Source organism: Microbulbifer variabilis (genome assembly GCF_020524905.1).
GTDB lineage: Bacteria > Pseudomonadota > Gammaproteobacteria > Pseudomonadales > Cellvibrionaceae > Microbulbifer > Microbulbifer variabilis_A.
Genome location: NZ_JAIVKI010000005.1, coordinates 115,344 through 173,014, shown reverse-complemented (window position 1 = coordinate 173,014; position 57,671 = coordinate 115,344). Strand labels below are relative to the sequence as shown.

At 50.4% G+C, this 57,671-nt stretch carries 49 protein-coding genes and 1 other RNA gene (2 of these 50 cut by a window edge); 26 read left to right on the top strand and 24 right to left on the bottom strand.

Annotation, left to right across the window (positions count from 1 at the left end; all coding sequences use genetic code 11):
* The 3 genes in view from LC073_RS08560 to LC073_RS08550 are tightly spaced (at most 16 nt apart) and all read left to right on the top strand, a layout consistent with a single transcriptional unit that may run on beyond the window.
* Nucleotides 1–2,387, top strand: the 3' portion of a protein-coding gene (locus LC073_RS08560) for a heavy metal translocating P-type ATPase (protein ID WP_226646098.1). 58 nt of this gene lie to the left of the window's left edge; 2,387 of the gene's 2,445 nt are visible here — the last part of the coding sequence; the start codon falls outside the window, past its left edge; the stop codon is at nucleotides 2,385–2,387.
* A gap of 16 nt (nucleotides 2,388–2,403) precedes the next feature.
* On the top strand, nucleotides 2,404–2,583 hold the full coding sequence (ccoS, locus tag LC073_RS08555; RefSeq protein ID WP_226646096.1) for a cbb3-type cytochrome oxidase assembly protein CcoS: 180 nt from the start codon (nucleotides 2,404–2,406) through the stop codon (nucleotides 2,581–2,583).
* 3 nt (nucleotides 2,584–2,586) lie between these two features.
* On the top strand, nucleotides 2,587–3,333 hold the full coding sequence (locus tag LC073_RS08550; RefSeq protein ID WP_226646094.1) for a sulfite exporter TauE/SafE family protein: 747 nt from the start codon (nucleotides 2,587–2,589) through the stop codon (nucleotides 3,331–3,333).
* A gap of 80 nt (nucleotides 3,334–3,413) precedes the next feature.
* Here LC073_RS08550 and nadC read toward each other — a convergent pair whose 3' ends face one another.
* Nucleotides 3,414–4,268 (bottom strand): carboxylating nicotinate-nucleotide diphosphorylase, encoded by an 855-nt coding sequence (gene nadC, locus LC073_RS08545; protein WP_226646092.1) that lies wholly within the window; start codon nucleotides 4,266–4,268, stop codon nucleotides 3,414–3,416.
* Between the two features lie 481 nt (nucleotides 4,269–4,749).
* Between nadC and LC073_RS08540 the strand changes: the two genes are divergently transcribed.
* From LC073_RS08540 to LC073_RS08505, 8 genes are all read left to right on the top strand, one after another.
* Nucleotides 4,750–7,104 carry a DUF1631 domain-containing protein gene (locus LC073_RS08540; protein ID WP_226646090.1) on the top strand — a complete coding sequence of 785 codons (2,355 nt, stop codon included), beginning with the start codon at nucleotides 4,750–4,752 and terminating at the stop codon, nucleotides 7,102–7,104.
* 169 nt (nucleotides 7,105–7,273) lie between these two features.
* Complete coding sequence (gene ampD / locus LC073_RS08535) at nucleotides 7,274–7,834, top strand: 1,6-anhydro-N-acetylmuramyl-L-alanine amidase AmpD (protein WP_226646088.1); 561 nt, start codon at nucleotides 7,274–7,276, stop codon at nucleotides 7,832–7,834.
* A 122-nt stretch (nucleotides 7,835–7,956) separates the two neighbouring features.
* The gene (gene ampE, locus LC073_RS08530) at nucleotides 7,957–8,832 is read left to right on the top strand and encodes a regulatory signaling modulator protein AmpE (protein ID WP_226646086.1); all 876 of its coding nucleotides are present in this window, start codon (nucleotides 7,957–7,959) and stop codon (nucleotides 8,830–8,832) included.
* Between the two features lie 172 nt (nucleotides 8,833–9,004).
* Nucleotides 9,005–10,432, top strand: a complete 1,428-nt coding sequence (locus LC073_RS08525; RefSeq protein WP_226646085.1) for an aldehyde dehydrogenase family protein — start codon at nucleotides 9,005–9,007, stop codon at nucleotides 10,430–10,432.
* Between the two features lie 96 nt (nucleotides 10,433–10,528).
* Complete coding sequence (locus tag LC073_RS08520; protein WP_226646084.1) at nucleotides 10,529–11,515, top strand: threonine/serine dehydratase; 987 nt, start codon at nucleotides 10,529–10,531, stop codon at nucleotides 11,513–11,515.
* A gap of 33 nt (nucleotides 11,516–11,548) precedes the next feature.
* Entirely contained in the window at nucleotides 11,549–12,124 is a 576-nt protein-coding gene (locus LC073_RS08515) for a YbhB/YbcL family Raf kinase inhibitor-like protein (RefSeq protein ID WP_226646083.1), read from the top strand.
* A 77-nt stretch (nucleotides 12,125–12,201) separates the two neighbouring features.
* Nucleotides 12,202–13,554 (top strand): AmpG family muropeptide MFS transporter, encoded by a 1,353-nt coding sequence (locus tag LC073_RS08510; RefSeq protein WP_226646082.1) that lies wholly within the window; start codon nucleotides 12,202–12,204, stop codon nucleotides 13,552–13,554.
* 297 nt (nucleotides 13,555–13,851) lie between these two features.
* Complete coding sequence (locus LC073_RS08505; protein ID WP_226646081.1) at nucleotides 13,852–15,126, top strand: AmpG family muropeptide MFS transporter; 1,275 nt, start codon at nucleotides 13,852–13,854, stop codon at nucleotides 15,124–15,126.
* Nucleotides 15,127–15,172: 46 nt separating this feature from the next.
* Here the strand turns inward: LC073_RS08505 and LC073_RS08500 are convergent, their stop codons facing one another.
* Complete coding sequence (locus LC073_RS08500) at nucleotides 15,173–15,487, bottom strand: MGMT family protein (protein ID WP_226646080.1); 315 nt, start codon at nucleotides 15,485–15,487, stop codon at nucleotides 15,173–15,175.
* Between the two features lie 352 nt (nucleotides 15,488–15,839).
* On the opposite strand from LC073_RS08500, the gene LC073_RS08495 reads away from it, so the two are divergent.
* Together LC073_RS08495 and LC073_RS08490 are read left to right on the top strand one after the other, a co-directional pair.
* Nucleotides 15,840–16,748 (top strand): DUF481 domain-containing protein, encoded by a 909-nt coding sequence (locus tag LC073_RS08495; protein WP_226646079.1) that lies wholly within the window; start codon nucleotides 15,840–15,842, stop codon nucleotides 16,746–16,748.
* A 77-nt stretch (nucleotides 16,749–16,825) separates the two neighbouring features.
* Nucleotides 16,826–17,587 carry an SDR family oxidoreductase gene (locus LC073_RS08490; protein ID WP_226646077.1) on the top strand — a complete coding sequence of 254 codons (762 nt, stop codon included), beginning with the start codon at nucleotides 16,826–16,828 and terminating at the stop codon, nucleotides 17,585–17,587.
* A gap of 118 nt (nucleotides 17,588–17,705) precedes the next feature.
* Here the strand turns inward: LC073_RS08490 and LC073_RS08485 are convergent, their stop codons facing one another.
* Both LC073_RS08485 and cfa read right to left on the bottom strand, forming a co-directional pair.
* Nucleotides 17,706–18,497: a hypothetical protein gene (locus LC073_RS08485; protein ID WP_226646075.1), complete on the bottom strand. Its 792-nt coding sequence runs from the start codon at nucleotides 18,495–18,497 to the stop codon at nucleotides 17,706–17,708.
* A gap of 149 nt (nucleotides 18,498–18,646) precedes the next feature.
* Nucleotides 18,647–19,795, bottom strand: a complete 1,149-nt coding sequence (gene cfa, locus LC073_RS08480) for a cyclopropane fatty acyl phospholipid synthase (protein ID WP_226646072.1) — start codon at nucleotides 19,793–19,795, stop codon at nucleotides 18,647–18,649.
* 143 nt (nucleotides 19,796–19,938) lie between these two features.
* Here cfa and LC073_RS08475 point away from each other — a divergent pair, with 143 nt between their 5' ends.
* The 3 genes from LC073_RS08475 (at nucleotide 19,939) to groL (ending at nucleotide 22,614) form a co-directional block, all read left to right on the top strand.
* A complete protein-coding gene (locus LC073_RS08475) occupies nucleotides 19,939–20,415 on the top strand; it encodes an FxsA family protein (protein ID WP_226646070.1) in 477 nt (158 codons plus the stop codon).
* Between the two features lie 216 nt (nucleotides 20,416–20,631).
* Nucleotides 20,632–20,925: a co-chaperone GroES gene (gene groES, locus LC073_RS08470; RefSeq protein ID WP_226646067.1), complete on the top strand. Its 294-nt coding sequence runs from the start codon at nucleotides 20,632–20,634 to the stop codon at nucleotides 20,923–20,925.
* A gap of 48 nt (nucleotides 20,926–20,973) precedes the next feature.
* Nucleotides 20,974–22,614, top strand: coding sequence for a chaperonin GroEL (gene groL / locus LC073_RS08465; protein WP_226646065.1), 1,641 nt, complete (start codon nucleotides 20,974–20,976; stop codon nucleotides 22,612–22,614).
* Between the two features lie 105 nt (nucleotides 22,615–22,719).
* Here groL and LC073_RS08460 read toward each other — a convergent pair whose 3' ends face one another.
* From LC073_RS08460 to LC073_RS08430, 7 genes are all read right to left on the bottom strand, one after another.
* Nucleotides 22,720–23,604 carry a ketopantoate reductase family protein gene (locus tag LC073_RS08460; RefSeq protein WP_226646063.1) on the bottom strand — a complete coding sequence of 295 codons (885 nt, stop codon included), beginning with the start codon at nucleotides 23,602–23,604 and terminating at the stop codon, nucleotides 22,720–22,722.
* 26 nt (nucleotides 23,605–23,630) lie between these two features.
* Complete coding sequence (locus tag LC073_RS08455; RefSeq protein ID WP_226646061.1) at nucleotides 23,631–23,936, bottom strand: hypothetical protein; 306 nt, start codon at nucleotides 23,934–23,936, stop codon at nucleotides 23,631–23,633.
* Nucleotides 23,937–24,111: 175 nt separating this feature from the next.
* Nucleotides 24,112–25,557 carry a coniferyl aldehyde dehydrogenase gene (locus LC073_RS08450; protein ID WP_226646059.1) on the bottom strand — a complete coding sequence of 482 codons (1,446 nt, stop codon included), beginning with the start codon at nucleotides 25,555–25,557 and terminating at the stop codon, nucleotides 24,112–24,114.
* Between the two features lie 208 nt (nucleotides 25,558–25,765).
* Nucleotides 25,766–26,032: a PepSY domain-containing protein gene (locus LC073_RS08445; RefSeq protein WP_226646057.1), complete on the bottom strand. Its 267-nt coding sequence runs from the start codon at nucleotides 26,030–26,032 to the stop codon at nucleotides 25,766–25,768.
* A 101-nt stretch (nucleotides 26,033–26,133) separates the two neighbouring features.
* The gene (locus LC073_RS08440) at nucleotides 26,134–26,577 is read right to left on the bottom strand and encodes a hypothetical protein (protein ID WP_226646055.1); all 444 of its coding nucleotides are present in this window, start codon (nucleotides 26,575–26,577) and stop codon (nucleotides 26,134–26,136) included.
* Nucleotides 26,578–26,965: 388 nt separating this feature from the next.
* Nucleotides 26,966–27,385, bottom strand: a complete 420-nt coding sequence (locus LC073_RS08435) for a hypothetical protein (RefSeq protein WP_226646053.1) — start codon at nucleotides 27,383–27,385, stop codon at nucleotides 26,966–26,968.
* A 140-nt stretch (nucleotides 27,386–27,525) separates the two neighbouring features.
* Nucleotides 27,526–28,206: a DUF6629 family protein gene (locus tag LC073_RS08430; protein ID WP_226646052.1), complete on the bottom strand. Its 681-nt coding sequence runs from the start codon at nucleotides 28,204–28,206 to the stop codon at nucleotides 27,526–27,528.
* Between the two features lie 1,305 nt (nucleotides 28,207–29,511).
* Between LC073_RS08430 and rho the strand changes: the two genes are divergently transcribed.
* Entirely contained in the window at nucleotides 29,512–30,450 is a 939-nt protein-coding gene (gene rho, locus LC073_RS08425; protein ID WP_226646050.1) for a transcription termination factor Rho, read from the top strand.
* A gap of 735 nt (nucleotides 30,451–31,185) precedes the next feature.
* On the opposite strand, the gene LC073_RS08420 is transcribed toward rho, so the two are convergent.
* From LC073_RS08420 to LC073_RS08400, 5 genes are all read right to left on the bottom strand, one after another.
* On the bottom strand, nucleotides 31,186–32,043 hold the full coding sequence (locus LC073_RS08420; RefSeq protein WP_226646048.1) for a PA4780 family RIO1-like protein kinase: 858 nt from the start codon (nucleotides 32,041–32,043) through the stop codon (nucleotides 31,186–31,188).
* Nucleotides 32,044–33,256: 1,213 nt separating this feature from the next.
* Nucleotides 33,257–34,324, bottom strand: a complete 1,068-nt coding sequence (locus LC073_RS08415) for a hypothetical protein (protein ID WP_226646046.1) — start codon at nucleotides 34,322–34,324, stop codon at nucleotides 33,257–33,259.
* Nucleotides 34,325–34,548: 224 nt separating this feature from the next.
* Nucleotides 34,549–35,946 carry a DUF2130 domain-containing protein gene (locus tag LC073_RS08410; protein WP_226646044.1) on the bottom strand — a complete coding sequence of 466 codons (1,398 nt, stop codon included), beginning with the start codon at nucleotides 35,944–35,946 and terminating at the stop codon, nucleotides 34,549–34,551.
* 838 nt (nucleotides 35,947–36,784) lie between these two features.
* Nucleotides 36,785–38,143 (bottom strand): ATP-dependent nuclease, encoded by a 1,359-nt coding sequence (locus LC073_RS08405; RefSeq protein WP_226646042.1) that lies wholly within the window; start codon nucleotides 38,141–38,143, stop codon nucleotides 36,785–36,787.
* 38 nt (nucleotides 38,144–38,181) lie between these two features.
* Entirely contained in the window at nucleotides 38,182–38,649 is a 468-nt protein-coding gene (locus LC073_RS08400) for an AAA family ATPase (RefSeq protein WP_226646040.1), read from the bottom strand.
* Between the two features lie 963 nt (nucleotides 38,650–39,612).
* Here LC073_RS08400 and csrA point away from each other — a divergent pair.
* Nucleotides 39,613–39,801 carry a carbon storage regulator CsrA gene (gene csrA, locus LC073_RS08395; protein ID WP_226646038.1) on the top strand — a complete coding sequence of 63 codons (189 nt, stop codon included), beginning with the start codon at nucleotides 39,613–39,615 and terminating at the stop codon, nucleotides 39,799–39,801.
* Nucleotides 39,802–40,266: 465 nt separating this feature from the next.
* Here csrA and bioA read toward each other — a convergent pair whose 3' ends face one another.
* From bioA to LC073_RS08380, 3 genes are all read right to left on the bottom strand, one after another.
* Entirely contained in the window at nucleotides 40,267–41,538 is a 1,272-nt protein-coding gene (gene bioA / locus LC073_RS08390) for an adenosylmethionine--8-amino-7-oxononanoate transaminase (protein WP_226646036.1), read from the bottom strand.
* 64 nt (nucleotides 41,539–41,602) lie between these two features.
* Nucleotides 41,603–44,053, bottom strand: coding sequence for an ABC transporter permease (locus LC073_RS08385; RefSeq protein ID WP_226646034.1), 2,451 nt, complete (start codon nucleotides 44,051–44,053; stop codon nucleotides 41,603–41,605).
* Nucleotides 44,053–44,775 carry an ABC transporter ATP-binding protein gene (locus LC073_RS08380; RefSeq protein ID WP_226646032.1) on the bottom strand — a complete coding sequence of 241 codons (723 nt, stop codon included), beginning with the start codon at nucleotides 44,773–44,775 and terminating at the stop codon, nucleotides 44,053–44,055. Before LC073_RS08380 ends, LC073_RS08385 begins: the two co-directional genes overlap by 1 nt.
* A 46-nt stretch (nucleotides 44,776–44,821) precedes the next feature.
* On the opposite strand from LC073_RS08380, the gene LC073_RS08375 reads away from it, so the two are divergent.
* A complete protein-coding gene (locus LC073_RS08375; protein ID WP_226646030.1) occupies nucleotides 44,822–45,490 on the top strand; it encodes an arylesterase in 669 nt (222 codons plus the stop codon).
* Nucleotides 45,491–45,605: 115 nt separating this feature from the next.
* Entirely contained in the window at nucleotides 45,606–46,523 is a 918-nt protein-coding gene (gene ttcA, locus LC073_RS08370; protein WP_226646027.1) for a tRNA 2-thiocytidine(32) synthetase TtcA, read from the top strand.
* Here ttcA and LC073_RS08365 read toward each other — a convergent pair.
* Complete coding sequence (locus LC073_RS08365) at nucleotides 46,408–47,013, bottom strand: hypothetical protein (RefSeq protein ID WP_226646025.1); 606 nt, start codon at nucleotides 47,011–47,013, stop codon at nucleotides 46,408–46,410. The two genes, ttcA and LC073_RS08365, sit on opposite strands and share 116 nt — an antisense overlap.
* A gap of 205 nt (nucleotides 47,014–47,218) precedes the next feature.
* On the opposite strand from LC073_RS08365, the gene putP reads away from it, so the two are divergent.
* The 3 genes from putP to LC073_RS08350 all read left to right on the top strand — a co-directional run bounded on the left by putP (nucleotide 47,219) and on the right by LC073_RS08350 (nucleotide 49,914).
* Nucleotides 47,219–48,685 carry a sodium/proline symporter PutP gene (gene putP / locus LC073_RS08360; RefSeq protein WP_226646023.1) on the top strand — a complete coding sequence of 489 codons (1,467 nt, stop codon included), beginning with the start codon at nucleotides 47,219–47,221 and terminating at the stop codon, nucleotides 48,683–48,685.
* Nucleotides 48,686–48,832: 147 nt separating this feature from the next.
* Nucleotides 48,833–49,345: an O-acetyl-ADP-ribose deacetylase gene (locus tag LC073_RS08355; RefSeq protein ID WP_226646021.1), complete on the top strand. Its 513-nt coding sequence runs from the start codon at nucleotides 48,833–48,835 to the stop codon at nucleotides 49,343–49,345.
* Nucleotides 49,346–49,449: 104 nt separating this feature from the next.
* Complete coding sequence (locus LC073_RS08350; RefSeq protein ID WP_226646018.1) at nucleotides 49,450–49,914, top strand: DUF962 domain-containing protein; 465 nt, start codon at nucleotides 49,450–49,452, stop codon at nucleotides 49,912–49,914.
* A 70-nt stretch (nucleotides 49,915–49,984) separates the two neighbouring features.
* On the opposite strand, the gene LC073_RS08345 is transcribed toward LC073_RS08350, so the two are convergent.
* On the bottom strand, nucleotides 49,985–50,470 hold the full coding sequence (locus LC073_RS08345) for an Lrp/AsnC ligand binding domain-containing protein (RefSeq protein WP_226646016.1): 486 nt from the start codon (nucleotides 50,468–50,470) through the stop codon (nucleotides 49,985–49,987).
* Nucleotides 50,471–50,668: 198 nt separating this feature from the next.
* Between LC073_RS08345 and ald the strand changes: the two genes are divergently transcribed.
* Nucleotides 50,669–51,814, top strand: a complete 1,146-nt coding sequence (gene ald, locus LC073_RS08340) for an alanine dehydrogenase (RefSeq protein WP_226646013.1) — start codon at nucleotides 50,669–50,671, stop codon at nucleotides 51,812–51,814.
* Nucleotides 51,815–52,171: 357 nt separating this feature from the next.
* Here the strand turns inward: ald and LC073_RS08335 are convergent, their stop codons facing one another.
* The 3 genes from LC073_RS08335 to LC073_RS08325 form a co-directional block, all read right to left on the bottom strand.
* Nucleotides 52,172–53,524 carry a substrate-binding domain-containing protein gene (locus LC073_RS08335; protein WP_226646011.1) on the bottom strand — a complete coding sequence of 451 codons (1,353 nt, stop codon included), beginning with the start codon at nucleotides 53,522–53,524 and terminating at the stop codon, nucleotides 52,172–52,174.
* 282 nt (nucleotides 53,525–53,806) lie between these two features.
* Entirely contained in the window at nucleotides 53,807–54,523 is a 717-nt protein-coding gene (locus LC073_RS08330) for a 16S rRNA (uracil(1498)-N(3))-methyltransferase (RefSeq protein WP_226646009.1), read from the bottom strand.
* 55 nt (nucleotides 54,524–54,578) lie between these two features.
* On the bottom strand, nucleotides 54,579–55,430 hold the full coding sequence (locus tag LC073_RS08325; protein WP_226646006.1) for a 6-carboxytetrahydropterin synthase: 852 nt from the start codon (nucleotides 55,428–55,430) through the stop codon (nucleotides 54,579–54,581).
* 129 nt (nucleotides 55,431–55,559) lie between these two features.
* On the opposite strand from LC073_RS08325, the gene ffs reads away from it, so the two are divergent.
* Nucleotides 55,560–55,657: signal recognition particle sRNA small type (gene ffs / locus LC073_RS08320), an RNA gene on the top strand.
* Nucleotides 55,658–55,918: 261 nt separating this feature from the next.
* Nucleotides 55,919–57,671 carry the 5' portion of a M2 family metallopeptidase gene (locus LC073_RS08315; RefSeq protein ID WP_226646003.1) on the top strand. Its footprint extends 110 nt past the window's final position, so only the first 1,753 of its 1,863 coding nucleotides appear in the window; it begins with the start codon at nucleotides 55,919–55,921; its stop codon lies beyond the right edge, outside the window.

Sequence of the window (57,671 nt, the reverse complement as noted above, 5' to 3'; positions counted from 1 at the left end):
TTGTAATTGAAGGTGCCCCGCGCAGCATGTGCTGCCCGGGCTGTGAGGCCGTGGCGAGCGCGATCGTTTCTGGTGGACTGGATGGTTTCTACCGCTACCGGGAAAAACAAAGTGATCGCCCGGAACAGAAGCAGCCACAGGATCGCTGGAGCGCCTACGACCTCCCCGAGGTACAGCAGCAATTCGTGCACGACTGGGAGGGGGGGCGCCAGATGGCGGCCCTGCTGATTGGCGGTATTACCTGCGCCGCCTGTGTATGGTTGATAGAGAAGCATCTGGGCCAACTGGCCGGCATCGAGAAAGTCTCGGTCAATGCCAGTACCCAGCGTGCACAAATCGTATTCGACCCCGAACAGTTGCAGCCCAGCGCCCTGTTTGAAGCGCTGGAGCGCATTGGCTATCGCCCGGCGCCGGCCACTGCTGCCAATCGGGAACGTGTGATTCAGAGTGAGCATCGTGCCGCCCTGCGCCGCCTGGGTGTTGCCGGTCTCGGCACTATGCAGGTGATGATGTTCGCCATCGCCCTCTATTTCGGTGCCGGCAGCGGCGATGTGGGCGAGTTTGAGCGCTACTTCCGCTGGGTCTCCCTGTTGGTAGCAACTCCCGTAGTGTTCTATGCCGCGCGGCCTTTCTTCAGCGCGGCCCTGCGCAGCCTGCGCGCGCGCCATCTGAGCATGGATGTGCCGGTCTCCCTCGCCATTGGCCTGGCCTACAGTGCCAGTTTTTATGCCACCGTATTCGGTACCGGCGAGGTGTATTTTGAATCCATCTCGATGTTCACCTTCTTTTTGCTGCTGGGGCGCACCGTCGAGATGCGCGCGCGCCACCGCGCCGGACTCGCCAGTGGCGGCCTGGCCCAGCTGTTGCCGATGACCGCGGCCCGATATGACGGCGCTGAAATTGAACATATTCCCGTGGCTGCCTTGGCAGTAGGCGACCGGATTTTACTGCGCCCCGGAGACACAATTCCCGCCGATGGCGAGGTGCTTGAAGGAGAGAGTGGTGTGGACGAATCGCTGCTCAGCGGTGAGTCGGCCCTGCAGCAGAAGTCCGTGGGCAGCCATGTGTATGCGGGCAGTGTCAACGGCGACTCCAGCCTTACCGTGCGCGTCACCGCAGCCGGGAAATCCACACGGCTATCGGCGATCGAGCGCCTTGTGGAGCGCGCCCAGTTGGAGAAGCCGGCTCAGGTAGCCCTGGCTGATCGGGTTGCCGGTATTTTTGTCGGGGTGGTGCTGGTTGCGGCCTTGGGGGCTTTCGCTGTTTGGTGGCAGTTGGACCCGAATCGGGCTTTCTGGGTAGCTCTGTCGGTATTGGTGGTGACCTGCCCCTGTGCCCTGTCTTTGGCGACACCTGCGGCATTGGCCTCGGCGACTCTGCGGCTGCAGGAGTTGGGACTTCTGGTTGCCGGCGGCAGTCTTTTAGAGACTTTGCCGAGTATCAGCCGCGTGGTGTTTGATAAAACCGGTACATTAACGCGCGGTGAGCCGCGCATCTTGCGTATTGATTTACTGCGTGATGGTTGGGCTGAGCAGCGGGTCAAGGATGTGGCCGCTGCCCTCGAATCGCAAACCCATCACCCCTTAGCGCGAGCATTTCGAGCCTGGCGCGGCAACCTGACCGCGAGCCAACTCAAAGTTCATACTGGCTGTGGCCTGGAGGGGCTGATAGAGGGCAACCGCTATCGTTTGGGGCGGGCGGATTTTGCCGTGTCTCAGTCCGACTCCCCTCCCGAAGGGGAGGGGCAGTGGTTGTTGCTCGCCGATGATCAAGGCGCTATCGCCTGGATCGTCCTTGGGGATCAATTGCGGGTGTCTGCCGCTCAAGCCGTGCGTGAGTTAGAGCAGATGGGCTTGTCGGCTGAATTGTTGAGTGGAGATGAGTCGGGGGAGGTGCAACGCTTGGCCCATGAAGCGGGAATCGATGGTTTCCGTGCTGGCGCATCGCCTGAAGACAAGCTCTCTCATATAAAGCAGCTGCAGGATGCTGGGGAAAAGGTCCTGATGGTGGGGGATGGCCTCAACGATGTACCGGTGCTGTCAGGTGCGGACGCCTCGGTAGCGATGATGTCTGCCGCCGATCTGGCCCAATCACGCGCCGACGCGATTCTGCTTAATGGCGATCTGCGGGTATTGGCACAGTCAGTCGCCCTGGCGCGCAAGTGTCGTCGGGTGGTCCGTCAAAACCTGGCCTGGGCTCTGGGCTATAACGCCATCGCACTGCCTCTGGCAGTATGTGGCCTAGTACCCCCATGGGCTGCCGCTATCGGTATGTCTGTGAGCTCCCTGGTGGTGGTAATCAATGCATTGCGCTTGTCCCGAGCCGCACCATCGGCAGAAGATGCCACCCAAGTTGTGCCTAATCTCCGTCCCGGCTTGGCGGATTAATGCAGAGGAGTGATGTGTGGACAGTCTCTATTTCCTGATTCCTATTGCGGTGTTGTTCGTCGCTCTCGCCGTTAAAGTCTTTTTCTGGGCCGTGAACAACGGCCAGTACGACGACCTGGAAACCGAGGGGCGGCGGATTTTATTTGACGATGACCTGCAGGCGTCATCTTCAGAGACTGAGGAAAAGGAGCGGTAATTCGTGGGGGATTGGGGGTTTTTGGCGGCTGCGCTCGCCATCGGTTTTCTCGGTAGTAGTCATTGTATCGGTATGTGTGGAGGGATTTCCGGCGCGCTCGGTATGGCAGTACCCGGTAGGCAGACCGCCTGGGTGCAATTGGGCTCTTATCAGTTAGGGCGCATTGCCAGCTACACATTAATGGGTGGGCTCGCCGGTGCCTTGGGGGCGGCGGTTATTCCGGTGTTGACGCCCCTGCGGTTTGCCGCAGGCATTATGTTGATTGTGATGGCGCTCTATGTGGCGGGTATCTGGCGCGGCCTGGTGTGGCTGGAGAAAGGCGGCAGATACCTCTGGCGCTACGTGCAGCCGCTTTCGGCAAAATTACTGCCAGTGCGTTCTGCCGGCCAGGCCGTTGCCCTGGGTTCTCTATGGGGCTGGCTACCCTGCGGCCTGGTCTACAGCGCTTTAACTTTCGCCCTGGCTCAGGGCAGCGCCGAGCGTTCGGCGCTGGCGATGCTCGCCTTTGGTCTGGGCACTTTGCCGGCCATGTTGGCGACCGGTGCCGCCGCCGTGCAGGTGCGTAATATTGTGCAGAAGCCAGGGGTTCGCCTGGGGTTTGCCGCTGCAATTATGCTGTTTGGATTTTGGACTTTGTGGGGTGCCCTCGGCCATGGTGGTCACGGAGATCACAGCAACCACGGCGCAATGAATACTGTGGAGTCTGTCGAAGAGAAGTCCCAGGAAGAAAGCCACCACCATCATCACTGATGACTATGGGTTGTTTATGGGGCACCGCAGTCGCAATATAGCGCCGTGCCCCGTTTTAACGTGCCCCTTTCTGAGCGTGCTTAAAAGTCGATACGCAGGGATAGATCAATAGCGCGCAGGTGCTTGGTCAAGCTGCCAGAGGAAATGTAATCGACTTCCAGCTCTGCCAGTTGTGCAATTCTCTCCCGATCGACACTACCGGAAATTTCAATTTTCGCGTGCCCTTTGGCCAATGCCAGAGCGCTGCGAGTGTCTGCATCGTTGAATTCGTCGAGCATAATCACATCGGCACCGCTATCCAGTGCTTGTTGCAGTTCCTCAAGGGTTTCTACCTCAACCTCTACCAGCGCATCCGGTTTGATGCTTCTCGCCTGAGCTACCGCCTTGTCGATACCGCCGGCAGCGGCAATATGGTTTTCCTTAATAAGGAAAGCGTCGTACAGGCCGATGCGGTGATTGTGGCAACCACCGCACAATACGGCATATTTTTGCGCGCTGCGCAGGCCAGGAATGGTTTTGCGGGTGTCGAGGATTTTCACTTCAGTACCGGCAGCGCGGGTGGCAAACTCTGCGGCAGTGGTGGCGGTACCCGACAGGGTTTGCAGGAAATTGAGCGCGGTGCGTTCTCCAGTGAGGATTGTGCGGGCATTGCCTTGCAGTTCGAAAATCACACTGTTGGCGGCAATTTTGTCGCCATCGGCAAAATGCCAGGTTAGTTGTAGATCGGGATCTAGCTGCCGAAAGATCTCCTCAACCCAGGCGCGTCCGCTCAGGGTGCAGTCCTCGCGGGTGATTACGCGGGCGCGGGCACTGCGATCGGCCGGGATCAGCTGGGCTGTAATATCACCACTGCCAATATCCTCCTCCAGTGCCGTTCGCACAGCCCTTTGCAGGTCGGTCATGATGTTCGGGATGGTGGAGTCTTTAGGGTGCATTGGCAAATCTCAAAATAAACGCGCGGGCAGTTTACCAAAACCCATAGGGTTTGGATTGTCTGGAGCCGAATGCAGTCGCACTTCGCACAATTGTCCCGTTAACAGTTGCCCCAATATTTCGCTGTGACAAGTGTCTCAAATGTGTCGCGAAACTGTGTCAATAGGGCGGTTATCATGGGTAAAATTCTTGGCAAATAGGTATCGATGCAAGCGCGTGCTAACCTCTTCCTCACTATTCAACTCGTCTGCATTAAAAAGCTCGAAATCTGAGCAAAATCAAGAAGTTATTGGTTTTTTTTGAGCGGAATGCCGACAAAATTTAATTAGGGTGGCGAAGTGTTGCTCTGCCCGTAGTCTCCCTTTGATAGAAGTGGTGCGGGTAAAAAGTAAGGCTTGGTTATTTACCGCGACTTATACGGCTAACAAGATTTAAGCCAGCGAATATGTAAAAGCCGGATGGTATTTGAAGGACCTCTTGGAAATGAGTGAATCCAGCAAGGTAGTTTCCCTTTCAGAAAAAAGTGCAGAGCGGTCGGCAGGGCTTACGGGCAAGCCTGCAGTACTGCCGTCGGCTGTTTCAATGTTGAAAGAGAAGGCCTGCGCCGAGCTGTTCGAGCGGGTCAAGGCACTGTTCGGCAAAGTAGATGACTCACTTTTCGCTATGGCCGAGCGGGCCCATGGCCAGGAGGAGCAGGACGGCTTGTTCCAGGCCCTGCGTCTGTTGCGGGTTGAACGTCGCAATATCGCCGAGCGTTTTATCGACAGTGTCCAACAGGCTTTTCAGATTCGCCAGGAGGCTCAGGCCGAGGCCAGTTTCGTCTCGGATAATCTATCGCTGGTCCATAACGATGACCTCGAGCAATTGGTGGCCGCAGATACTATGGTGGCCAATGCCAAACGCGACTTCGCAGAATCTTTAACCGAGTTGTGCCTTCGCCTGGACACTCTCTATGCGGTTAAAGTTTACGACAAGAATAATCCCCTCGGTCCAGATGTTATCTGCGATGCCTTTGTGGAGGCTATCCAGCCCCTCGACCTGCATATCCGCGCCCGCCTCACCCTGTTGAAAAAATTTGAGCAGCTGGTGATGCAGCAGCTGCGGGGTTTTTATGAATTTTGCAACCAGTTGCTGGTGGAGCAGGGGGTGTTGCCCTACCTGAGGGAGCAGCAGCGCGCTGCGCGCCAGCGCTCTGTTTACAGTGCGCGAGGTCCAAGTGGTAGTCAGGCCCCGGCAGTTGCGGGTGAAGGTCAGGGCCAAATTGCCCAGGGCGTTGCAGTCAGTGGTCATTTTGCGCCGGGCCTTATACCAGCTACCGCGGGTATGGCGCCCATGCCGGCAGGAGATCTGCTCAGCCATCTGGGGGCCCTGCAAAACGGCGTTCATTACCAGGGCGGCGGTGCTGCCCAGCTGCTCAACGTGGGAGAGCTATTGCAGCAGCGTCTGATAGAGGCCAACCAGGCGGCATCGTTGGCAAAAGTGGACAGCGATGTCATCAAACTGGTGGAGATGTTGTTCTCCTTCATTTTGGAAGACCGTAGCCTCGCAGCTCCAATCAAAACTCTGTTGGGGCGTCTGCAATTGCCTTTGCTGAAAGTGGCTATTGCCGACAAATCCTTTTTCAGTAAGGGGGGCCATCCCGCGCGCAAGCTGCTCAATGAGCTCGCCGATGCAGCGACAGGTTGGCAGCCGCCTGAAAGTTATGAGTCCGACCCGCTTTATCGCGAGATTTCACAGATTGTTGAGCGCGCCCTGAATGAATTTGATCAGGACATCCATATCTTTTCGACGCTGTTGGAATCCCTGCGTGAATTTATTGCCCGCGAGCGCAAGCGTGCTGAGATGCTAGAGCGCCGGGTGGTGGACGAGGCCGATGGTCGCGCAAAAACCCAGGCTGCGCGGGCACGAGTTGCCGCTGTAATGGATGCGTTAGTGGCGGAGCGCGACCTGCCACCAGTAGTGCAGGACTGGCTCAACAAGGTGTGGAATAACGTATTGTTCCTCACCTGCGTTAAAGAGGGCACCGACAGCGAGACCTGGAGTCGAGATGTGCGTACCGCTCGGGATCTGGTTTGGAGTGTGCAGGCACCGATGCCGGAGGCACGCAAACAACTTTTGAGCCTGCTGCCTTCTTTGCAGGAGCGCCTGCGAGAAGGCATCGAGGCACTTTCCTACAACGCATTCGAGGCGCGCAGCCTGTTTGCCGGCCTTAAAGAAATTTACCGCGAGCGCTTTGCCTTGGCGCAACGCCTGACTGAGGAGCGCGAGCGCCTGGTCAAAGAGCAGGTAGCACGGGAAGTCCAGGCGGCCACTGTTGTGGAAGCTGTGACGGAAGCTCCAGCTGAAACGTCCGATGTGTCCGATTTAATTGCTGGTGCAGAGTCACAAGTAGCCGAAGTCTTGCGGACTGATGATCGGGTAGAAGTCGACAGTATCGAAGTCCAAGCGGAAGTTGCTGTGCCGCCCATGGAGGAGATAGAGCAGGCCGTTGCCCAGGCAGAGGTTTCCCCTGCTACTGAGGAACAGGGACTGACACAGCTTGCCGAAGACGACCCCCATTGGCAGATGACTTTCCGCCTGGCCCAGGGCAGTTGGTTCGAGTTGAAGCGCTCCGAGGACGAGCAGTTCCGCTGCCGTTTGGCGGCGGTGATCCGCGATATCGACCAGTTTATTTTTGTAAACCGCAATGGCGCCAAGGTGGCGGAATTTGGTCGTTTGGAATTGGCGCATGCCTTGCGCTCGGCACAGTTGTTACCCTTAGACGATGGTATGTTGTTTGAACGCGCACTGCAGTCGGTGATCGGCAACGTGCGCAAAAAACGCAGTGAACAGCGTTAAGGCATAAAGAGCCAATTTATTATGCCCGGTCGGTCTGCTGCTGGGCCGCCACTTCTGTCGCGTGACAGCTCCAAACGGATTGGCATATCGATCAACCCTTCCATAAAATGGTTACTGCTGAAATCCCGAGCTATTCGGGGTGTTAGTTTTTTGGAACGGAGATCGCAGATTGAAATATCAAGTGGATGCCGGCTGGTTATCCGGGGCGCGCCGGGTTCCCAGCCCTCACTGCAACAGCCGGCCGGAAAACTGCCCTGTGGACCTGTTGGTGATTCACAGTATCAGCCTGCCCCCTGGCCAGTATGGTGGCCCCTATATCGATACGTTTTTTCTGGGGCAGTTGGATATCGATGCCCACCCTTATTTTGCAGAAATTGCCGCTTTACAGGTTTCTGCACACCTACTTATCGATCGCGATGGCATCGTTACCCAGTATGTGCCGCTGGATCGACGTGCCTGGCATGCGGGCAAGTCGGAATTCAGGGGGCGCAGCAATTGCAATGACTTTTCCATTGGTATCGAGCTGGAGGGCCTGGATACGGATAGTTATACCGATGCCCAGTATTTGGCGCTGGCAGAGGTGACCCGCGCCATTATGCAAGCCTATCCAGAAATAGGGATCGATAAAATTACCGGGCACTCCGATATCGCACCTGGGCGCAAGTTAGATCCAGGCCCGGGTTTTGACTGGGAGCGTTACCTGGGGGAAGTGAAAAAAATCTCCGGGTAATCTTAGCGCGGTGTTTTGGCGCAAACCTGCTGTTACTGTCTGTGTTGAGACAGCATTACAATCGGGCCCCGGCACCTTTGTGTCGGCAATTTAAATTCTTTGAAGATTATCGCGGCAACGTTATGACCTTGCTGATTATTTTATTAACTTTGGCCTTGGTACAAATTTGGGGATCGGGTGCGCCTTTGCACCGCGATCACTGGTTTGATCGCTGGAGTGCCTATATAGAGGGGCTTTCCCAGCTGCGCGGAAAAGAGGGTTTGCAGCTCGGGTTCAGTGTCCTGCCGCCAGTTTTGGCCGTGGCATTGGCAATGGTTTTAGTAGAATCTTCCTCCGGTGCTCTGGGGGTGCTGTTGCTGAGTATTCCCCTGCTTCTCTACTGCCTGGGGCGTGGCAACTTTAATGACATCTTGAGCGCCTATCTACGCAATTGGTACCGGGGCGATTTTAAAGGTGCCGCTGAAGCGGCAAGCCCCCTGCTGGGAGAAATTCACGAAGGCGTTGCCGAGGGTGGGCGCCTGCATGAACAGGTCTTTCGTGGTGCGGCATACTGTGCTTTTGAGCGGCTTTTTGCCGTATTGTTTTGGTTTATTTTGCTGGGAATTCCTGGGGCGTTGTTGTTTCGACTAAGTGCCTTGTATGCAGAGCGAGTTCGGGGAACCGAGAATGAAACTGCGGCGGCGCGCTGGTTGTGGTTGTTGGAGTGGGTACCTGTGCGGGTGATGGGGCTCAGCTTCGCAATTGTCGGAAATTTTGCCGGATGTTACCGGGCCTGGAGGCAGTGCCTGATGTGTCGGGAGCGAGATACTGCCCAGGTGCTTGAAGCCTATCTTGAGGGCGCCCTGGGAGGTATTGACGCCAATGAGTGCAGCGCCACTGCAGACCTCTCCCAAATCCAGCGCCAAAGCGGTGCGGAAATTGAGGGTTTACAGGCGCTGCTATCCAGATCCCTGTTGCTTTGGATAACCGTACTGGCGTTGGCAGTCCTATTTTTCTGAGTGTGAACACTTGCACCTTTTGGGATCAAAATTCTTTTTTTTGGTTAGTTATTGGGAGAAATTGCTACCAGTTGCTTGACTTATAACCAACTTCCAAGAAGATTGCGCCCGCTGCAGAAGCCCGGTCCTAGGCCTGGCTGCGGGAGACATATACTCATTGGGGGATAAAGGGTTGAAGGTTTCATTACTGGAAGCGCAAATGCTGTCAGATCTCAGTGTGGGAAGTGGTGGCAATGCCGCAGCCTTGGTTGCCGGCCTGAGGGCCTATTTTCGCAGCGGTGTCACTGTAGAACTGGGTTGGAGGCGTCGGCAGCTGAGCCAGTTGCGCAAAATGCTCAGTGAAAATGAAGCCCGCTTTATTCGTGCCCTGAAGGAAGATTTACACAAGGCCCCGCAGGAAGCCTATCTGACTGAGATCGCTTTCCTCTACAGTGATATCGATCATACCCTCAAGCGCTTGAAGCGCTGGGTTCGCCCGCGCAAAGTATCCTCACCATTACTGACCCAGCCCGCAGCTAGCTATATCCGTCCAGAACCTCTCGGAGTGGCTCTGATAATTGGCGCCTGGAACTATCCTTTGCAATTGCTGCTATCGCCATTGGTTCCCGCAATCGCTGCGGGAAATTGTGCTGTGGTTAAGCCATCAGAGCTGGCTCCCAATACCTCTCAATTGATCGCAGATCTGTTGCCGCGTTATCTCGACCGCGATGCGTTTGCCTGTGTTGAGGGCGCTGTAGCCGAAACCACTGAGCTATTGGAGCAGCGCTGGGAGCATATTATGTACACTGGCGGTGGTCGGGTCGGGAGAATTGTTATGGCCGCCGCAGCCAAGCACCTGACGCCAGTTACTTTGGAGCTCGGGGGCAAGAGCCCCTGTATCGTGGCGGACGATGCCGATATTGAGCTCGCCGCCCGTCGCATCGCCTGGGGTAAGTTCACCAATGCGGGGCAGACCTGTATCGCACCGGATTATGTACTGTGCACCCAGCATACCGCCGATTTATTGGTACCGGCTATTCAGCAAGCGTTGATAGCAATGTTTGGCGAGAACCCACAGAAGAGCCCTGACTATGGGCGCATCGTCAATAGCCGGCATACGCTGCGCCTGGCGGATCTTCTCAGTGGTGGAGATGTTATTTACGGCGGCGATGTAGATATTGAAGAGTGTTATATGGCACCGACTCTGATGCGTAATGTCAATCTTGAGGCGCCTGTGATGCAAGAGGAGATATTCGGGCCAATCCTGCCGGTGATCGAGCTGGATGAGTTTGGTAAGGTAGAGGCTTTTGTCAATCAACGAGAAAAACCACTAGCCCTGTATATCTTTACCAAAAGCGATGACTTAGCCGATCGCATTATCTCAAGCTGTAGCTCTGGTAACGCCTGTGTGAATGATTGCATGATGTTTATGTTGGCCCAAGATCTGCCGTTTGGCGGGGTGGGAGCCAGCGGAATGGGCTGCTATCACGGAGAGCATGGTTTTAAAACTTTCAGTCACTACAAGGCCGTAATGAAGCGCAAGAATATTTTGGATTTCAATCTACGTTACGCCCCTTTCAATAAACGAAAATTTAGTTTGTTGAGAATGTTGCAGAAGTAGACACGCTGAAGCTTGTGGCTGGAAGAGGGAAATTTACTGGTTTTTTAGGGGAGTGAATTGGTACATTCAGCAAAAATTATTTAGATCAAGAAAGCTATGCCATCGGACCGTAACGACCTGCCCACCAGTGCGGATGTTTTTTGCGCCGCTCAAACTATTTCCAACTCTGTTCATAGAACGCCACTCATTCGCTCCCAATTACTCGATGAAATAGGGGGGGCTAATCTCTGGTTCAAGTGTGAACACCTGCAAAAAGTCGGCGCTTTCAAGGCCCGCGGTGCCACCAACGCCCTTGCCAATCTGCCCGATGGGGCTCAACTGGTGGCAACACATTCCTCGGGAAATCACGGTGCGGCCCTGGCCTGGGCGGCAGCTGAGCGCGGCCTAGCTTGTATTGTTGTGATGCCAGAGACGGCGCCCAGGGCCAAGCGAGTGGCTTTGCAGAGTTACGGCGCCAAAATTGTCATTTGTGGTCCCAGCCAAACCGAGCGTGAAGCCGCACTGCAAGCGGTGGTAGAGGAGACTGGCGCTCATGTGGTACCGCCTTTTGATGACAGTCGCATTATCGCCGGGCAGGGCACCGTTGCATTGGAGATGATGCAGCAGTGTCGAGACCGGGGCTTCACTCCAGATGTGATCCTGGCTCCGGTAGGGGGTGGGGGGTTGCTGGCAGGTATCGGTCTGGCCATGACGGCCCTTGCACCGGATGTGTTGGTGATTGGCGCTGAGCCCGCAGGTGCTGATGACGCCCAAAGGTCTCTGCGCGGTGGTGTGCATATCACTACCCAGCAACCCAATACCATTGCCGATGGTCTGCGCACCACACTGGGACGCAGGAATTATTCCGTGATTCGTCGCACCGTGCGGGATATTGTGACAGTTTCTGAAAATGGTATCGTGCGGGCAATGGAACTGTTGTGGACACGCACCAAGCAACTGGTGGAGCCCTCTGCGGCGGTTGGCCTGGCTGCGGTACTTGAGCACGGTGCGCGCTTTCGCAATAAGAATGTTGCGATTGTCCTCACCGGCGGCAATATGGATCTGGATAAGGCCTCGAACCTGTTGGCCGGTGTAGAAGAATAACGGTGTAGAAGAATAACTTTGGGAGCATTGGAAATGAATTTAGGATTTCGCCGTTTTAGTTACCGCAAACTCAGTAAAGGCCTGCTGGCATCAGCCCTTTTCCTGGCGACAATGGCTACACAGGCTGGACAGCTGACCCTCTCTTCCAGCTCCCTGAAACCCGGTGGAAAGATGCCACTGGCCCATGTGTACAGTGGATGTGGGGGGGAGAACCTCTCTCCCCAATTGAGTTGGAGTGGTGCCCCGGAGGGAACTAAAAGCTATGCGGTGATGGTCTATGATCCCGATGCGCCCACTGGTAGCGGTTGGTGGCACTGGGTGATGTTTAATATCCCCGCTGATGTAACCAGTTTGCCGGAGGGGGCGGGTGATCTTAAAAATGGCTTGATACCTGAGGCGATTCAGGGGCGCAATGATTATGGCAACCCCGGTTATGGGGGTGCCTGCCCACCAAAAGGTCACGGCGATCACCACTACCGATTCCGGGTCTATGCCCTAAAGGTGGATTCGCTGCCGCTGGATGAAAACTCCTCCCCCGCCAAGGTAGGCTTCAATGTCAATGCCAATAAACTGGCGGAAGCCGAGCTGGAGGTTCTGTGGGGCCACTGAGTTGTCCTAGCTTCGGTAAAGAACAAACAATGAGCTGATTGAGTGGCCTGTGGGCTTCGGGAGTGAACTTGGAAAACATGCAGCAGAACTTAACCTGGGGGCAGACACTGCGGGTTTACCTGAAGCCCAAAGTCCTCACCATGTTTTTCCTCGGTTTCTCAGCTGGACTTCCTCTACTGCTGGTTTTTTCCACTCTGACCGCCTGGCTGCGCGATTACGGTGTGAGTCGCACAGCCATAGGTTTTTTTGCCTGGGTGGGTATCACCTTTTCAATCAAGGTGTTGTGGGCACCGATTATCGATCACTTGCGTCTGCCTTCTCCAATTGCGCGCTTGGGTAAACGCCGCAGTTGGATGCTGGTCTCCCAACTAGGTATAGCCCTTGGAATTGTCGGAATGGCCAGCGTAAACCCACAATTGGCCCTGACCGAGGTGGCCCTGCTTGCGCTGTGGGTGGCATTTTGCTCGGCTTCGCAGGATGTCGCCATTGATGCCTATCGAATCGAAGCGATCGATGAAAACTATCAGGGCGCCATGGCGGCGAATTACGTCTTTGGCTATCGTGTAGCGATGTTGGTGGCCGGCGCTGGTGCGCTCTTTATCGCGGATATTGCCAGCTGGTCGGTATCTTACCTGGCGATGGCGGGATTGATGGGCATTGGTGTGATGACCACATTGGCGATTGCCGAGCCCGATCACTCCCAGGTCAATCGCGAGGCGGAGGGCATGCAGAATGAATGGGTTGAGCGCCTGCTTGGCAAAGGAGAGCACAGTCGCCTTAAGGAGTGGTTTATTCGAGCGGTGGCCTGCCCGTTTATTGAGTTCTTCCAGCGCAATGGTCGTTTTGCCCTTGTCTTGTTGATTTTTATCGGAATATTCCGTCTCAGCGATATTGCCATGGGCATAATGGCGAATCCCTTTTATTTGGATTTGGGATTTACCAAGACCGAAATCGCCGAGATCAGCAAGGTTTTTGGGTTTTTCTGCACGGTCCTCGGTTCGTTTCTTGGTGGGCTGTTCGTCGTGCGCTACGGCATTATGCGCCCCCTGATCCTCGGCGCGGTGATGGTCGCGTGTACCAACCTCCTATTTGCCCAGCTCGCGCTTATTGGCCCTGACAAGGCCTGGCTGGCTTTGGTGATCAGTGCCGACAATATCAGCGGAGGCATCGCCAATGCGGTTTTGATTGCTTATCTCTCCAGCCTCGCCAACAAGGCTTACACCGCCACACAATACGCACTTTTTAGTTCCTTGATGACGTTGCCCGGTAAATTTATCAGCGGCTTCTCCGGTATCGTGGTGGATGCTCAGGGCTACGCCCACTTCTTTATCTACGCGGCATTAATGGGGCTGCCGGCCATATTCCTTTCTATCTATTTTTGGCGGCGGGAGAGACGCGGCTGGAGTGAAGAACAGCCACAGCCAGGTTAAAGCCCCATCGGGGCTATAAGATACCCTCTCTCTTCCTGTTTTCTTGAAGAAGCTCTTATCTATTTTCCTTTTGGCCACTAATAAGTGGCCTTTAACGTTTTTTACTGCCAGTTATTTGTGCACGGGGTGACGGCTGTCACCGAGCTTTTTCGCTGGCTTATGTCTATGTTGGTGGAGGGGAAAACCACTACTTCTCCTGAGCATCGTTATTACTCTTCCGTATCCGGGTTTCCCCTTATGGGGAGTAGGAGAGTGCACATTTTCAATTGCAGAGTTAACGAATAAACGCGACAAGCTATGGCTCACGAAACAGTCAGGGAAGCGATATTCAACCGGCGCATGCTGATCTGTATCGGCACCGGCTTTTCCTCTGGGATGCCGTTGTTTGTACTGATACAGCTGGTGCCTGCCTGGCTGAGAAGTGAAGGTGTGGACCTGGCGACGATTGGTATTTTCTCACTACTGGGATTGCCCTATACCTGGAAGTTTCTTTGGGCGCCGCTAATGGAGCGCTACGCCTTTCCGATACTGGGGAGGCGCCGGGGCTGGATGTTGGTGATGCAGCTCCTGTTGATAGTCTTTATTGGCGCACTGGGGATGTTCAACCCCCAATTTAAAATTTGGACGATCGCGGCTCTGTGCTTTGGCGTTGCCTTTTTTAGTGCCAGCCAGGATATCGTCCTGGATGCCTTTCGCCGGGAAATCCTACCGGACTGGGAGTTGGGGCTCGGCAACTCCTTTCACGCCAACGCCTACCGTATTTCCGGCTTAGTGCCGGGGTCTCTCAGCTTAATTCTCTCTGATCACCTGGCCTGGGGGCAGGTGTTTTGGGTGACGGCAGCCTTTATGCTGATTGCGGTATTTATGACATTGATCGTTTCTGAGCCGCAGCACCCAGCAGCTCGACCAAGATCATTGCGTGAAGCTATTGTTCTGCCTTTTGTGGAGTTTTTTAGTCGCAATGGTGCTAGGCACGCCATCCTGGTGCTGGCATTTATGTTTCTGTACAAGTTGGGCGATAGCATGGCCACGGCCCTGGCGACGCCTTACTACCTGGATATGGGGTATTCCAATACAGATATCGGTATTGTTGCTAAAAATGCAGGGCTTTGGCCGGCGGTGATTGGTGGCTTTCTCGGTGGGCTGTTAATCGTGCGAATAGGGATCAATAAATGCCTGTGGATTTTTGGTGTTGTTCAGATTGTTTCTATCTTTGGCTTTATTCTTCTGGCCCAGGCGAATGAGGGCTTGGTCGATACCCCTGGCTTTGAGCCCAGCCTCTGGCTATTGGCAGTAGTTATTGTTTTTGAGTATTTGGGAGTGGGGCTTGGAACGGCGGTGTTTATTGCCTTTATTGCTCGCACCACCAGTAAATTACATACTGCGACACAATTAGCGCTCTTTACCGCGCTGACCTCCCTGCCCAGAACTTTTGCCAATGCCTCTACGGGATATTTGGTGCAGGCAATGGGATGGACCAATTTCTTTTTGTTGTGTGCTGCCCTTGCGGTTCCGGGGATGTTGTTACTCTTTGCCGTGGCCCCGTGGAAGGGGGAGGGCGAAGAGGCATGATGCTACAAGCCATATCATTCTTTATCTTAATCACCGGGTGCCAGATCTAGGGTTTCCACCGATATCTTGCCATATCCACTCGCCCTTTAAGAAAACTAACTCCTTCCTTCTGTAGTCGTTCCCGTTGGCGGGAGGCTCCGGGTTCAGGTAGGGAGATACGACCCTGGGCGTTGATCACTCTGTGCCAGGGGAGATTGGTGTCTTTGGGTAACTTCCTCAGTTGTTGGCCGGCGAGCCGGGCTGCCCTGGGAAAGCCGGCCATCTCCGCTAAATCTCCATAAGTGACTACATAGCCACTCGGGATTGAGGCCAAAACGCGACATATCCTGGCAAGTGCATTGTTAGTTTGTTCTTCGCTCACAAAATCTCTCTGCTAATCCATTTGCCGGAAGTTAGCCTCAGTTTGCCGCAATTGATGCCGTATAGGCTATAAATGAGCATCTAAAGTGGCCGTGTCCGTATTTTGATATGGACTGCTGAGTAGTAACGGCGTGCCAGATTATTGACAGTTATGGCATTATTGCAGCTTGTTCCGTTTTTCTTAGAACGGTTTTCACTGTTGGTTCACCCAGAAACTTTAAGGTCCACCTGTGGTTCTATCGACATGTTTGTCCAGGTTTTTCACGCGCACACTTCTCTGTCTGGCCCCCTTGCCGCTTCATGCCGGAGTGCTCACCCTTGAGAATGGAGATCGGATCCAGGGAGAGTTGGTTTTGGTTGATTCCGAACAGGTAGTTTGGAAGTCGGAAACTTTCGGCCAGGTGAAAGTCAATAAATCCAAGGTTGTCTCCATGGATGTTGATACCGATTTAAAAATTGCTGGGCGCGATGAGCCCTGTACTCTGGCGGGCCACCACCAGGAGCAGTGGGAGGTCTATTGCGCCGAGGGAGATGGTTGGCTGATTGATTTCCCTGGGGTTGAGCGCGCGGAGCCCTATCCCTACTTTGTCAGCAACCCAGTGGTATTCCATGGCAATGTCAGTGCGGGCGGGGTCTTCGAATCCGGTAACCGTGAGCGCGAAGACCTGGATGCGAATATTAACCTGGATGTGCGTCACGGGGACTTCCATCACTTGCTCGGTGCTCTTTATCAGAATCAGGACAGCGAAGCGGACGGTGACTTGGAAAAATATCAGTTCACTTATGATCTCCGTTGGATCTTTGCGGAAAAATGGTTTGCCGCGGCGAATACTGCGCTCGAACACGAGGAGGCACGGAACTTAGATTTGGGCACTACTATGGGTCTCGGTCTGGGTTACTTGTTTTACGATACCGATAAAACAGCTTTTTCCTTGGAAGGCGGTGTCAGTAGCCTGCAGGAAGATTTTATCGATACGGAACTGAGTCAAGGCCAGGATGACCAGTATGTTGCGGGCCGTATAGCAATGAATTACCGCTATAAATTCTCCCTTGGGCCGGAGATTTACTTTGACCAGGAAACACTGCAATCTTTTGATCACGGAGATGACTACCAGGCGAATGCCAAATTTGGGGTGCGTACCCCCTTGGTGGAAGGTGTTTTAATGGAAATTGGCTATCAGTGGCAATATGACAATACCCCGTCACTGGAGAGCGAAAAGGAAGATACCAAGGTAACCGTGGGTGTCGGTTATGAATGGTAAGATTTTGCTGGCACCGTCTGTTAGGGATGGTGCCACGGCACAACCGCAATAAAATATTAAAAAATAAGGAGTTCATCATGCAGATTGCCGAGAGCATAGTGGCGATTACTGGTGCGGGCCAGGGTTTAGGACGTGCAATGGCGGAATATCTGGCTGCGCGCGGAGCCCGGCTGGCATTGATTGATGTCAACGCCGAAGGTCTTAAGCAAAGTGTCACCGCTTGTGAAAAGCACGGCGCCGAGGCGCGTAGCTACGTGATCAATGTCGCCAATGAAGAAGAGGTGGACAAGGGCTTTCTGCAAATTTCCGAAGACTTCGGTGGCCTGCAGGTGCTGATAAACAATGCCGGTATTATGCGCGATGGCATGTTGTTGAAATGCAAAGATGGCAAGGTGACCGACCGAATGTCTCTGGCCCAATGGCAATCGGTAATCGATGTGAACCTGACCGGTGTTTTCCTCTGTGGTCGAGCGGCTGCGGGGATTATGGCGGAGAGTGGCAAAGGTGGGGTGATGATTAATATCTCCAGCCTTTCCCGTGCCGGCAATATGGGACAAACCAATTACTCTGCCAGTAAGGCGGGGGTTGCCGCAATGACCGTAACCTGGGCTCGTGAACTGGCCCGCTACGGTGTCCGGGTGGCCGCAATTGCGCCGGGCTTTATCGGCACCGATATGGTTGCGCAGATGCGCCCAGAGATCCTGGAGAGCTTAGTAAAACAGGTACCGTTGCGCCGCCTCGGGGATCAGGATGAAATTGCCTCCACTGTTACCTTCATCCTGGAAAATGACTTTATTACTGGTCGTGTTCTGGATATTGATGGTGGCGCGCGTCTCTAGTAGCCCAGAGGCTCCCTAGTTAAAAGGGTGAACCGTGTTCACCCTTTTAACTTATTCCTTTCCCAATCCTGATATTTCCCTCTGGCTTAGCCTGACTCAGTCCATTTTAACAGCTGGCCTATAGCTTATTTTTTTGGTTTTCCTGTCTACTTAGTTGGCCAAATCTCTTGCGAAAGATTAGATAAATTATTAAGCAGACAACGATCCACACCAAAGTTGACATGACTTCGTGGAAAACCGTTTTGTTTAGCAATAAATGGAAGTCTCTGAATAAAAAACCTTTTATCAGTGTTATCCAGGCAAGAAGCATCTTACTCATGTGTAGAACCCACCAGGGCCTTCCAGAAACATGAGGGCGAAAAGTAAATGTGTAAACGTCGAATGCGACAAATCCCAGCATGATCGCTGATGGGGTAAGAAAGATGTTGGCATAGCTGGGATGCTGGCCAATATCATATAAAAATACCTGAAAATAAAAAACGGCCACCCAGGCAGCAACCAGGGTTAATAGCCAGTCGATAATGTTGGAAGTAATGCGATCATCTTGTGAGTGTTTAGTTCTTGGCCAAACCCGATACGCGGAAAACATCGCGTAAATAAACATGGAAATCAGTCCAGCTAATAAAAGGTCAGGGTGGGTATTGTAAACATAGGCCGTGTCGATCTGATATTTGGGGATGTCTGCTGTTAAGTGTGGAATAAGAAAGGGGTTAAAAAGCATCAGTATGGCGCTGCCAGAAAATATAACGGCTAATAACAATGAGGTTATGCCGCAGGCGCGATGGTAGATGCTCCCTTTCTTCATCAGTATTGTAAGCGGAATGGCGATAACTGTGAGGATAATTGCTGTGAAGGTGTGAATTTGTATCAGTAGCTTTAAGCCAGCGGCGGTTTCAAATAAGAAGTGCATGGATTATATTCTCAATCGGTGCAGCTGGATCTTAGGGGGAAATATGGCAGTCAATAAAGAAAGGAGGGGCTGTAAAATTGTTTAAATCCAATTGCCAGCCCAACACCTATAAATATCTGTGAGTTAAAAAGTCTCTATTTTGTGCTTGTTTAAGAGATTCTTTCCACACCGTCCGCTCTATAGCACGAAAACATCCATTGCCACAGTTGCAAGGTGCGGCTACGGAAAGCCCCGGCATAACATAGCAGGTAGTAACGCCACATCCTGTAGAAGCGTTGACCGTATCGGTCGGCAAAGCGCGGCCAGTTTTCCTCAAAATTCTGGTGCCAGGCCATTAGAGTTTTATCGTAGTAGTAGCCGAAGTTGTGTAGATCCTCGCACACTAATAGGCGATCTATGGCGTCCCCCAGTTGCCCAACAGAAGGTAACTCGCCACCAGGGAAAATATATTTTTCAGTCCATAAGTCAGTGTATGCATTGCGATGGTTGGTGCCGATCGTATGCAGCAGCATTAGCCCATCTTTATTTAGGCAGCGTTTCGCCGTTTCCATAAAGGTGCGGTAGTTCTTTCGTCCGACGTGTTCAAACATCCCCACGCTGGCGATACGATCAAAGGGTTCTTTTAGCTCGCGATAATCTTGGAGATAGACAGTGATTGGCAGATTCCGGTAACGTTCAGCCACATAGGCTTTTTGTTCGCGGGAAATGGTGACACCAACACACTCCACTTGATACTTTTGCGCAGCGTAGCTAATTAGGCTGCCCCAGCCGCAGCCGATATCCAGCAGGCGCATTCCGGGCTCCAATCCCAGTTTGCGGCAGATCAGGTCCAGCTTGGCCTCCTGAGCTTGATCGAGAGTCTCTGCCTCTTTCCAGTAGCCGCAGCTATAGGTAAGCCGGCTGTCGAGCATGGCACTGTAGAACTCATTACCGAGATCGTAGTGCTGCTCGCCCACATTGAAAGAACGGTTCTTGCTCTGGAGGTTCACCAGGTAGCTGCGCAGGGCGCGCCAGAAGTAACGCCAGTTCTTGACGCGCTGGTTTAGCTCGGATCTGAGTAATCGGTGGAAGAATTGATCCAAATCTTGGACATCCCAGTCGCCTCGCATATAGGTCTCGCCCAAGCCTAAGCTGTGCCGAGCGATAACTTCATCCAGAGCAGCCTCTCTATGGAGCTGCAGATCCCAAGGTCTTTCTCCATTTATTTGAATATCCGCTTTTGCCAATATTTCATCTACTAAATGGCGACTGCGGCCGATGGCTGGCGCCTCTATTGCATCCTGCTGCTCGCTTGCCATTCAATCCTCCCTAATTCTCTAGTTATTGTGGGGTTGAATAAGGCGCCCTTGAATAATTTGCCTCCCCACTCCATTTACTACAGCATATTGAAAAACCTTGATCATCCCGGCTTCGTAGAGCTGGCTTATTAGGAATTCCCTCAATGCGCCCATTACTGCTTCTATTTATAGTCCTACCTGTACTTGAAATGTGGGTGTTAATCACCGTAGGGAGAGAAATCGGCGCCTTGCCCACCATTGGACTGGTATTTTTGACGGCCATTGTTGGTGTAGCCCTCTTGCGTCGCCAGGGATTGTCGACCCTAATGCGGGCTCAGGAGAAGATGCGCACCGGTGATATTCCCGCCAAAGAGATGGTTGAGGGGATTTTTCTCGCAGTGGGCGGCGCGTTGCTACTGACCCCCGGATTTATCACCGATGCCCTCGGGTTTGCCTGCCTGATACCGGGGTTACGTCAACTTCTACTAGGAAGACTATTGCGCCACGTCACTATAGTGAGCCCCGGCGGTCCCCACAGATCCAACCCCAGCCAGCGTGGTCCTGACATTATCGAAGGAGAGTTTTCACGAGATGAGAAAAAGCCTAGGGAGCAAGTGGACCACAAGCAACACAAGGACTGAATTGGTTAAATAGTGCACATTTTCACTTTTCACCCAGTACTTTTGTAGTTTTTTCACTGAAGAGTGTTGAAATCTATTCTCGCGCCCATAGATAGGGATCAACTCTGAATTAAGCCCCGCCCCTGATAACCAGGGAGGGGTGAGGTTACTGGTCCATAGGGCTGGTACCGCCGATGTTGAAAAACCTTAAAAAACGACTCAATGGAGAACTTATCCATGAAAATTCGTCCTTTACACGACCGCGTCGTAGTACGCCGTAAGGAAGAAGAAGCGATGTCAGCTGGCGGTATCGTACTGCCGGGTGCTGCCAAGGAAAAGCCGAACCAAGGCGAAGTGGTAGCCGTGGGTGAGGGCAAACTGCTGGACAATGGCGATGTTCGCGCACTGTCAGTCAAGGTGGGTGACACTGTTGTTTTCGGTCGCTATGCCGACAGCAATACCCTCAAGATGAACGGCGAAGAGCTGATCATCATGAACGAAGGTGACATCTACGGCGTGTTGGAAGGCTAATTTAAGCATCCAACGTTACTCGCACAAAGAATTTGAGGAATAAGAATCATGGCAGCTAAAGACGTAATTTTTGGTGACGACGCTCGTCAGAAAATGCTGAAAGGCGTAAACATCCTGGCAGATGCCGTTAAAACTACCCTGGGTCCTAAAGGCCGCAACGTAGTTCTGGACAAGTCCTTCGGCGCTCCTACCGTAACTAAAGACGGTGTTTCCGTAGCCAAAGAAATCGAACTGAAAGACAAGTTTGAAAATATGGGCGCGCAGATGGTGAAGGAAGTCGCTTCCAAAGCTTCTGACACCGCCGGTGACGGCACCACCACCGCTACCGTTCTGGCCCAAGCTATCGTCACTGAAGGCCTGAAATCCGTAGCCGCTGGCTTCAACCCGATGGATCTGAAGCGCGGTATCGACAAAGCGGTAGCTGCAGCTGTAGACCACATTGCTGGCCTAGCTACTCCTTGCGCCGACACCAAGTCTATTGCTCAGGTAGGTACTATCTCCGCTAACAGCGACGAGAGCGTAGGTACCATCATCGCTGAAGCCATGGAAAAAGTTGGCAAAGAAGGCGTTATTACTGTTGAAGAAGGTTCCGGCCTGGAAAACGAGCTGGACGTAGTAGAAGGTATGCAGTTCGACCGCGGTTACCTGTCTCCTTACTTCATCACCAACCAAGAGAACATGACTGCCGAGCTGGATAACCCATTCATCCTGCTGGTAGACAAGAAAATCTCCAACATCCGCGACCTGCTGCCCCTGCTGGAGCAAGTAGCCAAAGCTTCTAAGCCGCTGCTCATTATCGCTGAAGACGTAGAAGGCGAAGCGCTGGCAACTCTGGTTGTGAACAGCATGCGCGGCATTGTTAAAGTCGCTGCCGTTAAAGCACCTGGCTTCGGCGACCGTCGTAAAGCCATGCTGCAGGACATCGCTATCCTGACTGGCGGAACTGTAATCTCTGAGGAAGTTGGTCTGGAGCTGGAAGGTGCCACTCTGGAGCATCTGGGTACCGCTAAGCGCGTAACCCTGTCCAAAGAAAACACTGTGATCGTTGACGGTGCTGGCGAAGTTAAAGACATCGAAGCGCGCGTTGGTCAGATCCGTGCCCAGATCGAAGAGTCCACTTCCGACTACGACAAAGAGAAATTGCAAGAGCGCGTAGCCAAACTGGCTGGCGGTGTTGCGGTCATCAAGGTAGGCGCCGCTACCGAAGTGGAAATGAAAGAGAAGAAAGCCCGCGTTGAAGACGCCCTGCACGCTACCCGCGCTGCAGTAGAGGAAGGTGTAGTACCTGGCGGTGGTACCGCTCTGGTTCGCGCTACCCAGGCTATCTCCGTAACGGGTGACAACGAAGACCAGAACCACGGTATCGCTGCTGCTCTGCGTGCTATGGAAATGCCTCTGCGTCAAATCGTTGCCAACGCCGGTGACGAAGCTTCTGTAGTTGTAGACAAAGTGAAGCAAGGTGAAGGTAACTTCGGCTACAACGCAGCTACTGGTGTGTACGGCGACATGCTGGAAATGGGTATCCTGGATCCGGCCAAAGTAACCCGCTCTGCTCTGCAAGCGGCTGCTTCTATCGCTGGTCTGATGATCACCACCGAAGCCATGGTTGCAGATACCCCGGAAGACAAGCCGGCTGTTCCTGACATGAGCGGCATGGGTGGTATGGGCGGTATGGGCGGCATGATGTAAGCCGGCCTTTAAGCCTACCAAAAAAGCCTCGCATTAGCGGGGCTTTTTTTATGCGAACCTTTGGGTTAGGTTGGTCTTTGGGATACCCCAGAGTAGATTTTCACCTTAGTATAAGTTCGGATATTTTTTCTTGAAGTTATCCACAGCTTCAATATTGAGAGGGGTGGCTACGCCCACCTTACGTCCCAAATCAATAATAAAACCATTCAAAAAGGCAAGCTCTGTAACTTTGTTTTCCCTGACATCCTGGTAGGTTGATGCATAGTGGTCCAGATTGCTGGCGAGTCGGTGTAGATTATCCCACATCACTTCTTTATCTTGAGAAATTTCCATTTCTTGTGAGAGAACTTCATGGGATTCATAGAGAATTTTTTGCATGCGTTCAGAGATTTTTTCGTCGGCGAACAGCTCCCTAACAGTTTTTGAATAAGTCGCAGAAAATATATTTATTGCACAGTTATAAATGGCTTTTTCAATCCGGTGCTGCAGTATGTTATCGGTTGTTTTAATTTCTATATATGAGTCTTTAAATAGGTGAAGTAAGTTTTCTGAGTGCTTGTCACTCCCAATAAGAAATCCAGAACCTTTGGTATGTTTCAGCTTGTTGTCGGTTAAATTAAAACCGTCATACACTAGGATACTAGTTAGATCTTGATTATAAATGCGTTCAAGTTCTGAAATATCATAGAGGCAGTTTTGCAGTAAAATAATAATTTTTGACTTTGGGCTTCTTTTCTTTAAGTTGTGCAAATTTTTCTTAAGATCAAAGATCTTGCACGTTAAGAAAATAAAGTCATAGGTCAACTGTACATTGATCTCACTTGAGGTGAGTGGAAAGTCAAATTTCTTGTTATTGATGTAAAGTCGTTCTCCAATCCTGTCAGCCTTCCTTCCTATAACATCTACATGATAATTTGCATGAAAAAATTTAGCTGCTAAGTATGATCCAATTGAGCCGGCTCCGAGTATTAGTATCTTCCCTTTTTTCATTGGCTCCTTTGGAATTCTCATATTGCCTATTTAGCTGGGCGATCCGCAATAATAATTCCATTGTCTGGATTCACCTCCAGGGCTCTGAGTTCCCCCTGGTAAACCGCTTGAATCTTCCAGCGGCCACCAACAAAGTGCATGCTGGTAATTGGTTTAAACCCCAAATTGTAGAGTTTTGAGCGAATAGTGGAGGGATCGAGTGCGATCACCGAAGGGGTGGCCTCATAGAGGTCCGGGCTATCGTAGATGGGGGCTGGCTTGTTTGGGTCCAGCCCTGGGGGAATAGGGTTTGTCAAATTACTAACGAGCATGATCGTTACAATAAAACTCACACAAGGCTCCACACTACAACCAAGCCATGTTTTTAGTGTGGACAGAGGACGATCATTACGCCAGTGATTTTAATGGAATATCCGAAGGAACTAAAAATTAACCCGGCGAGAAGGCTCGCCGGGTTAATTTTTTAGGAAAGGGTTTTGACTGCTCGCAAACAGTTAGTGCCTAGTTTTATTGAGTCATTTTGAGCATAAAATTTAATAGTTTGTTAGAAAATTTTCCATAGGGGGGACGCATTAACCTCAGTAAATCGATAGGTCCCTGTTGATAAATTGGCCTCAGTTTGGAGAAGGTGAGGAACCCTTCGTAACCGTGGTAGTGCCCCATACCACTCTCTCCAACACCGCCAAATGGAATATCGTGCTGACCAACATGTAACACGCAGTTATTAATCGACACACCGCCAGACATAATCTGCTCAATATAGCGATTTTGCAGGTTCTTATCGTTAGTGTAGGGATAAATTGCCAGTGGCCGTGGCTGGGCATTGATATAGTCTATAACCTCTTCGGGCCTGGAATAGGTCATAATCGGCAGGAGAGGCCCAAAGATTTCCCGCTGCATTACCAGCATATCTTTGTTTACGTTGACCAACAGGTGGGGGGGGAATTTTCTCAGGCTGTCGTTCCGCTTGAGCTCCCCCTCGCTCAGATCATAAACCTTAGCTCCCTTGGCGACGGCATCATCGAGGGTTTTCCACAGGCGCTGGTAGGCGGGACTGTCGATAATGGAGGTGTAGTCAGGACTTTGCCAGTTTGGAAAGTGTTTTTTAATTAACCGGCCCGCATGGGCGATAAAATTATCCAGCTGGTCTTCAGGTACGAAGAGGTAATCCACATTGACACATATCTGACCCGCATTGACCATTTTCCAATGGATAAGACGCTCCGCGGCTTTTTCGATGGGAAAATCTGGGGCGATGATAGCCGGTGATTTTCCACCTAACTCCAGTGTGACTGGAGTAAGATTTTCTGCGCAGGAGCGCATCACGGCTCGACCTGTGGTGCTGGAGCCGGTGAAAATCAGGTGGTCAAATTTCAGGCTAGAGAAAAGTGGGCCTATTTCGCCGTAGTCAGCAATAAAGGAAAGCTTCTCTTCGGGAAAATACTTTGGGCTGACCTCTTTTAACAATTCAGCCAGCCGGCAAGAGTTGGTCGACATTTTGACCATTGCGTGATTGCCGGCGGCAAAGATATTGGTCAGCGGGGAAATGCTCAGATTAATCGGAAAGTTCCAAGGCACTATTACTCCGACTACCCCCAGGGGTTGGGGAACTACCGTATTTTTTGATAGGGGGTAGGCCTTGAAGTCGATATGACGTCTTCTGGGTTTCATCCATTTCCTGACGTTCTTGATCGCATCCTTGATGCCGGCAAGTGCAGGATATATTTCCAGCAGCAGTGTTTCCTCCCGCGAGCGATTGCCGTAGTCACAGCATATGGCTTCTACGATGGCTTCCTGCTGTTCACGTAGCATTCGTGCCAGGGTTTTGAGGTCTTGCACCCGCTGCTGATAGCTGGGAACGGGATTGGCATGATGGGCTCGGCGCTGGCTGTCTAGCTGGTTCTGGAGAAGCGCCTTGTCTGCATCCTGCCGGGTGAGGGTCTGGATGGTCATATTATTATCCTTGGGCGTTTGTCTTAGACCAGACTAACCCATTCATCTCAGCGGAGATTGACCAATTACGTCAGCGGATAGACAAAATCACTACGGTTACGTGAGTTACAACCACAGGTGTAAAAACTGTGAAGTATTAAGGACTACACCGGCGCATCCCTACGCCAGGGTAATAAGGGCTAGGGGAAATGGTTGAGGATTACACGTATTAGCCGCTGTCAGGTTCGTCGGATATGATCTCAGCAGAGTTTGGGTCAACCACCAGGTCGTGCTTCTGATCACCTTTATAGGCTTCAACTTTCCAGCGCCCCTTTTCCAAATCCACCTCAACGACAGGGGTATAACCCTGTTGCTCAAGTTTGGTGAGTACCATCGAAAGAGCCATGGCGCCGGGAGGGGGTTTTTCATCGGCGATGGCGGTTTGTAGTGTAGCCACGGCGATTATTGCCAGCAACATACTGCTGAAGAACTTCATTTTGAACTACCTCGCTTATGGGCCCGGTTCAAATATTGGCCGGGCAACAAAGGTTCACATCATTTAAGCCTTAGAAAGGGCCTATAGGCTTATAGATAACACTACATGTCCTGACCGCTGGATTGACTCAGGCGTTTCTGAATTTCCAGGCACCATTCTGGGCTGCCTGGCTTCACATCGGCCATATTACCGCCTGTTAACTTGGTGATCGCATCAAACCATTCTGCACTGCCAATAGGGGGAAGGCCTGATGGATACATCTCTTTGAGATCGCCATCCTGCTGGGCAGTAACTTGTCGTTGTACCCAGGTAAACCATCCCGGTGTACAAATTGTTTCACTACCGTTAGCGGAAGTCTGGGCCTGGTTGGGAGAATCCTCCGTAGAGCTGTTCGCACTTTGCGTAATTGGTTGCTTCATTGCATCACTGGCTGTTTGGCCTGCGACTGCTGTGCTATCCGATTGCTGTGACTTATGATACTCGCCCTGACGGCCGCACCCAGAAAGGGCAACAACCAATGAGAGTGGCAAAATAAAGTAGTACATAGGGCCTCTGCGAGTGGCTGGCTTGAGTCTAAGCATAGGTGGGATTCTGCGACTTTGCCGACAAAGGAGGGACAGGCTATCGAGCTGACAATGCGGCCAACCCTAATGAGAATAATTCTCAAATCAATTTGCTCCTGATGAGATGTTGTAACGTTCGGCCCTGGGGACTTTATTGATTGTCCTGGTGGAATTGATGCCGGTGATTTTGTTGAACCGCTTCATTAATTGGCGAAGAGGCGAGGAGCACACAGCCCTGGCGGGCTCTGAAACGCCCGCTTTGTTCTGATAGCTGGGGGTACTGCTGCCCGAAGCCCTCCAAGCGCACAAACTGTAGTAACAACTAAGTGCGGGATTCGGCATTGACTGCATACCGAAGGCAATATTCTGTTTAGCGGTAAGATGTAGGAAGAGGGCGTAGTCCTAAAATACCACCCCAATTTTTTGCTGTTCTGCAAGAACCTGTAACTCGAGAGAAGAGTTTGCTTCTCCAGAAAGACGTATATTCCCCACTCATGAGTATTAAGATCTCGTCTATTTCAGCATCACAATGCTCAGCGGAATAGTATCGATATCCAATTGTAAAATAAGCTGGTCCAATTCCGATTGTACCATCAGCCTCGGCGTTCAGTGCGTATATTGGGCTATGAGTGATTTCTAGTATTGATAATAAGATACCAATTGCAATGTATTTTTCAGGAAGGTTTATCTTCACTGGATGATCATCAATAATGCGATTGATATGATGAATGGAATTATCTTTTGAAACGAGAGAAACTTGAAATGAAAACTCGCTGAAGGGACAAATCAAAGTTTCGTATACGCCTAAGTTCTCTTCTTAGCCAAGGTACACATCCATGTTAGGTCGAAACCCAACTATTCAGGGGGCTACTAAATGTGGGGAGGTCTTAATCCTTAAAATTAGCACCCCAATTAACTTTGCCACTACAATCATGGTGCTTGTTTTTTCAGCTTTAATTTGTGATCTTTTTTTAACAGAAAATAAATCCATAAAGTCGATATCGCAGCAAAGAAACACCAGGTTGATACCCATGCTTCACGCTGAGTAAAGTAGGTGATGACACCGAGTAACATGACAAGTGCCCAAAACTTTCTAAATATTATATTGCTTGACAATAAAAATAAAAAACCAAGTGAGGAATAAATGACATGTCCTGCCTTAATGGAAAACAAGTTGTCATCGGACATGATATAACAAAGGCTATGCCCACAAATGCTCGTTTTTATTAAGTGTCTTGGTCCTGTTTCTAATAGGACGGGTATCCAAAGATATAAGCCAAAAATAAAGCCTATAATGATTAATATGATAAAAAGAATTCTTTTCCATTTTTTTGTTTCAAGACTATAGGCTACGATAGGTATCCAAGTAAGCCAAAAAAATAGAGCAAAAAATAAAAATAAAATAGAAGATGCTGTCGTAAGTGACATTAAGTTTTCGTTGTGCCCAATCCATACCGCACCTTCACTCGCTTGTTGTAACGCAAAAAGGAGAGGGGTAATCGCGAGCAATAAATAGGTTTTATCATTTTTTATGGTATGTGTTGTACACAAAGCACCGCCGACAAGAAGCAGTGCTGCTGATCCGAATGATGCTGTGGCTGAAAAACACATAGTGGTTTTCTCTGTATATAAAATATTGCCATTGGAACCAGAGCCTTAAAGCTTGATGTACAATATAATAATAGCCTTAACCTAAAAAATTAGTTGAAACTCGCTAATTTGTACTAAAATTTTGAATTTATCTGAAAGGTCTATGCCAATTTTAACCCTTCATTTCAGCCTGTGGATGAAATCAAAAACACCATCAAAAGGCATCGAGTTTCCCCTATGGAATTCGATGCTTATGCAGGTAAAGTCTATGTCGACTGGGGCAACAAGCCAGTTTGACGCCGCTAAGTCAGTTGCAGAGTTTTATTCACCTATCAACGTTGGCCACTGTTTTGACCCTTGCGTCGGGGGTTGCCTATTGCATATTAAAGTAATAATGCTCTCACAAACATTAAATGTATTTGGGGTATTATTCTTATCTGTACTATATGGTCATTTTAGCTTGCTGCTGTGAAGCTGTCAGCGTGACCGCTGACTCATAATTAGGACCAACTCGCTAGCCACGATTCTGGATACCCAATATATGGCCCATGTAGACCTCAACCTGATCCGTGCCTATATCGTCAAGATGCCTGAATAGTCTGATTACACTTTAATTCAACAGGGGATTCGTGCGGCAGCCTAATGTGAGCAACCCAAAGACTTATCCCCGTTTGTGGGCGGCGAGAGCCTTAATATGCAGAAAGGGTTGCCCTTTCAGCTGGATCACTATTTAGCGCTTGTAGATTGGAGTGGCCGGCATTTAGCCCCAAAAAGCACGGTGCCATTTCTCAAAAGACGACCCTTATCCTTGAACGGCTGGGCATCTCAGCAAAACACTGGGTACATGGCATAGGCGACTGCCAACATTTCCTTTCGGTAATATCTCACTAAATTCCTCCTGGCCTTTCGATGCTACTCCTTCCGATTTGGACAAAAATCACCCAATTTTCAAACCTAAAGCATAATTTTTCAGCATTTCACCTCGTCCGAACCGGACCAGGAGAGATGGCTGTTAAGGTGGAAAGCCTGTACTATTTCCGGTTTCACCTTTCAATCTGTGGGTGTCCTAGTAGTGTGCACCCTCAATCAGAAACGATTATTCATTTTTTTCAACCTTCTGATTGGTGTTTCAAAGGTTACGACTGACGTTAATTGGTGTTCTCAGGTTTTGATAGGATTAATTATCTGTCTTGGGTTCGGAAAGGTAATCGCATAGCTGCAAATTCTGGCTATAGTATCCAGTTTTGGGGAGTACTAATCTTTTGTCCAGCCATCGACAATCAATAATAATCTTCCCGGTCTCGAATGATTTGTAAAGAGCATATTATGTCCAGAAAAATATTATCCTTAAAGGTAAAAAGAAATACGGAGCCTAAGAAGGCTGATAAAAAGCAAGAGGATACTTCTGATCCAAAGAAACGGTTCTTAAATGGAGTAGCTATTAATCCATCTGAACCTATTCGCCTTGAGTCAGGTTCTCAGCAACTTACGGTAAGGGCGATGGATTTGATTACGCCAATTGGTAAGGGGCAACGAGGCTTGATTGTGGCTCCACCGGGCTGTGGCAAAACCACTATCCTGAAACATATCTGCCAAGCAGTGGGGGAGGCTTACCCCGAGATAAAGCTGTACACTTTGCTTATTGATGAAAGGCCAGAGGAGGTTACTGACTTTAAGCGAAGTGTACCGGCCGAAGTTTATGCGTCTTCTTCTGATCAAAGCTATGAAGAGCATGTGAGGGTAGCTAATGAACTTCATGGTAGGGCCTGTAAGGAAGCTGGTGAAGGCCAGGATGTAATGATCGTGGTTGACTCGTTGACAAGGCTTGCACGGGTACATAATGCGCAGCAGAGTGGTCGGGGGCGTACGATGTCTGGCGGGATAGATGCCAGGGCTATGGAGATACCCAGAAAGCTGTTTGGCGCTGCGAGGAAGATTGAAGGTGGCGGCTCACTTACGATTCTGGCAACGATGCTCGTGGATACCGGAAGCCGAATGGACCAGGTGATATTTGAGGAGTTTAAGGGGACGGGAAATATGGAGGTAGTATTGTCAAAGGAAGTTGCGAGACAGCGAATTTTCCCTGCCTTGGATATAGCTAAAAGCAGTACTCGCCGTGAGGAAATCTTGTTTAACTCGAAAGATATTGCAACGATAAGAGCTTTACGAAGAACGCTTGCCAGCCTAAAGCCTGTGGATGGCACTAAAAAACTTATTGAACTTCTTAAAAAGTACCCGACCAATGCAGAGTTACTTGACCATTAATTTTTAGTTAAGCTTAAGGGGAGTATTTAGCCGCTTAGCATTTTAGGAGTTAGTTGCTTAACGCCCGAGTCCTTATTTGGATAGCAGTTATTCAGTCGAGAGCTTTACACTTCAAATCTCTGGTGTGTTTTTACAAGATACTGCTCAATGAGGGGCTTAGTGGAAAAGTGGCCTTAATATGCCGAAAGGGGCGCCCTTTCAGCTGGATCACTATATGGCGTTAGCGGTTTGGAGTGGCCGGCATTTAGACCCAAAAAAGTGCGGTGTCATTTCTCAAAAGGCGCCTCTTATCCTTGAGCGGTTGGGCATTTCAGCAAAACACTGGTTCTATCTCAGTTGGAATTTTGAAAGTCGCTTTAAAGGTTTGGTGGGATCAGTGGAGACGGTAAAGCAAGCTTGCATCTAACTCGATAAACGCTGGGTGCACGGAATAGGGATTGCCGACGTTCCCTCTCAGCCACACCCTGCTAATCTACTCCTCCCCAAATACTTTATAACACGATTACCACTCATTTATCCAAAACAGCATTTCCAAAAATCTGCATATCAATTCCCAGAACTTAATCTCTATTACCTATAAATCAAAGGGTAAGAGCCCCCAGAAAGAGAGCTTGCTACAGCATCCTCCAGCCTTTGAGTGTCCTAATGTGTGTGTGCACTAATTTGTGCAATAGGGTAATAAACAATACCCGCAGTAACCAATAAGGTTACTAAACCAGGTGCTTTCATCTAAATTTATGCATCTTCTGAAGATTCACGTATGCGCTCTTTTCGTTCCAATTCCTCTTGCATCACTGCTTTGATTTCTTCTAGAACGGCGTCGACATCGGCGTTGTCATCGTCATCATCAAACTTGCCGCTGAGCGTTGAGCTAGTCGTTAAGTTACCCTCTTCAAACAGTGCCCATATTTCCTTGGCGTATTGAGTCTGTAATAAAGAGGGGGCAAATTTGCCATAATAACGACGCATATTGTCGACGTCGCGAGTGAACATTTCTTGTGCACTGTTATTGGCAGCGGCATTAACAGCTTGGGGTAAATCGATAATCACAGGGCCGGAATCATCCACTAGTACGTTAAATTCAGATAAATCACCATGTACAATTCCCTCGTAAAGCATGAGCATGATGTAATGGATCATTAATGTATGATCTTGAACTGCTTGCTCTTCTGACATTGTCACATCGCCAAGCCGTGGTGCGACATTGCCTGCTTCGTCAGTGATTAACTCCATCAATAATACACCGTCAACACAACCAAAAGTCTTGGGAACTCGTACATGAGCGCGTGCTAAACGGGATAAAGCATCAACTTCGGCATTTTGCCAAATCTCTTCCTGTTGTTGGCGGCCATAATTCGACCGTTTTTGCATGGCACGTGCTTGACGACCACTGCGAACTTTACGCCCTTCTTGGTATTGTGCGGCCTTTTTAAAACTACGCTTAGTTGCGTCTTTATAGACTTTGGCGCAACGAATTTCGTCACGACAACGGACAATAAATATATCGGCTTCTTTGCCGCTCATTAGGCGGCTGATAACTTCATCGATTAAGCCATCATCGATGAGAGGCTGTAGACGTTTGGGAGTTTTCACTAGGTACCAGCTTCGAGTGTTCGGCAATTAATCATATATGCTATTGACATATTTCCATGTGTATTTGAGGCAAGAAATCTAATCCTGCTTATGGATAAAGAGCGATTATGGGGCCCTATAATGCCCGCGTAAAGGATAGGGGCAATGAGAATCGCACTTGACATGTTATGAACAATGCAGTGAAAGCCCCCAGCAGGATGATCACCGTTTAATGACCTCTAACTACTAGCGAATGACAATTGCAATACTATAAGGTTTTTTGGGGAGGAAGCCGCGAGCAAAACTATGAGTTGGCGAACAGAAACATCCTATATGGTTTAGTCAGGAGGCCAAGAGTGCCGAAGCCACTTGATCTAATGGGTAGGGTTAATGATGCATCTGATTTGTGAAATTTTATACTCTTATCTTGGGAAATCTGTGTAATTTGTTTCAGTGATTCTGCTAGCGTGGCTACTGGCTGGTAAGTAGGTCCAACCGGTTAGTATTCATGACCGGTACGCTGGGTGGGCATGGGAGCGGTAGCTGGATGCTATCGACTTCCTGCTTTAAATTTACGTGCACCAAACATCTAATGCCCCCTTAATGTACAAACCAGAATCATTAGAAAAATATCATCTACATCTTGCTCCAAGCTTGTCATATTAAGCTTACAGCCAAAAGGGCTACCCTTTCAGCTGGATCACTATTTGGAGCTAGAGGACTGGAGTGGTCGGCATTTAGACCCCAAAAAGCGCGGTGCCATTTCTCAAAAGGTGCCCCCTATCCTTGAGCGGCTGGGCATCTCAGCAAAACACTGGCTCTGTCTCAATCGGAACTTTAAAAGCCGCTTAAAAGGGCTGGAGGGATCAGCCGAGGCTGTACGGCAAGCCTGTATTCAGCTCAATAAACGCTGGCTACATGGCATAGGCGATTGCCAACGTTTCCTATCTGCAACGTCCCACTAATTCTCTCTTAACCTTTCGATACTATTCTTTCCGGTTTTGGCCAAAGTTACGCAATTCCCAAACCTTAAGCGTAATTTTTCAGTATCTCACCTTGCCCTACACCAGACCAGGAGAAATAGTAGTCAAGGTAGAGGGCTCTTACTATTTCCGGTGCCACCTTTCAATCTGTGGGTGTGCTTGTGTTGCCCTTTACGGATAGGGAACCCCCCATAGCGGACCCGCACGATAGGTGGCGTGGGGGCCGGTAGCTAGACTACCGATTACCCGACTTATGTTACGCTGTGTTCTATACCTGTTAGCGATTCATATTTTCTGATTAGTTCGCTTCTATAAGATGGAGACCAACTTTGTGATTCATAAGCTCTCTCAAAGTGTTCACTGGGTTGAGATGCGATTTTCTCTATATAGCACACGATATCTTGCGGTAGAAAATCCTTAAAGCTATCTAAACAATCTGCTTGTTGAACCTTGATTGATTTTCTTAGCACAGCATTGAATACTTTGTCACCACTTGCGAACATACCCTCCTGTTCAGGATCTCGCTCAGTCCACATCCTAAAATAGCGATTCAAGTTATAAATATCCCATGTCATATTAAACGCACTACGTTGTTTAGAGCATGGATCATCTGTTACCTTGTACTTCATCATTCGTTTCATTGGTGTTTCACTAAAGTAGATGGCAGCAAATGTGATACCAACAAGAGATAACCTAAACTCGGCAATCATCCACTCAACCACTTTTTTAAGCTTGTCTAGTCTACTAAGATTCTGCAGTTGAGATGTGTAGATTACATACAAAACAATTAAATATAATGAATTCCATTCGCGCAACCGGCTATATTTGGTAAGGTTTTTTTTAGTAACGGTGGAATTCATCGTATAAGAAGCCATTGGATTAATGGCATCAATATAACCCAAAGCAAATTCTAGCAGTGAGGAATTGTTGGTATTATTTATGCGATGAAACAACTCTAAGTCAGAAATAACTTCATTCAGAAGTTCATTGTCACTTCGATAGTTGATTTTTTCATATACTGCATAGGTTGGATCTAGCTCGATCTCGGCGAATTGGCAAAAAACAACAAGTCCTATTGCATCGCGGAACTCTTTTCTAGGCTTACTTTTCTTAAATGCGTTCACGATGAACTGATAGATATTTAGGTCAAGGTATATCGTGTATGTAACACCATTCACTTGTTTGTTATACAGATAGCTTGCAAAATTATATGTATCCAAGTCATCAACACTATCAAAATTATGAACAAGCCAATCTCTGTCCATTAAATTTCCAATGATTTCTTCCAAATGACTTGGATAAGTATATAAAGCCTGCATTCTAAAATATCCGTTTATAAACTTGACGCCAAGCATGGGCGTGGGCTAATGAAATTAACCTCCCCCCTGTAGGAAGATCGCCATTTAATGGGCTCCATTAAATGCTAACTACTAATGAATGGCAACTTCCACACATGAGGTCTTGCGAATAGAAAGCCGCCCATTGCGGACTCATTAAGTGGATTGTGTGGGGGCCGGTAGCTAGAGACTACCGGCTAACCGATTTAGGTGTCATTGCTCTCAAGCTCAGCAAACTTTGCTGCCATTGTTGGATTCTTTTTTGTCAATTTTTTAACTGTTAGATCGTCTGCCTTTTTGTTCGCGAGGCGAAGGTTATTTTCAGAGCTAAGCAAGGCATCCTTGGTTTTCTGAAGGTGAGTGATAGTCTTGTCAATTTCATCAATAGCTGTTTTAAATTTCCTAGATGCTAGATCGTAGTTCCTTGCGAAGCCTGACTTAAATGCATCAAGTTCATCTTCGAAATTAGTAATATCAATATTCTGAGCTCTTACTACAGCTAGCTCAGCTTTATATTTCAGTGAGTTTTGAGCAGCATTTCTCAAAAGAGTGATTATGGGTATGAAAAATTGGGGGCGGATAATATACATCTTAGGAAAACGGTGGGAGACATCGACGATACCAGAATTATAAAGCTCGCTATCTGCTTCTAGCAGTGACACCAGAACTGCGTACTCGCAGCCTTTTTCATTGCGGTCTTTGTCCAGTTCTTTAAGGAAATCTTCGTTCTTCTTTTTTGTTGCCGTTCCATCATTTTCATTTTTCATTTCAAACATGATGGATACGGACTCAGTGCCAGAATCATCTAAGTCTCGAAAAATGTAATCCCCTTTGCTTCCTCCTCTCGCATCGTTGTCTTTTTCAAAATATGCCTTGGGAAAAGCAGTTGCTCTTATTCGATTAAATTCAGTCTCACAATGTTGTTCAAGGGTTTCACCAATCATTTTGGTGGATAAACGGGCTTTCATATCCTTAAGTCGCTCGATTGCATCGTCCCGATCCTTGATCTGAGTCTCATACTTCTCTTTTAGGGATGTTTCAGAAAGCTGTTTCTCAAGCTTTGCCTTTTCTAGTTCACTCTTGAGTTCTTCGCGTTCCTTCTCTGTTGCATGTACGGCCTCTGTAACTGCTTGTTTCTGGATTGCTTGTTGGGCACTTAAGTTTGATTCAAGCTCCTTTATTTTAAAATCTTTTCTCGCAGAAGTTTCTTTGAGTTGGGATATATGTTCAGCCTTTGCCAGCTCGGAAGAGGACTCATAGTCTTTCTTGGCTTGTTGTAACTCGGAGGCAAGTGAGTCTCGTTCCCTCTCAACCTTTTTAAGGGCCTCTGTCACAGCTAGCTTCTGAGAGACCTCGGCAGCTTCAACCCTGGCCTTCAATTCTAGTATCTCAGTATCTTTTATTGCGGAGGCTTTCAGCATTTCATTTGTTACTTTTTCCTTCACAAGCTCTAAGGCAGCTTTCTTTTCTTTTTCCGCAAGCTCAAGCCTCTCATGTAACTCCTGATCAAATTCATTATCCCGAACTTGTTTCATTATGTCGGCATATCCAGCCTCATCAATTTTGAATGCTTTTTGACAATGAGGGCATTTGATTTCATTCATAATTCTTTATCCTTTAGTTTTGCCACTTGTTCTCAATGACGGATAAGGCCTTGCTAAATGGCAGCAGGAGGCGGTGTAGGCTGTCCGGTGGAGGGCGCGATCATTGCGCCCGAAATAAATTTAAGAAATTTGGTGCGCCCAGCATGGGTGTGAGCTAATGGGGTAATGTCCACTAAGGGAAGATTACCGTTATATGGGGTCTATTAAATGCTAACTACTAGCGAATGGCAACTGCAATACCGTGAGATTTTGTGAAGAGGAGGCTGTTCGCAAAACTATGAGCTGACGATCATAAACATCCTATAAAGCTTAGCCTGGAGGCGTGTTAGTCAGGGACATCGAAGCCATCTGATCTTAATGGATAAAATAGATGATGCAGTTATGTAATGAAATTTTTACGCTCTTATCTGAGTTGGTCTGTTTAACCTGCCACTATGAATCTACCATTGGGGGCGCTGACTCATAAGCAGATCCAACCCACTAGCCACCATCGCGGGGGTTGAAAAAAGTGGTGGGTCATAACAGTACCTCGGTCAGTAATGATCAAGGTGATTAAACGTAGATCAGCCGACGGTATGGTAGCCTAATGCCAAGATTAATAGCTTGTATATGGCGAAGGTCAGAACTTAACTCTGCAAATTAAAAGACAGGGCTAGCCTACCGATTTGTTTCCAATCAGATATCACGTAGAGGTAGCATACTGTTATGGCACTCAATTCAAATGAATAGTTGCTCGATACTACCGTTGAATAGAGATTTATTACGGATAGGGAACCACCCATTGCGGACCCGCACGATGGGTGGTGGGGGGGGAGCTAGAAACTACCGGCTAGCCGATTTAAGGGGCCTCTCGAAGGTGGTCTAAATATGGACTGCATAAGGTGATAAAAATAGACTTCCAGTCATTGGGTAAATCAATAAATTCATCACCCCAATTTTTCTGTATATGCAGGTGGGCCTTGTATGGTTTTTCGCTACTTGGTGCATCATAGCCCAGTAGGTCCTCAATGCACTCCTCAATCATAATTCGACGATCTTGACCTGTTTGGGCCAGAATTGGGGCGTTCATCGCTTCAGCGCGCTCTGTCCCTTCATCGCGATCGTGCATAAATATGTAGTTTATATTTAGCGCATTCAAATATTTTGCAATCGATATAAGAACTGCTTTTCCTCTGGCTCTAAGAAACTCACAGTTTCCTATAACCTTTGCCTTGTCTTCATGAGATAGCCTCTTAATGGTTTCACGCACAACAACTTCTTCTGTATCTCCTTCAACAAACACACATTTCTTGGAAAAGAACATTCTTGATATGTAATCATCGACTTTCAAGAGCATCTTCAAGTTTTGCTTTTCGTCTTCAGCGAGTTTAACGAAAGCTTCTTCTAGATTGAATGAGTTGGATGTTGAGAAATTGTTTTCAGTAAAGTTAAATTTCGTGAGGCTCATGCTTTTTTCTGAGCCGAGATTGACCATGTAAGGCGAGTGAGTAGTCGCTATGATTTGGCAGTTTGGTCCCGCCAGATCATATAATGAATCCCGCATTTGGTTAGCAGCTGAAGGATGCAAATAGATTTCTGGCTCCTCAAAGCAAAAAATTGTTGCTCTAGGGTTGTCAGTATTTCTGTTTATAAAGTCTTGCACGAATCTTAAAAGCTGGAATGCGGTTGCCCTGATCATTCCATGACCTTGATAGTTAACAGCAGTTTTTACATTGCTTTCCATTTCCACTTTAAATTGAGGCTTTATGGATTTTTCAGGCACGTCAAGTGTTGCACTAACATGTACAGCCGAATCAGGAAAAAGCGTATCAACCATTCCATTAAGGTCACGAATTAGTTGGCCAAAATCAGTTTCCTGGTCATTTGGGTTGAGCTCAGCTGCAAGGTTATTTAGAAAAGCCTGTGCTTGAACGTAATTCTCAGAGTTACTCCTTACCTGATCAAATAGTCCCCCTAATAGGGTAAATAGTGCCCCTCCGGGGCTTGTCAGCTCAGAAATGCAAGATTCTGCTGGTATTACAACAATTATGGGAAGTTTTGATAGAACATTACCGGGAATTCCACCGGGATTTTCAACCCAGGTAGCTTCCTCGTCTATTTGAACATCCCAACATTCTGGCAGATCCAGTAGTTTTGATTTTGTTGCTGCTACAGTTAAGCTTTTTTCAAAGTTAGAATCGCCAAAATGCTCTTTCAAGAATATTTCCGAGTAATGTTCTCCTACGAGGTCTGATACTATTCTGCATTCTGCATTCTGCATTCTGCATTCTGCATTCTGCATTCAGCATACAATGCACTCCTTGTTCGCGGATATTCCTTCATGAATATCTTTGGTTTGCTTTGGTTAAGGGACCAAACTTTCTTGTAAATGATGGAGTTTCCGGTTTCTCCATCTAGCTGATCTTGAGATGATATGACCCTGCCTTTAAATCCTATCCAGCTGTGAGCGGCAGCTGGTAAATTGTGATACTCTGCCACAATCTCAACTTCATCTTCATAGGTATAGCTCTCTTCCTCTTCGTTATACTCTTTTGAATAATCTTCTCTATCCAAATTTGAATTCTTATGGAAGTAGTCTATCGCAGAAAAAACACTTGATTTTCCTGCATTATTTGGGCCGATAAGAAAAGTTGTATCCCTAAAATTTATTTTGCAATTCTTGAGTTTTCTAAAATTATTTATTTGAAGCTCATGCAATCTCATTTAAACATCCTTATTCTGGTTTCAGGCGCGCAGCCCCTTAACTGCGTATTCAAAAGAAGCTGCATTATATCGCTAGTCAATATACCTAAAGTGCAGCAAACCCTCTAGTCGAAAAAAGACAAATAAATCAGTATGCTGGTCAACACTGGTGGAAAATTTCTCAAGTGGATATATTGTTGCCGGATTACATCCTGATGTTTTGCTGCTTTTGATCATGGATGTAATTGGTTAAAAATCAACAAGTTGACGCTCTTTTGCAGAGGATATGTTTGGTTTTTCTTGATGTTCGAAATGGAGAGTACAGGCAAAAAATAGAATATATTTAACTAGCAAAATGAAGCTGCTATGGATGATCTATTGTTCTGGTTTTCAAAGTGAAAGGCGGGGATGAGCACCTATCTTAACGGCCATTCTCAAAAGTGACAGACATTTTGCAAATCTTGAGCAATTAAATATAGGCACAAAAATAATCTTATTGGATTTTATTAGGTTTGTTTTAGTGTCAAAGCCACGTAAAATCGATAGATATTGATTGATATTTTTGCCGCGATAAAGAAGCCATCTGAGTGCGACAATCAAAGCGGCCCAGTTCAAGAGAATCAAGAGCCCCAAGAATTTTCAAAAAAACACCCTCTCAAAGGAGAACGGTAGCGTGAAGTAACAATAAGTAAAAGGCGCTGGCCCAAGGTGCTGGAACACCTGGGGCCAGCTAACCAAATTGATACACGAACTATCAAAATGGCTATATGGATCATACGCTAGAAACCCGCTCGTCTTCAATAAAGTGGAGCACAATCAGTGGCTTGGAGAGACTCCCCAAGCCCTGGGGGCGTTGTGTCTGCCTTTTCTTTTTCTATGCCTACCGTTCTCGTGCACCTCCTCGAAGTTACTCAAATCATTTCTATTCAAGCTTTCCCATTGTGGAAGGTCTATCCATGGATTGAGTATCAGTAGGAAACAAACATGTTGATCTTAAAGCGCCGTACAGGCGAAAACTTACGGATTGGAGCGAATGTTTCAATCACTGTATTGGAAGTTAAGGGTAATCAGGTGAGGATAGGAATACTTGCCCCTAAATCCCTGTCCGTACACCGCGAGGAGATTTATGTGCGGATCAAAAAGGAAGGAAACCTGGGTAATGGAAGCCGTTGAGAATCAGATTGAGACTGTGGCGGGGTGGCGTTACCTTTGAAGCGCTAACTTCTGATAGTTAGCGCTTTCAGTCGAGTTTTTCGCGGCGAAAAGGGCTGCTGGTTAAACTTGGGTAAGTCTTCCCTTTAACGCCCAAACCTTAAAGGTTGATAAGGCATTGATCGGGCGAGGTGAGTGCCTAACATTTAAATAGTGATCATTTTGGCCACTTTGATTGCTATCGCAAATGCAGAAATTGCAATCAAGCGGATCGAAGCTTGTAAAGGTTAAGAAAATTGAATCTGAGTGCCACGAGTGGGGGAGGAGCTAAAGGAGGTCTTTTGCCCAAGAAGAGGCGACCCCCATGTTAAGGAACTTAATCTGATAACTATCTGTTCGCCGTAGTAACAGTGAAGGTTATTTACAGAAAGAGCCGGTTTATCCGGCATTAATGAGATCGGCCTCATAAATCAATTGGTACGGAAGTTAAGAGATCTCTCCCAATACATCAACCATCGACGAGGTTAATTGGCTGAGATCTTCTTTAGAAATCACATAGGGTGGCATGGCGTAGACCAGCTTGCCAAAGGGGCGAAGCCACACGCCTCGTTCAATCAATGCTTCCTGCACCACCGCCATATTTACAGGTTTATGCATTTCCACTACGCCGATAGCGCCGAGTGCACGTACATCGGCTACGCCCTCTGCTTGCACCAGCGGCGTCAGCTGTTCTTTGAGTTGAGCTTCGATATTTTCTACCCGTTGTTGCCATGAATTGCTGAGCAGCAAATCAATACTGGCATTGGCAACCGAGCAAGCCAGAGGGTTGCCCATAAAAGTGGGGCCGTGCATAAAAACCCCGGCTTCGCCATTGCAGATGCCCTCGGCAATGCGATCACTGCAGAGCGTGGCGGCCAGAGTCATAGTCCCGCCGGTGAGGGCCTTGCCGAGGGTGAGAATATCCGGGCTGATCGCGGCATGGTCGCAGGCAAACATCTTGCCACTGCGGCCAAAGCCGGTGGCGATTTCATCGGCAATCAGCAGCAGGTCGTATTCGTCACAGAGTGCACGAACCCGACGCAGGTAATCTGCGGAATAAAAGCGCATACCGCCGGCGCCTTGTACGATGGGCTCAAGGATCACCGCAGCCAATTGCTCGCTGTTTTGCGCAATCAGCTGTTCCAATTCGCGGATATCTTCATCGGGGCAGGCCTGGCCATAAGGTGTTTGCGGGGCGGGGGCAAACAGGTGTTGGCTCAATTGCCCGGCAAACAGGTGGTGCATACCGGTTACGGGATCGCAGGTGGCCATGGCTCCAAAGGTATCGCCATGGTAGCCATTGCGTAGGGCCAGCAATTGGCTTTTGCCCGGCTTGCCTTGGGAATGCCAATACTGCAGGGCCATTTTGATGGCGACTTCTACAGACACGGAACCAGAATCGGCAAGGAATACCCGGTTCAGCCCCGGCGGGGTGATTTCCACCAGCTTTTTGCACAGTTCAATGGCTGGCTCATGAGTAAGGCCGCCAAACATCACATGGGACATCTTCCCCATTTGATCGCGCATGGCCTGATTCAGCTCGGGTACGTTGTAGCCATGTAAGGCACTCCACCAGGAGGACATGCCGTCAATTAGGCTGCGGCCATCTTCCAGGAAAATTCGAACCCCTTCAGCCCTGGCCACCGGATAGACTGGCGGCGGGTTGATCAATGAGGAGTAGGGATGCCAGATATGTTTGCGGTCGAATTCCAGGTCCATAAAACAGCTACATCTCTTTTTATGTGGTATGGCCAATATCCGGGCCAATGACCAATGTATCGAATCAGGCCAGTTCCCGCAGCACCTTCAATGGAGGCTGGCTCACAGAGCTGTAACAGGCCAGGGTGCCGGCAATGCCTACTAAAATGGCGCCTACTAATGGGCCCAGCAGCCAAAGGCTGGGGTGTAACATCAGTGGCAGCTCGAAAACCCGCTGCGAAAGTACGATTAGGGTTGCCTCGGCCCCAATGGCGGCGAGCAGGCCAGCGGCACTGCCTAGCAGCCCAAATTCCAGCACCAAGCTTTTCAATAGCAGGCGCCTGCGTCCACCTAGTGTGCGGATAATTGCCGCCTCCTGCAAACGCTCGGCGATGCTGGCACGGACTCCGGCAATTAAAACCAGTACCCCGGCGATGAGCATGAGTGCCATAACGGATTCGATAGCGAAAGACACCTGGTCGATGGTGTCGCGAATACGCAGGATAATCTTATCCAGCTCTATCACACTGACGCTGGGGTAGCTGCGCACCAGGTCGTTGATCAGTAGCTTGTTTTCTGGGGGAAGATAAAAACTGGTGATATAAGTGGCGGGGAAGCCCTCCAGGGTGCCTGGCGCAAACAGCATGTAGAAATTCGGACGCATGCTGTTCCAGTCCAGGGAGCGGAAGCTGGCCACTGGGGCCTCGACTTCCAGCCCGCCAATGGAAAAGCGCAATTGGTCGCCAAGGGCCAAGTTGAGTTGCGCCGCCAATTCCACCTCTACCGAAACCCCCTCGCTGGTTTTGTCCCACCATCCCCCTTCGAGAATACGGTTATCCGGTGCCAGGTTTTCTGTCCAGCTCAGGTTGAGTTCCCTGCGTACTCCGTTGGGTCGATCCTTGAGCTCTTTGGTGGGAGTGTCGTTAATAGCGATCAGCCGGCCGCGTACCATGGGGTAGAACTCGGTGCTACTCACCTGCTCTTTTTCCAGCATCTGTCGCATCCCGTTCACATCTGTGGGGGCAATATTCAGCAGGAAGTGGTTTGGGGCCTTCTCAGGCAGTTGCATACGCCATTCGTCAATCAGCGCAGTGCGCGCAAAGACCAGGGCCAGCATGGCCAGCAGGCCGGTGCCGAAGGCGGCGATCAGCAGTGTATTGAATGCGGCGCGGCGTTGCAGGCTGCCCAGGGCGATGCGCCAGGCGCCACCAAGAGAGGCCAGCTTACCGCGTACCAGCAGCTGGTTGACCAGGGCGCTGCCACCTACCAGCAGGGCCATACCGGCGAGCAGGGCCAGAGTCATGGCTAAACTGCCCGACAGCCACCAGATCAGCAATAGCATGGCGCTGGGGCCGAGTATCAGCCCCAGCCACTCGCGTTTGTCAGGGTTGCTCCAATCCTTGCGTAATGTCTGCATGGGGTCGGTGCGTGCCAGGCGGAAAAGAGGCGGCAGGGCAAAACCCAGTGCGCAGGCCAGACCGGTGGCGAGGCCGACTAACAAGGGACTCCAGTGACTGGTGGGCGGTGCTACTGGGAAGAAGCCGGCCATCAGGTTGACGGCCTGAGCCTGGATAAAGCTTCCCAGGGCCAAGCCCAAAGCAGTGGCAATCAGGGTGAGAGCGCCCAGCTGACCCAGGTAGATGGCGAGCACCTTGTTACGTCCGGCGCCAAGGCTTTTCATCACCGCCACATAGGCGGTATGTCTCAGCCCATAACGGCGAGCGGCCAGCCCTACGGCGACGCTGGCCAATAGTACGGCGAGGCTGGCGGCGAGAAACAAGAAGCGCTCAGCGCGGTTTAGCGCTGAGGCTACTCGCGGTTGCCCCTCGCGCAGGTCCAAGATCCTTTGGTGCTCGGTCAGTTGCGGCTTCAACCAGGAAAAATACTCTTTTAGCGCCTGGTCGTCCCCGGCAAAAAGATAGCGGTAGCGTACCCGGCTGCCGGGCTGGATAACGCCAGAGGCTGGCAGGTCATGCACATTGGCCAGTACCCGCGCACCCATATCGAAGAGGCTGGTGCCCCGGTCCGGTTCCCTCTCCAGCAAACCGGTTACTTTCAGTTGTGTATCTCCCAGGCCAATAGAGTCCCCCAAGTTAATTTCCAGCAGGGGCATTAGGCGGGATTCTATCCAGGCCTCTCCTGGAGGAGGGCCCTGTTGCACAATTTCACTTGAGGCATCTTGTGAGCGCCGTATCTCCAAGTGACCGACCAGGGGGTAACCCGAGTCCACAGCCTTTACCGAGACAAACTGGAACTGGTCGTTGGCGGAAATCATTGAGGCAAATTGAATAATCTGTCCCTGTTGCAGCCCTAGCTCCTCGGCCTTATCAAGCCAGGCGGTATCAACCGGCTGGCTGCTGCGCAGTACTCTTTCCGCAGCCAGGAAGGTGAGGGACTGCTGCTCCATGGCGCGGGTGAGGCGGTCGGTGAAATGGGCAATCGCGGTTACGCAGGTCACGGCCAGTACCAGGGCACTGGCGATCAGGGCCAACTCGCCACCGCGCCAGTCCCTGAAAAGCAGTCGCAGCGGCAGCATCAGGCGGATACCTCCGACAAGTTGTCGTCTCCAGTGAGGGACTCGTAGGATTCCACTGCTCCAGCAGACATTTGCAAGTGCGTAGCGCAGCGTTCGGCTAAGCGCTGTTCGTGGGTTACGAGTACCAGGGTGGTACTGGACTCGGCATTGAGCTTAAAGAGTAAGTCGATGATTTTGGCGCCGTTGCCCGCATCCAGGCTGCCGGTAGGTTCGTCTGCGAAGAGAATAGCGTCTTCTCCGCTGAAGCTGGCAAAGGCCCTGGCAATGGCGACTCGCTGCTGTTCCCCACCGGAGAGCTGGCGTGGGTAATGGCTAAGGCGATGTTCCAGCCCCACCTTGGCCAGGAACTCTTCTGCGCGTTTGGCAGCGCCACGCTCGCCACGCAGTTCACTGGGCAACATGACATTCTCGCGTGCGGTGAGGCCGGGGAGCAAGTGGAAGGTCTGGAATACAAAGCCCACGCAGCGGGCTCGCACGGCTGCGCGCTGCTCTTCGTCCATGGCGGTAATTTCTTCGCCAGCCAGCCAGATTTTTCCCTCACTCGGTTTGTCCAAACCCGCTAGCAGGCCGAGTAAGGTGGACTTGCCAGAGCCTGAGGCACCAGTCACAGCCAAGCTCTCCCCCCGCGCCAGTTGCAGGGAGATATTGTTTAATAGGGTCAATGGCCCTTCGCTGGTGGAGACTCTGTGGTACAGGTTTTCTGCCGAGAGAATGGCGGACATACTGTGTTCCCTATTACGGATGCACGAATTTTTTGGAGAGTATGACATGGCGACAGGCTTTTTTCGGCAGTTGGCGGCTCAATTCAGCTTGGTACTGTTGCTGTTTATCCCTGTCGGAGCAGCTCAGGCGAATACTTCTGAAACTCTGTTGGTCTTGGGTGACAGTATCAGTGCAGCCTATGGCATCAATGAAGAGCAAGGTTGGGTGCAGTTATTGCGGGAGCGCTTGCAGGAAAAAGGTAAAGAAGTTCGTGTGGTCAACGCCAGCATCAGTGGTGAAACCACGTCCGGTGGCTTGACGCGTCTGCCGCGCCTGATGGAGGAGCACAACCCGCGTTGGCTAATCGTGGAACTTGGTGGTAACGATGGTCTACGGGGCTACCCGCCGCAGTCCTTGCAGCGCAACCTGATGGAAATGGTGAAATTGGCGAAGAATGCCGGTGCCGATGTTCTATTGCTGGGTATGCGTATTCCCCCCAACTATGGCCGAGCCTATACCAATGCGTTTGCCGCTGTTTATCCCAAAGTGGCCAAGTCTGAACAGGTGGGGCTAGTGCCCTTCTTCCTGGAAACCGTAGCCCTCGAAGACGGTGCCATGCAATCGGATGGCATTCACCCCACCGCCAAGGCGCAGCCGGCACTGTTGGAGCATGTTTGGCCCTGTATCGAGTTCCTTTTGACGGAAAAGTCGGATGGGGAGTCGTGTACTCCGTGATCGAAATGCGTACAATCGCGCCCCCAAGGAATATGAAAGCCTCGCACCACAATGATTGGCGATGGCTGTGACCCCCGGTCCCGGTCACTGGTACCGAAATAGTTAGAGAGACACCATGCCCGAAGTGGAAAATCGCCGCGAGCGACTCGAATTCAACAAACTGCAGAAACGCCTGCGCCGCCATGTGGGCCGCGCCATCGCCGACTTCAATATGATTGAAGAGGGCGACAAGATCATGGTCTGCCTATCCGGCGGTAAGGATTCCTACGCCATGCTGGATATTCTGCTGAACCTACAAAAAACCGCTCCGGTGAATTTTGAACTGGTGGCGGTGAATATGGATCAGAAGCAGCCAGGCTTTCCTGAACATATCCTGCCAGAGTATCTGCGCTCCCTGGGCGTGCCGCATCATATCGTAGAGAAAGATACCTATTCCGTGGTGCAGGAAGTGGTGCCAGAAGGGAAAACCACCTGTAGCCTCTGTTCGCGGCTGCGTCGCGGTACTCTCTACGGCTTTGCCGAGGAAATCGGTGCCACCAAGGTGGCTCTTGGCCATCATAAGGATGATATCGTCGAGACCCTGTTCTTGAATATGTTCTATGGCGGCCGCCTCAAGGCGATGCCCCCCAAGCTGCGCGCAGATGACGGACGCAATATTGTGATTCGCCCGCTGGCCTATTGTCGCGAGGAAGATATTGCCCGCTATGCGGAGTTCAAGGAGTTTCCCATTATTCCCTGTAACCTGTGTGGCAGTCAGGAAAACCTACAGCGGCAGGCCATTAAGCAGATGTTGCGGGAGTGGGATAAGAAATTCCCGGGACGTAGTGAAAATATATTCGCTGCAATAACGCGAGTATCCCCGTCGCAATTGGCGGACAGGGATCTCTATGATTTTGAAAGCCTGGAGTTGGACCGCTCTACGCCGTCGGCTGCCGAGCGCCCTGACCATTTAATTCAGCGCCAGGTGAACTCTTGGGAGCCGGACGATGCGCAGGAGACTGAGCCCCAGTATATCTCGGCGCTGAATTTGTAGGGTCGGCTCCGCTTACCAGTTGGGCGTAACTGCATTCGAAATCCTGTGTAGTGGCACTGGGTCCATGATGGAAGTGTTGGTGCCACAAGCGCGCCATTTTGGCCACATCGCAGTTATCTGATTCGGGGATTTTATGCACATCGGCTGAGCGATACACCAGCCAGGCAATGGCCGTGGCGTAGCGCAGGTTGGTGGTCAGTTCACTGTGGGGGTGATCGAGAAAATCCCGCTGGCTGGCGAGGCCCCGAATTTTGGAGGCCAGTGCGGGGTGATCAATCAGGTAGTCGTCCCAGATTTCTCGGTGAGTGTGGGGCTGAATTTGATAAATTCCCAGTCCGTGGCGCCGCCCTTGCTTAAGGTGGAAGCCCAGCTGTGATTCCTGCGCGGCAGTCCCCAGTAAAAGGTTTTCCATGCCTTGGCTCCAGGCTCTCAAGTGCTTGAGGGTCGGACGGATAACCTGGAGGCGCAGTTCGTCCAGACAGATTCCCATAGTATTTTCTTTTTTCTGTGGTTGTTCTGAATATGTAGTTTGTGGATTGAGTTGGCGCCAGCCATTAAGTAGATTTACGCGCAATAAACATAATTATTTTTGAAGTGGCTCCGGTTCTGTAGCGCATTTCGCTCAAAAAGCGAGCAGGGCGTCACAGCTATTGCCTTCTTTCGGTGCCATTCCGTTTTGAGCAGAAGGAATTCCTATGTCCGCAGAGTGGCTCGTTGCCCTGACTTTCATTGCTTACCTGGCCCTGATTCTGGTGATTGGCGTTTACGCTTATTTGCGTACCAAAAACGCCAGTGATTATTTCCTCGGAGGGCGTTCATTGCCTCCGGCGGTTGCCGCGCTATCGGCTGGCGCATCGGATATGAGCGGTTGGTTGTTACTTGGATTGCCCGGTGCCGCTTATGCCGCGGGTCTCTCCGCTGGTTGGATCGCTATAGGACTTTTTTCCGGCATCCTGCTGAGCTGGGTGAGCATGGGGCGCCGCCTGCGCATTTATACCTATGAGTTGGACGACTCCCTTACGATTCCCGCCTACCTGGACCGCCGTTTCAAAATGGGCCATCCCTACCTGCGAACGGTATGTGCGATATTTATTCTGCTGTTCTTCCTTTTCTATGTGGCTTCGGGCCTGATTGCCGGCGGTAAGTTATTCCAAAACGTATTTGGTTGGGATTATCACTGGGCGGTGATTGCCGGTGCCATCGCAGTGATTTCTTACACCCTGTTTGGTGGCTTCCTGGCGGTGTCCTGGACCGATGTTTTCCAGGGGCTGCTAATGAGTGTCGCCTTAATTGCCGTGCCAATGGTGGTGATTTCCGATCAGGGTGGTCTCTCCGCAAGTTGGGCCCAGCTCCAGGCGCAGCAACCGCAATTAACACAATGGCTCACAGATAGCAGCGGTCAGTCTTTGGGGTTGGTGGCCATTCTCAGCTCACTGGCCTGGGGGCTTGGTTACTTTGGTCAGCCTCATATCCTGGCACGCTTTATGGCGGTGCGTAGTCCAGATGATGTGCCGGCAGCGGCGACCGTTGCGGCAGTATGGTCCCTGATTGGGTTTCTCGGCGCTATGGCGGTGGGCCTTTTTGCCCACCTGCAGATGCAGCAGGGGCTGCCAGATGGTGAAACAGTCTTTATGGAATTGGTTCAAGTGCTGTTCCACCCGGTAGTTGCCGGTGTGCTGCTGGCGGCGATCCTCTCTGCCATTATGAGCACTGCAGATTCTCAGTTATTGGTGTCTTCCGCTGCGCTGGCAGAAGATATCTATCATGTCTGGTTTGGTCGCAAGACGAGCCCGGAAGCCATGGTGAAAGTCGGGCGCTGGGCGGTGGTTGGTCTTTCTTTGATTGCGGTATGGATTGCTATGGACCCCGATTCCAAGGTTCTGGATGTGGTGAGCTATGCCTGGGCCGGGTTGGGTGCTGCTTTCGGCCCCGCTCTGCTGATCAGCCTTTATTGGTCACGTATGACGGGTAGCGGAGCCATTGCCGGGGTGATCGTGGGCGGTATCACTGTAGTGGTCTGGGAGCAACTCTCTGGGGGAATCTTCGATATCTATGAGTTGTTGCCTGGCTTCATTTTCTCAGCAGCTGCTATCGTCATAGTTAGCGCGTTGACGAAATGCCCGGAAACCGTGGCTTCTCAACATAAAAAATTGTTGGGATAAGCCTGGGGGCTGCAGGGTCCTGTTGTGATGGGCCCAGTTATTTGTCTGCAGCGCGAAGGGCGCGCCCTATTGTGGGCGCGACTGTTGTGAAGCGAAAAGGATTTCCATCCGCAGCGATTATTCAAAAATAGCGGTTGGAGATACTGAGTGATCAAAGTTCATCTCGGTGATATCACACGATTGAATGTCGATGTCATCGTCAACGCCGCCAATACCCGCCTACTTGGTGGCGGCGGTGTGGACGGAGCCATTCACCGCGCGGCAGGCCCTGAATTACTGGAGGCATGTCGAGATATCGGCGGCTGTCCGGTTGGTGAGGTCCGCGCTACCAGCGCTTTTTCGATTCCCGTCAAGCGTATTTATCATACTGTCGGCCCCGTCTGGCGTGGTGGCCGCCTGGGTGAACCGGAGTTGCTGTCGAGCTGCTACCGTCAATGCCTGGCCTTGGCGCGGCGGGAGAGTATGCGCTCTATTGCCTTCCCAGCGATAAGCTGCGGTGTTTACGATTACCCTCCAAGGTTGGCAGCGGAAATTGCGGTGGAGCAGGTTCAGCACCACTTGGAGAAAGAAGGGGAACCACTGAGTATCGTCTTTTGTTGTTTTGACGAGCAAATGGCTGAGCTCTATCACACCCAGTTAGGTGCCTATGTGCGGCGTTAGCTGATTGCTTTGCGCTTTTCCCTGATACATTCGGCCATTGATTGCACTGCGAGTGTTAAGCAAGATAAGTGCCCGACAATAAAAAATAAGAAAAGGAGATTGTCATGCGCAGTGCCCAGCAGTGGTTTGCCGAATACGGTGAAAGCCATCAGAACCCCATCAACAAGTCTATTCACTGGATCGCGGTGCCGGTGATTTATGCCACCGTTGCCGGCCTTCTATGGGGTATTCCACAGCCGCAATTTATGGCCGCAATTCCCTGGCTAAATTGGGCGGTGGTGATCACGGTACCGGTGATGTTGTTCTATTTTGCCCTGTCATTCGCAATTGGCCTGGGGATGACGGCATTGACGGTGGTGTGTTTATGGGCCTGGTCTGTGGTGGAGCGGCAGGGGATTCCCGTGTGGCAGACAGCACTGGGGTTGTTTGTGTTGATGTGGATTTTTCAGTTTATCGGTCATCATATCGAAGGAAAAAAACCTTCATTTTTTAAGGATGTCCAATTTTTGTTGATCGGCCCTGCGTGGGTAATAGGCTTTATTTATCGTAAATTGGGTATTCAGTACTGATAGCGTTTGTTAATTTGGGAGGGGTGAATGACTTGCCGCCCCTCTCAATCTACCTCTACAACTTAGGGGGCTAGCGGTTGTAATGGACCGGTACCTCTAGGGTCTCTTTCACTTCCTCCATCACTACATAACTAGTGCACTCCTGTACCTCTGGTAAGGTCAAAAGCGTTTCGCCATAAAACTTACGGTAGGCACTCATATCTGCGACCCGGGCTTTTATTAGGTAATCGAAATTGCCTGAAACCAGATAGCATTCCTGCACTTCTGGCAGTGCTGCCACAGCATTGCGGAAATCTTCGAATGCATCTTGGGCGGAGCGGTTTAGGCGAATCTGTACAAATACCACTAGGGCAGCGTCGAGAAACTCTGGATTGATCAGTGCGGTATAGCCTTGAATAACTCCGTCGTTTTCTAGTCGTTTCACCCGCTCGACACAAGGCGTCGCAGTTAATCCTACCTGACGGGCCAGTTCTGCATAGCTGGTACGGCCATTTTTCTGCAGGACTCGCAAGATATTGCGGTCCACGGTATTTAGCTCCCCTGCGCGCTTGCGCATGCCTTGTCTCCTTTGTGAGCGATCAGCTCAAAAAATGGTCTTACTGTGAGTGCAACTAGTTGATTCCACTAGTTTGATAAAAATTCTTGTAGAAATCCACTTTTAAAATGGCCCTATACTGGGGAAAACGCAGAAAGTAGGTGTGGCTCTAATCCTATTGAAGAGACTATGCCAAACGCAGAGATTAAGGAGCAGAAAATGTTGATTGGCGTCCCGAAAGAGATCAAAAACCACGAGTACCGTATTGGCCTGACGCCGTCGAGTGTCCGCGAACTGATCGGCCATGGCCATCAGGTAATCGTACAGAAAGATGGCGGTGCTGCTATCGGCTTTACCGACGAAATGTACGAGCAAGCCGGAGCCAAGATCATCGATACTCCGGAAGAAATTTTTGCCACCGCTGACATGATCGTCAAGGTAAAAGAGCCCCAGCCTCACGAGTGCGAAATGCTGCGCCCCGGACAGGTTCTTTACACTTACCTGCACCTGGCTCCAGATCCCAAGCAGACCGAGCTTCTGGTGAAATCCGGTGCTACCTGTATTGCTTATGAAACCGTGACCGACCGCTTTGGTGGCCTGCCGCTACTGGCGCCGATGTCTGAAGTTGCCGGTCGCATGTCTGTACAGTGCGGTGCGCACCACCTGGAGAAAGCCCAGGGTGGCCTGGGTGTATTGCTGGGTGGCGTTCCTGGTGTGGCTCCTGCCAAGGTGCTGATTATTGGTGGTGGTGTGGTTGGTACCAATGCGGCCAAGATGGCGCTGGGTATGGGTGCCGATGTCACTATCCTGGATCGCTCCCTGCCGCGTTTGCGTCAATTGGACGATATCTTCGGCGGCGCTGTGCGTACCGAGTACTCCACGAACGATGCGATTGAAAAGCACGCGTTGGATGCGGATCTGGTAGTAGGTGCAGTTCTGATTCCGGGCGCCGCAGCTCCGAAGCTGTTAACTCGCGACATTATCAGCCGCATGAAGAAAGGTGCTGTGGTTGTGGATGTGGCTATCGACCAAGGTGGTTGTTTCGAAACCTCCAAAGCGACCACTCACCAGGAGCCCACTTACGTTGTCGACGGTGTGGTGCACTACTGCGTGGCCAATATGCCCGGTGGTGTAGCGCGCACCTCTACTATGGCGCTGAACAACGCTACCCTGCCTTATGCTGTAGCTTTGGCAAACAAAGGCGCCAAACAGGCGTTGCTGGATGATACCAACCTGTTGGAAGGCCTGAATGTTCACGCGGGTATGGTGACTTACAAGGCGGTTGCCGATGTATTGGGTTATGAGTTTGTAGATCCCAAGCTGGCTTTGCAAAAAGTCGCCGAGGCTGAAGGCGCTGTAGCTTAATGATTTGCGGCTGCGTGGCAGCCGCTGCTTAACTAGATAGCGGTAACGCGCTTGTTTTGAAGGGAATTTTCCCCGGAGCGCTCTTTGGCGTTCCTCTCTGTGAGACCTGGTGGCCTCTGCCACCATTGTAGCCGCGTTTGTACGCGGCTTTTTTATTACTGCTGTATTGCTGTCCTTTATCGGGGGCCGCTGCTCCTGCAAGATAAATAGTCCACTTCCCAGCTGTATTTCTCCCCTCAATAAATACAATTATTGGTATCGAAATAAAAAAGGGAGGTCTTGCTGACCTCCCCATGGATATTTATACGCCCAGTTTCTATCGTCTCGTCTTCCCTGAGTCTGGCCGGGCTTTAAGGGTTAGAGCAGCCAGACTTCAACTCGGCGGTTCTTGATCTTGGCACTGGAATTATTTGAGGCAATAGGGAGATAGGCTCCAAAGCCCTGAACGGGAGCGGTATTGATTTTATGATCACGCAGGGCTGAGCGGACGGTAACAGCGCGGAGCTTGGACAGGATAACCGAACGCTCTGGACTGACTTTTTCATCGCCAAACCCGACAAGTAATAGCTCTCGCCCCTGGTTTTTTGGTTTTTCCATAAACTTTGCCAGCCTCTCGATATCTTGCTGGGCCTTGTTGTCCAGTGAAGCGCTGCCTTCGGAGAAACGAAAATTAATACTTAATCGTTCCGCATTTTGGGTCAGCTCCAAATATTCACTTGGCCCTTCCCGCGACTCCTCCGGTTTAACCCCGATGGGAGTTTGTGCGACAAACCCAGTAGATTTCACTTGTTTTTGTCCCGCTTCGCTTTGCACAAAGCGCAGAAATTCTTCGGCCTCTGAATTCGTTGAGTAAACCGGGGCGTATAAGAATAGGCGCCGCGACAGGGGATAATCCTCTGTGGCAATAGTCAGGTGCTCTGGCGCTTGCGGCAGAGTATTTTCATCAGAAACGGCAATAGCTTTTGCCTGACGAATCGATGCCAGTCCGACAAAGCCGATACCACGCGGATCAGCAGCAACAATATCGGAAAGTTGGTCATTGGACTCAAAACGCTTAGCTCTGCTGGAGAGAGAGTAACGTTTGCCTAATACTAAACTTTTAAAGGTATCCCAGGTCCCTGACTGATCATCTCGGGCATAAATATTAATGCGGCCCTTGCCTTTACCGAGTTCCGCCCAGTCTTTTATTTGACCGGAAAAAACAGCGCTGATTTGTTGTAAGGTCAATTGGTTAATAGGGTTGCGTGGATGTACGATAATCGCCAGTCCATCAATAGCAATGACATGCTCTGCTCTGCGGCTGCGCATATCACCCATTTGGCTTAGGGCTTCGAACTCACTGTCTTTGATAGGGCGTGAAGCCATGGCGATATCAGCTTGAGCCAGTGAGACTCCCTTAAAACCGGTGCTGGAACCGTGCGCAGCAATATCGACAAATACAATGTTATTGCCAACCTTTGCCTGCACACGCACTTCATTGAGGGTTCCGAGTGGCTTGATATTGATATCGGTGGCTCCTTTTGCGGTGAAATAGTCGCGAACCAAGCTGGGTGCCAGCTGAGCACCAATGGTATTAGAGCCTTGCAGGCTGAATAATTTTCCATTGCTGTCTGAAGAAAAAGGGGAGACTGCAGCTGAGGCAATAGGGTTTAGAAGACAAATAAGGAGAAGTGTTATTGGGCGGCATAATCGCTGGAAAAAAAGGTACATGTGATCTTGGACCCTAGGGAAGTAAAACGAGGCCGCAAAATATGTCTTATTTATGACAAAATGATGAAATCTTGATGAACAAAGCGTGCAAAAGTCACAAACTTAAGTTCAGCGCAGGCCATGGTGCTGGAGCAATACACGGTTAATGTTGCCGAGGCTTTTTGAATGCAAGAGGTTAGCGATATTAACAGTTTGTGAAAAAATTTGAGAAAAGCGGGTCACAAACACTCTGAAGCTGGCTTGTGACTGCTCCGCAAGATTTTTATTTTGGGCCTGTTAACACTAACTGGAGGGGAAAAGTCGGCTTACCAGAACCGGCAGAGCCGTCTCCACCCGGAGAATCCTTGGGCCCAAATGTACAGAATGGAATCCGGCTTCTTTGAGTTTTTCCACTTCGTAGGCGATAAACCCCCCTTCGGGGCCAATCGCCAAGGTGCAGTTCTCTCTGAGATCTACCGGACAGACCGTACCACCAATCGGGTGGGCTACCAGTTTGTGTGAATCTTGAGATAGCTCGGGTAGCTCATCCTCTACGAAGGGTTTAAAGCGTTTGCGCAAGAGAATTTCCGGCATTTGAGTGTCGACAGCCTGTTCAAGTCCAAGTAGGCACTGTTCGAACAGTTTCTCCTCGTCCAGCCATGGGGTTTGCCAGTAGGATTTTTCCACCCGGTAGCTATTGATCAAGACCAATTTCTTAACCCCCAACGCGGTGACATGCTGGATAATGCGCTTTAGCATTTTGGGGCGTGGCAGTGCTAGGATCAGGGTAATCGGTGGAGGTGGGGGAGGACTCTTTGTGAGTCCTACCTGTAGCTCAACTTGTTGATCGCTGAGACTGGTAATTTGCCCAAAACCGATATTTCCATTCAAAAGTCCCACGCGCAGTTGCTGGCCGGACTCGGCCCGGTGAACTTGGACGATATGTTCAAGCCTGCGCCCAGAAAGGCGGACAATGTCGGAGCTGATAAAGTCAGCTTCATATAAAAGAATCAGGTTCAAAACCGGGGCTCTTAAGAGTGTGGGAGATTATGGTTGTGAATGAGCTTTGCAAAGCTCACTGCTTAGCGCTGGCAATGGCGCCCTTGCCGAGGCCTTCATAGGCGCGGACTTTGATTTCACTGCCCGGGTGCTTTTCCGCGAGAGTTGTGGCGATATATTGAGCCAATTGTTCAACGGTGGTGTCGCAATCCAAAATTTCACAAGCACTGGCGGGTAATTCCAGAGTGAAATCTCCCTGTTGAGCCTGGTAGGCGAAGACTAGGTTGTGTTTACTTTCTTTATCGCCTTGACGCAGGTCTTCCCGGGTTCCCAGATAGATATCTTTCCAGCGTTGTGCCCATTCTTGCTCTAATTGCTTGTTTCGATTTCCCTCGACAAATATCTGGATGCGTGAGCGGTGGCCGTGGGCAATGCGCTGGCAGTTACCCTGGTGTTTTTTCAGGCCATGGCTGTAGTGGTAAAAGGCATCCTGGATTTGTTCATCTTCAAATGACAGCTTGAGCTGTTCAACGCTGGCGGGGAAAGAGCTAGCCAGTTGTTGTACGCTCCAACGGGCAACATTTTCTGCATTGATTTTGTCACTCTCCACCAAGGCGAATGCCTGCTCGGGTCCCGATACTGAGATTTGTTCGCCACTTGCGAGCAGCCACTCGAGAGAGATATTGCCGTCTTTATGGGTCAATGTCAGAGCGGGGGCAAGGGTGGGAACCAAGAGGCGGTGGTCGAGCTGATCATCTAACCAATGACGCAATGTCTTTTTAACGACACCAAAATCGCAAACCATACCCTGGTTATCGAGTGCGCCATCCAGGGCGGCATTCGCCAGCCAGGTTTCTCCTACGAGGCCACGCTGATGGTCCAGGTAGCTGAAATCAACATTGGTCAAATTATCGACAAACAGGTGCATGGGTAACTCTTCAGAAGGGGGTAAAGTAGTAGTCGCCTATTATAACCTGTTAATAGGGCTGGAACTCGCGCCTTTAACCCTCTATAATCGCGCCCTCTTCGGATGCACCGAAGATTGTTGTGGTGGCCCTTCCGGTCCCCTCGCAATGAACAGCTGTGAACCCCGCCAGGCCCGGAAGGGAGCAACGGTAGCAGTGGTATCATGTGCCGAGGGTGTTGCTGGTTGGGCTGCCTCCTTAAATGCCTTCCTTATTCAGTTATCCTCCTTTTCCTTTATTCCCATATTTCCTAGCCGCTGGGTCCGACTCTCCCTGCTTGCTTGTAGTTGTTTCCGATAGCACCGTATTTTTCCCCAGAAAATGTCAAATATGGGAGATTTTGTGCCGATCTGCCTTTAACTTCAGGGTTTACCATCGATGGTGACGGTATGCTTATGCTATAAACGGCGACAGTTATAAATAGGCCCAATAATGATTATCTGAGGGGAAGATGAAGAAAGTTGCTCTTGCCATTGCAGCTGCAATGGCGCTGTCTGCCTGTGACAGCGGCCAGCAGTCGCCAAAATCCATGGGAGTGGCCCAGGCCGCTGCAGAAAGCCCTGCGGCCAAAAAGGGTCCGCTGACGGCTGACGATGCCAAGGCGTTCCTCGATGATGCCCAGGCTCGTTTGGAAAAGATCGCGGAGGAGGTGAATCATGCCTCTTGGTTGGCGTCCACCTATATCAATATTGACTCACAGTATGTAGAGGCTCTCGCATCTGAGCGCTATACAACCATGGCTGTGGAGCTCGCTTCTGAGGCGGCAAAATTTAATGATTTGAAGCTCGATTCAGATACCCGCCGCAAACTGACCATGCTAAAGCAGGGATTGGTGTTCCCGGCGCCGAAGAATCCGGCCCTGACGGCAGAGCTGGCCCAGATCGGCTCGAAAATGCAGGGTATGTATGGCGCCGGCAAGTACTGTCGGGAAGAGGAGGGGGCCGATAAGTGTTATACCCTGACCGAGATGGGGCAGGTAATGGCGACCAATCGCGACCCAGAGCTGCTCAAGGATCTTTGGGTTGGCTGGCGTAAAATTTCTCCTCCCATGAAGCCATTGTACGAGCGACAGGTTGAGATCGGTAATGCCGGTACAGAAGAGTTGGGTTACGACAACCTGAGTGTTTTCTGGCGCTCCAAATACGATATGGAGCCCGATGCCTTTGCTGCCGATATGGATGCTCAGTGGAACAAGGTGAAGCCTCTTTATGAGGCATTGCATTGTCATGTGCGCGCCAAGCTGAATGAGCGCTACGGTGACGAGGTGGCGCCAGCCCAAGGCAAGATTCCCGCACACTTGCTCGGTAATATGTGGGCGCAGGAATGGGGCAATATCTATGATCTGGTCAAAGACGAAGATATGCAGGCGCCCTATGACCTGACACAGCTGGTAGTTGACTCAGGAATGAGTGAGCAGGATATGGTTAAGGCGGGTGAGAATTTCTTCACCTCACTTGGCTTTAAGCCGTTGCCAGAAACCTTTTGGGAGCGTTCTCAGTTCACCCAGCCCCGCGATCGGGATGTTGTCTGTCACGCTAGCGCCTGGGATTTGGATGGCCAGGACGATATCCGCATCAAGATGTGTATCAACAAGACAGGCGAAGACCTGGTCACCATTCACCACGAGTTGGGACACAACTTCTATCAGCGTATCTATAAGGATCAGCCGTTCCTCTATAAAGAGGGTGCTAATGACGGTTTCCACGAAGCTATTGGCGATACCATTGCCCTCTCCATCACGCCGAAGTACCTAAAGCAGATTGGTTTGATGGATGAGATGCCGGATGAAAGCAAGGATCTTGGCTACCTGATGCAGCAGGCACTGGATAAAATTGCATTTCTGCCGTTTGGTTTGTTGGTCGATAAATGGCGCTGGCAGGTTTTCAATGGTGAGGTTCAGCCCGCCGATTACAACAAGGCCTGGTGGAAGCTGCGCGAAGAATACCAGGGTATTCAGGCTCCGGTAGAGCGCACCGAAGCGGACTTCGATCCGGGTGCCAAGTACCATATACCTGGTAACACGCCTTATGCTCGTTACTTCCTGGCTCGTATCCAGCAGTTCCAGTTCCATCGCGCGTTGTGTGAGGCTGCCGGTGAGACCGGGCCGCTACACCGCTGTTCTATTTACAAAAATAACGAGGCGGGTAAGAAGTTACGTGCCATGCTGGCAATGGGTGCCAGCAAACCCTGGCCGGATGCAATGG

Excerpts from the sequence above, each read along its gene's own strand:
- LC073_RS08520 (WP_226646084.1), top strand. The coding sequence starts at position 10,529 with ATGCCATCGGACCGTAACGACCTGCCCACCAGTGCGGATGTTTTTTGC.
- LC073_RS08450 (WP_226646059.1), bottom strand. The coding sequence starts at position 25,557 with ATGACCATCCAGACCCTCACCCGGCAGGATGCAGACAAGGCGCTTCTC.
- LC073_RS08345 (WP_226646016.1), bottom strand. The coding sequence starts at position 50,470 with ATGCGCAAGCGCGCAGGGGAGCTAAATACCGTGGACCGCAATATCTTG.
- LC073_RS08400 (WP_226646040.1), bottom strand. The coding sequence starts at position 38,649 with ATGAGATTGCATGAGCTTCAAATAAATAATTTTAGAAAACTCAAGAAT.
- LC073_RS08350 (WP_226646018.1), top strand. The coding sequence starts at position 49,450 with ATGCGCAGTGCCCAGCAGTGGTTTGCCGAATACGGTGAAAGCCATCAG.
- LC073_RS08415 (WP_226646046.1), bottom strand. The coding sequence starts at position 34,324 with ATGCAGGCTTTATATACTTATCCAAGTCATTTGGAAGAAATCATTGGA.
- csrA (WP_226646038.1), top strand. The coding sequence starts at position 39,613 with ATGTTGATCTTAAAGCGCCGTACAGGCGAAAACTTACGGATTGGAGCG.
- ampE (WP_226646086.1), top strand. The coding sequence starts at position 7,957 with ATGACCTTGCTGATTATTTTATTAACTTTGGCCTTGGTACAAATTTGG.
- LC073_RS08410 (WP_226646044.1), bottom strand. The coding sequence starts at position 35,946 with ATGAATGAAATCAAATGCCCTCATTGTCAAAAAGCATTCAAAATTGAT.
- ald (WP_226646013.1), top strand. The coding sequence starts at position 50,669 with ATGTTGATTGGCGTCCCGAAAGAGATCAAAAACCACGAGTACCGTATT.
- rho (WP_226646050.1), top strand. The coding sequence starts at position 29,512 with ATGTCCAGAAAAATATTATCCTTAAAGGTAAAAAGAAATACGGAGCCT.
- LC073_RS08365 (WP_226646025.1), bottom strand. The coding sequence starts at position 47,013 with ATGGGAATCTGTCTGGACGAACTGCGCCTCCAGGTTATCCGTCCGACC.
- LC073_RS08510 (WP_226646082.1), top strand. The coding sequence starts at position 12,202 with ATGCAGCAGAACTTAACCTGGGGGCAGACACTGCGGGTTTACCTGAAG.
- LC073_RS08505 (WP_226646081.1), top strand. The coding sequence starts at position 13,852 with ATGGCTCACGAAACAGTCAGGGAAGCGATATTCAACCGGCGCATGCTG.
- groES (WP_226646067.1), top strand. The coding sequence starts at position 20,632 with ATGAAAATTCGTCCTTTACACGACCGCGTCGTAGTACGCCGTAAGGAA.
- nadC (WP_226646092.1), bottom strand. The coding sequence starts at position 4,268 with ATGCACCCTAAAGACTCCACCATCCCGAACATCATGACCGACCTGCAA.
- groL (WP_226646065.1), top strand. The coding sequence starts at position 20,974 with ATGGCAGCTAAAGACGTAATTTTTGGTGACGACGCTCGTCAGAAAATG.
- LC073_RS08380 (WP_226646032.1), bottom strand. The coding sequence starts at position 44,775 with ATGTCCGCCATTCTCTCGGCAGAAAACCTGTACCACAGAGTCTCCACC.
- ttcA (WP_226646027.1), top strand. The coding sequence starts at position 45,606 with ATGCCCGAAGTGGAAAATCGCCGCGAGCGACTCGAATTCAACAAACTG.
- LC073_RS08375 (WP_226646030.1), top strand. The coding sequence starts at position 44,822 with ATGGCGACAGGCTTTTTTCGGCAGTTGGCGGCTCAATTCAGCTTGGTA.
- LC073_RS08335 (WP_226646011.1), bottom strand. The coding sequence starts at position 53,524 with ATGTACCTTTTTTTCCAGCGATTATGCCGCCCAATAACACTTCTCCTT.
- LC073_RS08460 (WP_226646063.1), bottom strand. The coding sequence starts at position 23,604 with ATGAAAAAAGGGAAGATACTAATACTCGGAGCCGGCTCAATTGGATCA.
- LC073_RS08515 (WP_226646083.1), top strand. The coding sequence starts at position 11,549 with ATGAATTTAGGATTTCGCCGTTTTAGTTACCGCAAACTCAGTAAAGGC.
- LC073_RS08540 (WP_226646090.1), top strand. The coding sequence starts at position 4,750 with ATGAGTGAATCCAGCAAGGTAGTTTCCCTTTCAGAAAAAAGTGCAGAG.
- LC073_RS08325 (WP_226646006.1), bottom strand. The coding sequence starts at position 55,430 with ATGCACCTGTTTGTCGATAATTTGACCAATGTTGATTTCAGCTACCTG.
- LC073_RS08385 (WP_226646034.1), bottom strand. The coding sequence starts at position 44,053 with ATGCTGCCGCTGCGACTGCTTTTCAGGGACTGGCGCGGTGGCGAGTTG.
- bioA (WP_226646036.1), bottom strand. The coding sequence starts at position 41,538 with ATGGACCTGGAATTCGACCGCAAACATATCTGGCATCCCTACTCCTCA.
- LC073_RS08475 (WP_226646070.1), top strand. The coding sequence starts at position 19,939 with ATGCGCCCATTACTGCTTCTATTTATAGTCCTACCTGTACTTGAAATG.
- LC073_RS08490 (WP_226646077.1), top strand. The coding sequence starts at position 16,826 with ATGCAGATTGCCGAGAGCATAGTGGCGATTACTGGTGCGGGCCAGGGT.
- cfa (WP_226646072.1), bottom strand. The coding sequence starts at position 19,795 with ATGGCAAGCGAGCAGCAGGATGCAATAGAGGCGCCAGCCATCGGCCGC.
- LC073_RS08430 (WP_226646052.1), bottom strand. The coding sequence starts at position 28,206 with ATGTGTTTTTCAGCCACAGCATCATTCGGATCAGCAGCACTGCTTCTT.
- LC073_RS08485 (WP_226646075.1), bottom strand. The coding sequence starts at position 18,497 with ATGCACTTCTTATTTGAAACCGCCGCTGGCTTAAAGCTACTGATACAA.
- LC073_RS08440 (WP_226646055.1), bottom strand. The coding sequence starts at position 26,577 with ATGTACTACTTTATTTTGCCACTCTCATTGGTTGTTGCCCTTTCTGGG.
- putP (WP_226646023.1), top strand. The coding sequence starts at position 47,219 with ATGTCCGCAGAGTGGCTCGTTGCCCTGACTTTCATTGCTTACCTGGCC.
- LC073_RS08445 (WP_226646057.1), bottom strand. The coding sequence starts at position 26,032 with ATGAAGTTCTTCAGCAGTATGTTGCTGGCAATAATCGCCGTGGCTACA.